The organism is Nocardioides panacihumi, assembly GCF_039530925.1.
In the GTDB taxonomy this organism is placed as follows: Bacteria; Actinomycetota; Actinomycetes; order Propionibacteriales; family Nocardioidaceae; genus Nocardioides; species Nocardioides panacihumi.
This window is the reverse complement of sequence record NZ_BAAAPB010000002.1, coordinates 707,070-760,164: the sequence shown is the minus strand read 5'-3', so window position 1 is coordinate 760,164 and position 53,095 is coordinate 707,070. Positions and strand designations below refer to the sequence as shown.

General features: G+C 71.2%; 53 protein-coding genes and 2 tRNA genes. 44 read left to right on the top strand and 11 right to left on the bottom strand.

The window, feature by feature from the left end; all coding sequences use genetic code 11:
- Window positions 1-23: 23 nt before the first annotated feature.
- The 5 genes from ABD205_RS12835 to ABD205_RS12815 form a co-directional block, all read right to left on the bottom strand.
- Window positions 24-1,283, bottom strand: coding sequence for an MFS transporter (locus tag ABD205_RS12835; protein ID WP_344045226.1), 1,260 nt, complete (start codon window positions 1,281-1,283; stop codon window positions 24-26).
- Complete coding sequence (locus ABD205_RS12830) at window positions 1,283-1,750, bottom strand: MarR family winged helix-turn-helix transcriptional regulator (RefSeq protein WP_344045225.1); 468 nt, start codon at window positions 1,748-1,750, stop codon at window positions 1,283-1,285. The genes ABD205_RS12835 and ABD205_RS12830 overlap by 1 nt, the downstream gene beginning before the upstream one ends.
- A gap of 80 nt (window positions 1,751-1,830) precedes the next feature.
- Window positions 1,831-3,057: an MFS transporter gene (locus ABD205_RS12825; RefSeq protein ID WP_344045224.1), complete on the bottom strand. Its 1,227-nt coding sequence runs from the start codon at window positions 3,055-3,057 to the stop codon at window positions 1,831-1,833.
- Between the two features lie 120 nt (window positions 3,058-3,177).
- On the bottom strand, window positions 3,178-3,774 hold the full coding sequence (locus tag ABD205_RS12820) for an isochorismatase family protein (protein ID WP_344045223.1): 597 nt from the start codon (window positions 3,772-3,774) through the stop codon (window positions 3,178-3,180).
- 87 nt (window positions 3,775-3,861) lie between these two features.
- Entirely contained in the window at window positions 3,862-5,148 is a 1,287-nt protein-coding gene (locus tag ABD205_RS12815; protein WP_344045222.1) for a nicotinate phosphoribosyltransferase, read from the bottom strand.
- 18 nt (window positions 5,149-5,166) lie between these two features.
- On the opposite strand from ABD205_RS12815, the gene clpS reads away from it, so the two are divergent.
- The 15 genes from clpS (at window position 5,167) to ABD205_RS12740 (ending at window position 15,593) form a co-directional block, all read left to right on the top strand.
- On the top strand, window positions 5,167-5,460 hold the full coding sequence (clpS, locus tag ABD205_RS12810; protein WP_344045221.1) for an ATP-dependent Clp protease adapter ClpS: 294 nt from the start codon (window positions 5,167-5,169) through the stop codon (window positions 5,458-5,460).
- The gene (locus ABD205_RS12805; protein WP_344045220.1) at window positions 5,457-6,038 is read left to right on the top strand and encodes a DUF2017 domain-containing protein; all 582 of its coding nucleotides are present in this window, start codon (window positions 5,457-5,459) and stop codon (window positions 6,036-6,038) included. The genes clpS and ABD205_RS12805 overlap by 4 nt, the downstream gene beginning before the upstream one ends.
- Before the next feature lie 77 nt (window positions 6,039-6,115).
- Window positions 6,116-6,553 (top strand): M67 family metallopeptidase, encoded by a 438-nt coding sequence (locus tag ABD205_RS12800; protein ID WP_344045219.1) that lies wholly within the window; start codon window positions 6,116-6,118, stop codon window positions 6,551-6,553.
- A gap of 49 nt (window positions 6,554-6,602) precedes the next feature.
- Window positions 6,603-6,881 (top strand): MoaD/ThiS family protein, encoded by a 279-nt coding sequence (locus ABD205_RS12795; RefSeq protein ID WP_344045218.1) that lies wholly within the window; start codon window positions 6,603-6,605, stop codon window positions 6,879-6,881.
- Between the two features lie 11 nt (window positions 6,882-6,892).
- Entirely contained in the window at window positions 6,893-7,447 is a 555-nt protein-coding gene (locus ABD205_RS12790) for an NYN domain-containing protein (RefSeq protein ID WP_344045217.1), read from the top strand.
- A 30-nt stretch (window positions 7,448-7,477) separates the two neighbouring features.
- Window positions 7,478-8,440 (top strand): PLP-dependent cysteine synthase family protein, encoded by a 963-nt coding sequence (locus ABD205_RS12785; RefSeq protein WP_344045216.1) that lies wholly within the window; start codon window positions 7,478-7,480, stop codon window positions 8,438-8,440.
- Window positions 8,441-8,644: 204 nt separating this feature from the next.
- Window positions 8,645-9,025, top strand: a complete 381-nt coding sequence (locus ABD205_RS12780; protein ID WP_344045215.1) for a VOC family protein — start codon at window positions 8,645-8,647, stop codon at window positions 9,023-9,025.
- Between the two features lie 103 nt (window positions 9,026-9,128).
- Window positions 9,129-9,953 carry a glutamate racemase gene (murI, locus tag ABD205_RS12775; RefSeq protein ID WP_344045214.1) on the top strand — a complete coding sequence of 275 codons (825 nt, stop codon included), beginning with the start codon at window positions 9,129-9,131 and terminating at the stop codon, window positions 9,951-9,953.
- Window positions 9,950-10,765, top strand: coding sequence for an MBL fold metallo-hydrolase (locus ABD205_RS12770; protein ID WP_344045213.1), 816 nt, complete (start codon window positions 9,950-9,952; stop codon window positions 10,763-10,765). Before murI ends, ABD205_RS12770 begins: the two co-directional genes overlap by 4 nt.
- 89 nt (window positions 10,766-10,854) lie before the next feature.
- Window positions 10,855-11,790 carry an ABC transporter ATP-binding protein gene (locus tag ABD205_RS12765; protein WP_344045212.1) on the top strand — a complete coding sequence of 312 codons (936 nt, stop codon included), beginning with the start codon at window positions 10,855-10,857 and terminating at the stop codon, window positions 11,788-11,790.
- Entirely contained in the window at window positions 11,787-12,602 is an 816-nt protein-coding gene (locus ABD205_RS12760) for an ABC transporter permease (protein WP_344045211.1), read from the top strand. Before ABD205_RS12765 ends, ABD205_RS12760 begins: the two co-directional genes overlap by 4 nt.
- Window positions 12,603-12,675: 73 nt before the next feature.
- Window positions 12,676-13,458, top strand: coding sequence for an SGNH/GDSL hydrolase family protein (locus ABD205_RS12755; protein ID WP_344045210.1), 783 nt, complete (start codon window positions 12,676-12,678; stop codon window positions 13,456-13,458).
- A gap of 10 nt (window positions 13,459-13,468) precedes the next feature.
- Window positions 13,469-14,215 carry a ribonuclease PH gene (gene rph / locus ABD205_RS12750; protein ID WP_344045209.1) on the top strand — a complete coding sequence of 249 codons (747 nt, stop codon included), beginning with the start codon at window positions 13,469-13,471 and terminating at the stop codon, window positions 14,213-14,215.
- Window positions 14,212-14,844 carry a non-canonical purine NTP pyrophosphatase gene (locus tag ABD205_RS12745; protein WP_344045208.1) on the top strand — a complete coding sequence of 211 codons (633 nt, stop codon included), beginning with the start codon at window positions 14,212-14,214 and terminating at the stop codon, window positions 14,842-14,844. Before rph ends, ABD205_RS12745 begins: the two co-directional genes overlap by 4 nt.
- A complete protein-coding gene (locus ABD205_RS12740; RefSeq protein WP_344045207.1) occupies window positions 14,841-15,593 on the top strand; it encodes a 2-phosphosulfolactate phosphatase in 753 nt (250 codons plus the stop codon). The genes ABD205_RS12745 and ABD205_RS12740 overlap by 4 nt, the downstream gene beginning before the upstream one ends.
- A gap of 374 nt (window positions 15,594-15,967) precedes the next feature.
- Here ABD205_RS12740 and ABD205_RS12735 read toward each other — a convergent pair whose 3' ends face one another.
- The 3 genes from ABD205_RS12735 to ABD205_RS12725 all read right to left on the bottom strand — a co-directional run bounded on the left by ABD205_RS12735 (window position 15,968) and on the right by ABD205_RS12725 (window position 17,654).
- A complete protein-coding gene (locus tag ABD205_RS12735; protein ID WP_344045206.1) occupies window positions 15,968-16,561 on the bottom strand; it encodes a carboxymuconolactone decarboxylase family protein in 594 nt (197 codons plus the stop codon).
- Window positions 16,562-16,623: 62 nt separating this feature from the next.
- Window positions 16,624-17,310 (bottom strand): MBL fold metallo-hydrolase, encoded by a 687-nt coding sequence (locus ABD205_RS12730; protein ID WP_344045205.1) that lies wholly within the window; start codon window positions 17,308-17,310, stop codon window positions 16,624-16,626.
- Window positions 17,307-17,654 (bottom strand): DUF2568 domain-containing protein, encoded by a 348-nt coding sequence (locus ABD205_RS12725; RefSeq protein WP_344045204.1) that lies wholly within the window; start codon window positions 17,652-17,654, stop codon window positions 17,307-17,309. Before ABD205_RS12725 ends, ABD205_RS12730 begins: the two co-directional genes overlap by 4 nt.
- 14 nt (window positions 17,655-17,668) lie before the next feature.
- Here ABD205_RS12725 and ABD205_RS12720 point away from each other — a divergent pair, with 14 nt between their 5' ends.
- The 13 genes from ABD205_RS12720 (at window position 17,669) to ABD205_RS12660 (ending at window position 28,488) form a co-directional block, all read left to right on the top strand.
- Complete coding sequence (locus ABD205_RS12720) at window positions 17,669-18,535, top strand: alpha/beta hydrolase (RefSeq protein ID WP_344045203.1); 867 nt, start codon at window positions 17,669-17,671, stop codon at window positions 18,533-18,535.
- Window positions 18,536-18,581: 46 nt separating this feature from the next.
- Complete coding sequence (locus tag ABD205_RS12715; protein ID WP_344045202.1) at window positions 18,582-19,100, top strand: ribose-5-phosphate isomerase; 519 nt, start codon at window positions 18,582-18,584, stop codon at window positions 19,098-19,100.
- 7 nt (window positions 19,101-19,107) lie between these two features.
- Window positions 19,108-19,950 carry an Fpg/Nei family DNA glycosylase gene (locus tag ABD205_RS12710; RefSeq protein WP_344045201.1) on the top strand — a complete coding sequence of 281 codons (843 nt, stop codon included), beginning with the start codon at window positions 19,108-19,110 and terminating at the stop codon, window positions 19,948-19,950.
- Between the two features lie 46 nt (window positions 19,951-19,996).
- Window positions 19,997-21,112: a PP2C family protein-serine/threonine phosphatase gene (locus ABD205_RS12705; protein ID WP_344045200.1), complete on the top strand. Its 1,116-nt coding sequence runs from the start codon at window positions 19,997-19,999 to the stop codon at window positions 21,110-21,112.
- A gap of 65 nt (window positions 21,113-21,177) precedes the next feature.
- A tRNA-Gly gene (locus ABD205_RS12700) sits at window positions 21,178-21,248 on the top strand.
- Between the two features lie 38 nt (window positions 21,249-21,286).
- Window positions 21,287-21,359 (top strand) — tRNA-Pro (locus tag ABD205_RS12695).
- A 60-nt stretch (window positions 21,360-21,419) separates the two neighbouring features.
- Window positions 21,420-22,817 (top strand): trigger factor, encoded by a 1,398-nt coding sequence (tig, locus tag ABD205_RS12690; RefSeq protein ID WP_344045199.1) that lies wholly within the window; start codon window positions 21,420-21,422, stop codon window positions 22,815-22,817.
- 114 nt (window positions 22,818-22,931) lie between these two features.
- Entirely contained in the window at window positions 22,932-23,924 is a 993-nt protein-coding gene (locus ABD205_RS12685) for a hypothetical protein (protein WP_344045198.1), read from the top strand.
- 122 nt (window positions 23,925-24,046) lie between these two features.
- Window positions 24,047-24,751 carry a hypothetical protein gene (locus ABD205_RS12680; protein WP_344045197.1) on the top strand — a complete coding sequence of 235 codons (705 nt, stop codon included), beginning with the start codon at window positions 24,047-24,049 and terminating at the stop codon, window positions 24,749-24,751.
- Window positions 24,752-24,851: 100 nt separating this feature from the next.
- Window positions 24,852-25,505 carry an ATP-dependent Clp protease proteolytic subunit gene (locus ABD205_RS12675; protein WP_344045196.1) on the top strand — a complete coding sequence of 218 codons (654 nt, stop codon included), beginning with the start codon at window positions 24,852-24,854 and terminating at the stop codon, window positions 25,503-25,505.
- A gap of 17 nt (window positions 25,506-25,522) precedes the next feature.
- Window positions 25,523-26,128, top strand: a complete 606-nt coding sequence (locus ABD205_RS12670; RefSeq protein WP_344045195.1) for an ATP-dependent Clp protease proteolytic subunit — start codon at window positions 25,523-25,525, stop codon at window positions 26,126-26,128.
- Between the two features lie 137 nt (window positions 26,129-26,265).
- Window positions 26,266-27,564 carry an ATP-dependent Clp protease ATP-binding subunit ClpX gene (gene clpX, locus ABD205_RS12665; RefSeq protein ID WP_344045194.1) on the top strand — a complete coding sequence of 433 codons (1,299 nt, stop codon included), beginning with the start codon at window positions 26,266-26,268 and terminating at the stop codon, window positions 27,562-27,564.
- Window positions 27,565-27,714: 150 nt separating this feature from the next.
- Window positions 27,715-28,488 (top strand): hypothetical protein, encoded by a 774-nt coding sequence (locus ABD205_RS12660; protein WP_344045193.1) that lies wholly within the window; start codon window positions 27,715-27,717, stop codon window positions 28,486-28,488.
- A gap of 208 nt (window positions 28,489-28,696) precedes the next feature.
- Here the strand turns inward: ABD205_RS12660 and valS are convergent, their stop codons facing one another.
- Window positions 28,697-31,351: a valine--tRNA ligase gene (valS, locus tag ABD205_RS12655; protein ID WP_344045192.1), complete on the bottom strand. Its 2,655-nt coding sequence runs from the start codon at window positions 31,349-31,351 to the stop codon at window positions 28,697-28,699.
- A 125-nt stretch (window positions 31,352-31,476) separates the two neighbouring features.
- Here valS and ABD205_RS12650 point away from each other — a divergent pair, with 125 nt between their 5' ends.
- From ABD205_RS12650 to ndk, 3 genes are all read left to right on the top strand, one after another.
- A complete protein-coding gene (locus tag ABD205_RS12650) occupies window positions 31,477-32,844 on the top strand; it encodes a bifunctional folylpolyglutamate synthase/dihydrofolate synthase (RefSeq protein WP_344045191.1) in 1,368 nt (455 codons plus the stop codon).
- Window positions 32,841-33,221, top strand: a complete 381-nt coding sequence (locus ABD205_RS12645; protein ID WP_344045190.1) for a DUF4233 domain-containing protein — start codon at window positions 32,841-32,843, stop codon at window positions 33,219-33,221. The genes ABD205_RS12650 and ABD205_RS12645 overlap by 4 nt, the downstream gene beginning before the upstream one ends.
- A gap of 63 nt (window positions 33,222-33,284) precedes the next feature.
- Window positions 33,285-33,704, top strand: coding sequence for a nucleoside-diphosphate kinase (ndk, locus tag ABD205_RS12640; RefSeq protein ID WP_344045189.1), 420 nt, complete (start codon window positions 33,285-33,287; stop codon window positions 33,702-33,704).
- Window positions 33,705-33,727: 23 nt separating this feature from the next.
- Here the strand turns inward: ndk and ABD205_RS12635 are convergent, their stop codons facing one another.
- Window positions 33,728-34,306 carry a M23 family metallopeptidase gene (locus ABD205_RS12635; RefSeq protein ID WP_344045188.1) on the bottom strand — a complete coding sequence of 193 codons (579 nt, stop codon included), beginning with the start codon at window positions 34,304-34,306 and terminating at the stop codon, window positions 33,728-33,730.
- 189 nt (window positions 34,307-34,495) lie between these two features.
- Between ABD205_RS12635 and ABD205_RS12630 the strand changes: the two genes are divergently transcribed.
- From ABD205_RS12630 to ABD205_RS12600, 7 genes are read left to right on the top strand one after another with little or no spacing between them, the layout of a single operon-like run.
- Window positions 34,496-35,524: a rod shape-determining protein gene (locus ABD205_RS12630; RefSeq protein ID WP_344045187.1), complete on the top strand. Its 1,029-nt coding sequence runs from the start codon at window positions 34,496-34,498 to the stop codon at window positions 35,522-35,524.
- On the top strand, window positions 35,524-36,447 hold the full coding sequence (mreC, locus tag ABD205_RS12625; RefSeq protein WP_344045186.1) for a rod shape-determining protein MreC: 924 nt from the start codon (window positions 35,524-35,526) through the stop codon (window positions 36,445-36,447). Before ABD205_RS12630 ends, mreC begins: the two co-directional genes overlap by 1 nt.
- Window positions 36,444-36,959 (top strand): rod shape-determining protein MreD, encoded by a 516-nt coding sequence (gene mreD, locus ABD205_RS12620; RefSeq protein WP_344045185.1) that lies wholly within the window; start codon window positions 36,444-36,446, stop codon window positions 36,957-36,959. The genes mreC and mreD overlap by 4 nt, the downstream gene beginning before the upstream one ends.
- 4 nt (window positions 36,960-36,963) lie before the next feature.
- On the top strand, window positions 36,964-39,048 hold the full coding sequence (gene mrdA / locus ABD205_RS12615; RefSeq protein ID WP_344045184.1) for a penicillin-binding protein 2: 2,085 nt from the start codon (window positions 36,964-36,966) through the stop codon (window positions 39,046-39,048).
- Window positions 39,045-40,202, top strand: coding sequence for a rod shape-determining protein RodA (gene rodA / locus ABD205_RS12610; RefSeq protein ID WP_344045183.1), 1,158 nt, complete (start codon window positions 39,045-39,047; stop codon window positions 40,200-40,202). Before mrdA ends, rodA begins: the two co-directional genes overlap by 4 nt.
- 41 nt (window positions 40,203-40,243) lie before the next feature.
- The gene (locus ABD205_RS12605; RefSeq protein WP_344045182.1) at window positions 40,244-41,926 is read left to right on the top strand and encodes an MDR family MFS transporter; all 1,683 of its coding nucleotides are present in this window, start codon (window positions 40,244-40,246) and stop codon (window positions 41,924-41,926) included.
- A gap of 58 nt (window positions 41,927-41,984) precedes the next feature.
- Window positions 41,985-43,937: a TIGR03960 family B12-binding radical SAM protein gene (locus ABD205_RS12600; RefSeq protein WP_344045181.1), complete on the top strand. Its 1,953-nt coding sequence runs from the start codon at window positions 41,985-41,987 to the stop codon at window positions 43,935-43,937.
- Between the two features lie 110 nt (window positions 43,938-44,047).
- On the opposite strand, the gene ABD205_RS12595 is transcribed toward ABD205_RS12600, so the two are convergent.
- Window positions 44,048-45,244 (bottom strand): CynX/NimT family MFS transporter, encoded by a 1,197-nt coding sequence (locus ABD205_RS12595; protein WP_344045180.1) that lies wholly within the window; start codon window positions 45,242-45,244, stop codon window positions 44,048-44,050.
- 87 nt (window positions 45,245-45,331) lie between these two features.
- On the opposite strand from ABD205_RS12595, the gene ABD205_RS12590 reads away from it, so the two are divergent.
- The 6 genes from ABD205_RS12590 to proB all read left to right on the top strand — a co-directional run bounded on the left by ABD205_RS12590 (window position 45,332) and on the right by proB (window position 53,065).
- On the top strand, window positions 45,332-46,060 hold the full coding sequence (locus tag ABD205_RS12590; RefSeq protein ID WP_344045179.1) for a TIGR03936 family radical SAM-associated protein: 729 nt from the start codon (window positions 45,332-45,334) through the stop codon (window positions 46,058-46,060).
- 387 nt (window positions 46,061-46,447) lie between these two features.
- Window positions 46,448-49,519, top strand: a complete 3,072-nt coding sequence (locus ABD205_RS12585) for an Rne/Rng family ribonuclease (RefSeq protein ID WP_344045178.1) — start codon at window positions 46,448-46,450, stop codon at window positions 49,517-49,519.
- A 179-nt stretch (window positions 49,520-49,698) separates the two neighbouring features.
- A complete protein-coding gene (rplU, locus tag ABD205_RS12580) occupies window positions 49,699-50,001 on the top strand; it encodes a 50S ribosomal protein L21 (protein ID WP_344045888.1) in 303 nt (100 codons plus the stop codon).
- A gap of 45 nt (window positions 50,002-50,046) precedes the next feature.
- Window positions 50,047-50,298 (top strand): 50S ribosomal protein L27, encoded by a 252-nt coding sequence (gene rpmA, locus ABD205_RS12575; protein ID WP_344045177.1) that lies wholly within the window; start codon window positions 50,047-50,049, stop codon window positions 50,296-50,298.
- A gap of 122 nt (window positions 50,299-50,420) precedes the next feature.
- Entirely contained in the window at window positions 50,421-51,959 is a 1,539-nt protein-coding gene (obgE, locus tag ABD205_RS12570; RefSeq protein WP_344045176.1) for a GTPase ObgE, read from the top strand.
- On the top strand, window positions 51,956-53,065 hold the full coding sequence (gene proB / locus ABD205_RS12565) for a glutamate 5-kinase (protein ID WP_344045175.1): 1,110 nt from the start codon (window positions 51,956-51,958) through the stop codon (window positions 53,063-53,065). The genes obgE and proB overlap by 4 nt, the downstream gene beginning before the upstream one ends.
- The last annotated feature ends 30 nt before the right edge of the window (window positions 53,066-53,095 follow it).

Here is a 53,095-nt window from a genome sequence, read left to right as displayed (position 1 = left end):
CGCCGACTCGGCGACGTGGTCGGTCAGTCGATGTCGCCCACCAGCACGTCCTCGGCCACCTCGACGGAGCCGGGGCTGTCCGTGGCGCTGCCGCGGGTGACGATCCGGCCGCCGAGCGCCATCACGACCACGCCGACGGCGACGGCGATGCCTCCGAAGTAGAACGGCGCGTGCACGCTGACGTGCTCGAACAGCTTCATGGCGACGTACGGACCCGCGGCGCCGCCCGAGAAGCGGACGAACGAGTACGCCGCCGAAGCGACCGGCCGCTCGACGGGAGCGGCGTGCATGACGGCCTCGGTGACGAGCGTGTTCGTGACGCCGAGGAAGGCGCCGGCCACGATGATGCCGATCATGATCGCCGGCTCGTGCTCGGCGAACAGGCCCATCTGCAGCAGGTCGAGCGAGAAGAGCGCCAGCACGGCGGTCAGCGTCGCGACGGTCCCGAAGCGACGCTGGAGCACGGGAGCGACCCAGACCGAGGTGACTGCGAGCAGCACGCCCCAGCCGAAGAAGGTCCAGCCGATCTGCATGATCCCGAAGCTCGGCAGGGCGAACGGGCCGCTGGCCATCAGGGTGAAGAAGCCCAGGTTGTAGCAGATCGCGACGATCGCCATGAGGAGCAGGGCGGGGTAGCGCAGCGCGCGGAACGGGTCGAGGAGCGACGTGCGCCGGCCGGCGGGCGGTGTGGCCGGCAGGAAGAACGTCGTGGCCACCAGGGCGATGCACATGAGCGTCGCGACGCCGAAGAAGGGCGCCCGCCAGGAGTGCTCGCCGAGCAGCCCGCCGATGAGCGGGCCGGAGGCGATGCCCAGGCCGAGCGCCGCCTCGAAGAGGATGATGGCGCTGGCCACCGAGCCGCTGCTGGCCGACACGATCGTGGCCAGGGCGGTGGCGACGAAGAGAGCGTTGCCCAGCCCCCAGCCGGCCCGGAACCCGATGACGCCGGTGACCGTGCTCGACGATCCGGCGAGCGCCGAGAAGACGATGATGAGGACGAGGCCCAGCAGCAGGGTCTTCTTCGGGCCGATCCGGCTGGACACGACGCCGGTGATCAGCATCGCGACGCCCATGACCGCCATGTAGCTGGTGAAGAGCAGCGAGACCTGGCTCGGGCTGGCCCCGAGGTTGGCGGCGATCTCCTTGAGGATGGGGTCGACGAGGCCGATGCCCATGAAGGCGATGACGCACGCGAAGGCGACGGCCCAGACGGCGCGGGGCTGCTGGAAGAACGAGCTGGTGCCGGCGGGGGCGGCGGTGTGGGTGGCGCTGGGGGCGCTCATCAGGTCCTCTCGGTCGGGATCCCCGTCTCCGTGCCCTCGAGCGGTCCGGGCTCCAGCAGGTCGCGCAGGACGGCGACGGCCGTCGCGAGCTCCTCCTGGGTCCGGTTGTGTGCACGCAGTCGCTCGCTGATCGTCGTCGCGTAGGCGTCGCGCAGCCTGGCGAGGGAGTTCCTGCCCTCGCCGGTCAGGCTGACGACGCTGCCGCGGGCGTCGAGCGGGTTCGGGTCCTTGACGACGAGGCCATCGTCCACCAGGTGGGCGACGGCGGCCGACATCGTCGGCTGGGAGCACCGGTCGAGCTTGGCCAGGTGGGTGATGCCCAGCGGGCCGTGCTCGTCGAGCAGCGACAGCACCCGCGCCCCGGCGGGGACGTCGTGGGTACGACGCAGCGACCGCACGAGACGGGTCGTGTAGATGACCAGGTCCGTGCTGAGCGCTAGCGAGGCGTGGGGCAGGTGCGTGTACATGGTGTCGATTGTACGGAGTCCATAGGGAAACTATGTATCTTGATGAGGCAATCGTACGCCCGCCGGCCGGCAGGCCGAAATCAGGTGAGGGCGGCGGGGCTGGACGCGGTCGCCGGCTCGGGCCGGGCGAGCGCGCGCACCGGGCCGGCCGCGACGGTCAGCAGCGCGATGCCGACGTACAGCGTGCCCGCGACGGTGAGGACCTCGCCGATGCCGTAGGCCGCGGCGAGCGGCCCCAGCGCGAGCTGCCCGACCGGCACCGTCGCCAGCGACCCGAGCTGGTCGTAGGAGTAGGCGCGCGACAGCATCTGGTCGGGGACGTTCTCCTGCACGGCCACGTGCCAGCCGAGGACGAAGACCTGCACGCCGATGCCGGACAGGAAGGCGGCGACGATCAGCGGCGCGGTCGCCGGCCAGGCGCCGAGCACGATCATCGGCAGTCCGAAGAGGGAGCAGGCCAGCAGGCCGGACAGCAGTGGCCGCTCGAGCCGTCGCTTCATCAGCGCGAGCGTCGCGCCGAGGGCGCCGAGCGCCTGTGCCGACATCGCGAGGCCCCAGCCGTGGGCGCCGATCGACGTCTCGTCGGCCCGGACGGGGCCGAGCGCGGTGAGCCCGCCCTCGGCCAGGGCGTTCATGACGCCGCAGGCGGCGACGACGAGCCACAGCCACGTCGTCCCGCGGAAGTACAGCCAGCCCTCGCGCAGCTCCTCGAGCATCGTCGAGCCCGTGGGCACCGCCGCGGGGAGCGAGATCGGCAGCAGCAGGGCGGCGGCGAGCAGCCAGGTGATCGCGTCGATCAGGAGCGCCCAGCCGGGACCGATCCCGACCACCAGCGCCGCGGCGGCGCTCGGACCGATGACCATCAGCGAGGCCCGGGTGAGGGAGAGCAGCGCGTTCGCCTGCTGCAGCTGGTCGCGCGGCACGAGCTGGGGGACGATCCCGTTCATCGCCGGCAGGCCGGGAGCGACCACGGCACCGTTGACCGCTGCCAGGACCACCATCGTGCGGAGGTCGGCGTGGCCGCTGAGCACGAGGATCGCGAGGACCCCGCGGACGACGCCGGCCAGGACGTTGGAGGTCTGCACGACCCGGTGACGACCCCACCGGTCGGCGATCACGCCGCCGAGGAGCAGGAAGACGACGAGGGGGACGGTGTACGCCGCCAGCACCATGCCGAGCGAGGCGGTGCCGTGGTCGACCGCGAGGACGGCGAACGCGAGAGCGACCGGCGACATCGTGGTGCCGACCAGGTTGACCGAGCGGGACAGGAAGTACCACCGGAAGGGGCGCTCGCGAAGGGGGGACATCGCCGAGATCGAGGTCACACCGGACCTTAACCCTGCGGCCACTCATCCGTCAGCGTCGGGTTTTCCGGAGTGGGTCGATGGTCCCGGTGGGGTTGTCGGAACGGACGATCCGCAGGCTCCTCAGGCGAAGGTGACGCCGGCCGCCCGCAGCTCCTCGAGCGCCGCCGCCGTCGACTCCGGGGCGACCCCGACGGTCAGGTCGGCCAGCACCGTCACGGCGAAGCCCTCGCGGACCGCGTCGAGCGCCGTCGCGCGGACGCAGTGGTCGGTGGCGATCCCGCACACGTCGACACCGGTGACCCGCCGCTCGCGCAGCCAGGGCGCGAGAGCGGTGCCGTCCGTCGTACGACCCTCGAAACCCGAGTACGCCGCCTCGTGCTCGCCCTTGGTGAAGATCGCCTCGAACGGCTCCGGGTCGAGGTTCGGGTGGAACGCCTCGCCGTCGGTGCCGACCACGCAGTGGGCCGGCCAGGAGTCGCGGTAGTCGGGCTCCCGGGAGAAGTGGTGCCCGGGGTCGATGTGGTGGTCCTTGGTGGCGACGACGTGGGCGTAGGTCGCCGCCCCGGGCAGCCCGGCGGTGCGGGCCCGGAGCAGGTCGGCGATGTCGCTGGCGATCCGTGCACCGCCGCGCACGGGCAGCGACCCGCCCTCGCAGAAGTCGTTCTGCACGTCGACGACGATCAGGGCACGCTTCGTGGCGGCCGGAGCTTCTGCCATGGACCCATCAGAGCACGACTCGTGCCGAGCGGGCGAGCGTTGCGCCGCCGCGACAGGGCCCGAGGTCCGCGTCCCGCCTGACCGGAGTCACAGGAACACGGTCGGGAGCACCGGGTCGCCCTTGGCCATCGACTGCGCCTCGAGGGGAAGCTCGGCACGGGCGGCGGCGTGCCGGTCGCGGGCTGCGGTGAGCGGCTCCCGGCCGACGATCTCGCCGTCGCGCACCAGCGGCACGAGGAGGGTCCGGTCGTCGCCGTCGTCGACCGGTGCGGCGCCGATCCCGATCACCTCGGCCTCGGCGACGCCGTCGGCCGAGCGGCGGCGCAGCGCGTACTTGCGACCCCCGACGGAGATCTTGTCGACGCTCTTCTTGGCGACAGAGACGAGCTCGCCGTCCGAGCCCTCACGGGCGACGAGCTTGTAGACGAAGCCGCTGGTGGGGTGCCCGCTGCCGGTCACCAGCTCGGTGCCGACGCCGTAGCCGTCGACCGGCGCCGCGGCGAGCGCCGCGATCGCGAACTCGTCGAGGTCGCTGGTGACGATGATGCGGGTCCGGGTCGCCCCCAGGGCGTCCAGCTGCTCACGCACCTGGACGGCCAGGACGCCGAGATCGCCCGAGTCGAGCCGCACCGCGCCCAGCGACGGGCCGGCCACCTCGATCCCGACCCGGACCGCCTCGGTGACGTCGTAGGTGTCGACGAGCAACGTCGTCCCGACCCCGAGCGAGCTGACCTGCGCCTTGAACGCCTGCTCCTCGGTGTCGTGCAGCAGCGTGAAGGAATGCGCGCTGGTGCCGGTCGTGGGGACGCCGTGACGGCGGGCCGCGAGGTTCGAGCTCGCCTCGAAGCCGGCGACGTACGCCGCCCGCGCGGCGGCGACGGCCGCCTGCTCGTGCGTCCGGCGCGAGCCCATCTCGATGCACGGCCGGCCCCCGGCGGCGAGCGTCATGCGCGACGCTGCCGACGCCACGGCCGAGTCGTGGTTGTAGATCGAGAGCAGCACCGTCTCCAGCAGCACGGCCTCGGCGAACGTCGACTCGACGACCAGGAGCGGAGAGCTGGGGAAGTAGAGCTCGCCCTCCGGGTAGCCCCACACGTCGCCCGAGAAGCGGTAGTCGGCCAGCCACGACAGGGTCGGCTCGTCGACCACGCCGTCGAGGACCGCGAGCGTGTCGTCGTCGAACCTGAACGCCTCGAGCGCGTCGAGCGCGCGGCCGACACCGGCCACGACGCCGTACCTCCTGCCCTCCGGGAGGCGGCGGGGGAAGAGCTCGAAGACCGAGCGCCGGCCCGCCGTACCGCCGGCGAGTGCCGCTTGAAGCATGGTCAGCTCGTAGTGGTCGGTGAGGAGGGCTGTCGAGTCCACGGGCGCCATCGTGGCACGATGGTCCCCATGTCCGCGCCGAGCCCGGTGGAACTCGACGAGCCCGTCACCGATGACCTGACAGTCCCCGCCACCCCGTGGATCACCATCGTGTGGAACGACCCGGTCAACCTGATGTCCTACGTCACGTTCGTCTTCCAGAAGTACTTCGGCTACTCCAAGAAGAAGTCCGAGAAGCTGATGCTCGAGGTCCACCAGGACGGCCGCTCCGCCGTCAGCTCGGGCAGCCGCGAGGAGATGGAGCGCGACGTGCAGGCCATGCACGAGTACGGCCTGTGGGCGACCCTGGAGAAGTCCGAATGACCGGGTTCACCCGGCATCGCCGCAGCGGCAGGATCATCGCGAACTTCACCGGATTCGAGGCCGATCTGCTGCGGTCCCTGGCCGGCCAGCTCGTCGAGCTGCTGCGCAACGAGTCCGCCGCGCCGGTCGAGCAGGACCCGCTCGAGGCGATGCTCGACTTCTCGGGCCCCACGACCGAGCCCGAGGACCCGGTGCTCGCCCGGCTCTTCCCGAGCGCCTACCGCGACGACGAGGAGGCGGCGGGCGACTTCCGCCGCTTCACGGAGGGCGCGCTGCGCGACGGGAAGGCGGCCGCCGCGGCCACCATCATCGACACGCTCGAGGACGCCGGCCTCCCGCCGGAGCTCGCGGAGGACGGCCTGATGATCGACGTCGAGATGGAGGAGCCGACCGCGGAGACGTGGATGCGCTCGTTCACCGACATCCGGCTCGCGCTGGCGACCCGCCTGGAGGTCGAGGAGGGCGACGAGGACTACTGGGCGACGCTGCCCGACGACGATCCGCGCGGCCAGGCCCACGACATCTACGACTGGGTCGGCTACCTGCAGGAGACGCTGGTCGAGGCGCTGTCGGAGTGACCGGCCAGTGAGGATGCTCACGTCCGTACGTCGGGCGGCGCACTGGTCCCTCGGTCGCAGGACCTACGCTGGACGCCGTGCTGACCATCTCCCGGGCGACGTACGACGCGATCGTCGCCCACGCGAAGCGGGACCACCCGGACGAGGCCTGTGGCATCGTCGCGGGCCCGGAGGGCAGTGACCGACCGGAGAGGTTGATCGAGATGGTCAACGCCGCCGGCAGCCCGACGTTCTACGAGTTCGACTCGACCGACCTGCTCCACCTCTACAAGGAGATGGACGCACGTGACGAGGAGCCCGTCGTCGTCTACCACTCGCACACGGCCACCGAGGCCTATCCGAGCGTCACCGACGTCAAGCTCGCCGGCGAGCCCAACGCCCACTACGTGCTGGTCAGCACGCGCGAGCACGGAAACGCTGACGGTCCGGTCGAGTTCCGCTCGTTCCGCATCGTCGACGGCGAGATCACCGAGGAAGAGATCTCGGTGGTCGCGGCGTTGAGCCCCGTGGGTTGAGCCCCACCGACCACTGAGCCCATCTGATCAGGCACACCAAGGAGAGACCATGGCCATCGAGGTCCGAATCCCGACCATCCTGCGCACCTACACCGCCGGCGAGAAGGCCGTCAACGGCGACGGCGGCACGCTCGCCGCGCTCATCGACGACCTCGAGTCGAACCACGCCGGCATCAAGGACCGCCTGATCGACAACGGCGACCTGCGCCGTTTCGTCAACATCTACGTCAACGACGAGGACGTCCGCTTCCTCGGCGGCCTCGAGGCCGAGCTCAAGGACGGCGACCAGGTCGTCGTGCTGCCGGCGGTCGCCGGCGGAGCTCGCTGAGCGAGGCGGTGATGACCGAGCGACGCACCTTCGTCCTCGTCGACGGCGAGAACATCGACGCGACGCTCGGCAACTCGCTGCTCGGCAGGCGGCCGCTCCCGGAGGAGCGGCCGCGCTGGGAGCGCGTCACGGCGTACGCCGCCGAGCTGTGGGACCAGCCCGTCACGGGGCTGTTCTTCCTCAACGCGTCGAACGGGCAGCTGCCGACGACGTTCGTCCAGGCGCTGCTGGCGATGGACTACCGTCCGGTGCCGCTCGCCGGACGGGCCGACGAGAAGGTCGTCGACATCGGCATCCTCCGCACGCTGGACGCGCTCGCGGGTCACGACGACGACGTGCTGCTGGTCAGCCACGACGCCGACTTCGCCGAGCGGCTCCACCGGCTGGCCGACGGGCGTCGGCGGGTCGGCGTGCTGGCGCTGCGGGAGTACGCCAGCAACCAGTTCGACGCCCTCGGCATCGAGGTCCACGACCTCGAGGACGAGGTCGAGGCGTTCAACGTGGCGCTCCCGCGGGTGCGGGTCATCCCGCTCGACGACTTCGACCCGGAGCGCTTCCTGCGCTGAGGGCATCTCTCACGATTGGCACCCTGGACCATGCGCTTCGACAACCTCCTCGCCTCGGTGGGGAACACCCCTCTGGTGGGACTGCCGCGCCTCTCGCCCGGCGTCCTGCCGAACGGAGCCGAGGTGCGGCTCTGGGCGAAGCTCGAGGACCGCAACCCGACCGGTTCGATCAAGGACCGCCCGGCCCTGAAGATGATCGAGCAGGGCGAGAAGGACGGGCTGCTGCGTCCGGGCTGCACGATCCTGGAGCCGACGTCGGGCAACACCGGCATCTCGCTGGCCATGGCGGCCAAGCTCAAGGGCTACCGCATCGTCTGCGTGATGCCCGAGAACACCTCCGAGGAGCGTCGCCAGCTGCTCCGGATGTGGGGCGCGGAGATCGTCTCCTCGGTCGCCGCGGGCGGCTCCAACGAGGCGGTCCGCGTCGCCAAGCGACTCGCCGAGGAGCACCCCGACTGGGTGATGCTCTACCAGTACGGCAACGCCGCGAACGCGCTCGCCCACGAGGAGGGCACCGGCCCCGAGCTGCTCGCGGACCTGCCCTCGGTCACCCACTTCGTCGCGGGTCTGGGCACCACGGGCACGCTGATGGGCGTCTCGCGCTTCTTCCGGCGCGCCAAGCCCGACGTACGCATCGTCGCGGCGGAGCCGCGCTACGGCGAGCTGGTCTACGGCCTGCGCAACCTCGACGAGGGCTTCGTCCCCGAGCTGTACGACGCCGAGCTGATCGACACCCGCTTCTCGGTCGGTCCGCGCGACGCCGTCAGGAGGGTCCGCGAGCTGCTCGAGCTGGAGGGGGTCTTCGCCGGCATCTCGACCGGCGCCATCCTGCACGCCGCCCTCGGTCAGGCCGCGAAGGCCGTGCGTGACGGTGTGTCCGCCGACATCGCGTTCGTCGTGGCCGACGGTGGCTGGAAGTACCTCTCCACGGGTGCCTACGAGGGCACGATCGACCAGGCCGAGGAGTCCCTCGAAGGCCAGCTCTGGGCCTAGCCCGCACCACTCGGCACGCGCGCTCGCTGCGTTGTCGTCGCTCGACGGCCCCTTCGCGCCAAGGCCGTCTTCGCTCCTCCGCCTTGCGAGCGCACGCCCGAGCGGCGCGGACCGGGAGGGGCGCGGAATGTCGGTGGCCACTCCTAGCGTGGGCGATGCACCGGCCACACCGGGCCGGTCATCGAGCTGATGGGAGGGCCTGGCATGACGCAGCTGGACTGGAGGATCGAGCTCGTTCCGCTCGCAGTCTCCGACGTGGACCGCGCGGTGAGGTTCTACGGGGACGAGGTCGGCTGGAGCGTCGACTTCGACCACACCGTGCACGAGGGCCTGCGGTTCGTGCAGGTCACGCCCCAGGGCTCGGCCTGCTCGATCTGCTTCGGCGTCGGGCTCGACATGCTGCCGGAGGGCTCGTCGCAGTTCATCCAGGTCGTCGTGCCCGACGCGGACGCAGCCCGCGCCTACCTGCAGGAGCGCGGGGTCGCCTGCTCGGAGGTCGCCGAGCTCGACTGGGGCCGCTTCGTCTACTTCAGCGATCCCGACGGCAACCGATGGGCGTTGCAGCAGATCGTCCGGCCCGGGTGAGCCGTCGCGCGAGTCCGTTCGGGCCCGTGCGTGACGGCCGTCTCGCGTGATGTGGGTCATCGGCCGTGCGCGGCGGGGTGTCCAGCGCCTAGCCTTGCCCCTTGTGCACGACTTGAACCCGTCCGTCGACGTCGACGCCCCCATCGGCATCTTCGACTCCGGGTTCGGAGGGCTCACCGTCGCCCGGTCGGTCATCGACCAGCTCCCGCACGAGTCGGTCCTCTACGTGGGTGACACCGCGCGTGCGCCGTACGGGCCGAAGCCGATCGCCGAGGTGCGCGAATATGCCCTCGAGTGCCTCGACCACCTCGTCGACCAGGGCGTCAAGGCGCTGGTCATCGCCTGCAACTCCGCGAGCGCCGCGATGCTGCGCGACGCCAGGGAGCGCTACGACGTCCCCGTGACAGAGGTGATCCTCCCGGCCACCCGGCGCGCCGTCGCCGCGAGCCGCACCGGACGGATCGGGGTCATCTGCACCCGGGCCACGGCCGAGTCGATGGCCTACGACGACGCCTTCGCGGCCGCCCCGCACGTCGACCTGCACACCCAGGTCTGCGCGCGCTTCGTGCCGTTCGTCGAGGCGGGCATCACCAGCGGCGACGAGCTCCTGGCGGCGGCGCACGAATACCTCGACCCGCTGACCAGCGCGGGCGTCGACACGGTCATCCTGGGATGCACGCACTACCCACTGCTCACCGGCGTCATCTCCTACGTGATGGGCGACAACGTGACGCTCGTCAGCAGTGCGGAGGAGTGCGCGAAGGACGTCTACCGGATGCTCGCGAGCACCGGCCTGATGCGGGAGTCGGGCGAGCCGACGTACCGGTTCCTGACCACGGGCGCGCCGGACCAGTTCGAGACCATCGGGCGCCGGTTCCTCGGCCCCGAGATGGTCGCCGCGTCGCAGTTCGTGGGAGGACTCGCATGAGCCAGGATCAGGCGCCCTCGGGTCACGCTGCCGCGTTGACGCTCACGATCGTGGGCTGCTCGGGCTCCTACCCCGGGCCCGACTCGCCCGCGAGCTGCTATCTCGTGGAGGCGGTCGGGAGCGACGGCAACGGGGGCGACCGGACCTGGCGCATCCTGCTCGACCTCGGCAACGGGGCGCTCGGCGCCCTGCAGCGCTACGCGGACCCGTTGTCGATCGACGGCGTGCTGCTCTCGCACCTGCACGCCGACCACTGCATCGACATGACGTCCTACTACGTGCTGCGCAAGTACCACCCCAGCGGCAAGCAGCCTCCGATCCCGGTGTGGGGTCCGAAGGGGACGGCGCGCCGGCTCGCGCGTGCCTACGACCTGCCCCGCAAGCCGGGCATGCAGGAGGAGTTCGACTTCCGCAAGCTGCGGGGCCCGTTCGACGTCGGCCCGTTCCGGATCACCCCGGTCGAGGTCGAGCACCCCGTGCCGGCGTACGCCTTCCGGATCGAGGTCGCGGGCACCGTGCTCGCCTACACCGGCGACACGGGGCCGACCGAGGCGCTGCGCCGGCTGGCCGACGGAGCCGACCTCCTCCTCGCCGAGGCGTCCTTCCGCGACGGCGACGACAACCCCGAGAGCCTGCACCTGACCGGCGTCCAGGCGGGCGAGGTCGCCGCCCGGTCCGGCGTGAAGCGGCTCGTGCTCACCCACGTCCCGCCGTGGCACGACAGCGCCGGGATGCGGGCCGAGGCCGCCACGGCGTACGACGGCCCGGCCGAGCTCGCCGTCGCCGGAGCGGTCTACTCGCTGCCCGGCTGAGACCGGCACACGTGCAGGAACCGTGCCGTTTCGCCGGCATCCGGGGATTCTGCGGTGCGACCGGGTCTGTCGTCTGACAGGGTGGACCCATGATCAAGGTCGAAGGACTGACGCGGAAGTACGGCTCGTTCACGGCCGTCGACGACGTGAGCTTCACCTGCCAGCCCGGTCGCGTGACCGGCTTCCTCGGGCCCAACGGCGCCGGTAAGTCGACCACGATGCGGGTCATGGTGGGCCTCACGCCGCCGACCAAGGGACATGTCACGATCGGCGGGCTGCGCTACCACGACATCCCCAACCCCGGCCGCCACGTCGGCGTGCTGCTGGACGCCTCGGCGCAGCACGGGGGCCGCACCGGACGCGAGGTCCTCACCCTCGGGGCGATGACGATGGGCCTGCCGGTCTCCCGCGTCGACGAGATGCTCGAGCTCGTCTCGCTGACGAAGGCCGAGGCGAAGCGCCGGATCCGCAACTACTCGCTCGGCATGAAGCAGCGTCTCGGCATCGCCCACGCGCTGCTCGGCGACCCGCAGGTGCTCATCCTCGACGAGCCGGCCAACGGTCTCGACCCCGCCGGCATCCGCTGGATGCGCGGCCTGCTCAAGTCGTACGCCGACCGCGGCGGGACCGTTCTCCTGTCGAGCCACCTGCTGCACGAGGTCGAGCAGATCGCCGACGAGATGATCCTCATCGGCAACGGCCGGATCGTCGCCCAGGGCGACCGTTCGACGCTGCTCGCCGGTGCCGGGCCGGTCCAGACCCTGGTCACCTCCCTCGACAACGGCGCACTCACCGCCGCACTCACGAACGCCGGTCACGCCGTCGAGCCCGCCGGGCACGGCCTGCGCGTCCACGCCGCCCCGGTCGAGGTCGGCCGCGCCGCCCTCTCCGCCCAGGTCGTGCTGACCGACCTGCGCGACGGCGGCGCCGGACTCGAGGACCTGTTCCTCGAGCTCACCGCCGACACCCAGCGCGAGGCGACCGGCTCACTCCAGGCTCCGACTCCCGAAGGGACCGTGGCATGACCTCCTCCGTCACCGGCACCGCTCCGATCGTCCTCGACGTCAACGACACCGAGCCGGTGCCGTTCACGCGGCTGCTCAACGTCGAGCTGCGCAAGGCACGCGACACCCGTGCCAGCTTCTGGTTGCTGGCGATCATCGCCGTCGCCGTCGTCCTCGCGGAGGTGATCGCGCTCATCGTCGGCGTCACGCACGACGACAGGGCCGGCATCGACTTCGGCGCCTTCACCGCGGTCGCCGCCTTCCTCACCTCCGTGCTCCTGCCTGTGCTCGCGATCATGCTCGTGACGACCGAGTGGACGCAGCGCTCGGCGATGGTGACCTTCACGCTCGAGTCCCGACGCTCCCGGGTGATCCTCGCCAAGCTGGCCGTCGGCGTGCTCCTGACGTTCGCGACGATCGTGCTCGCGACGGCTGTCGGCGCGCTCTCCAACGCGCTGCTGGGCGTGTTCAACGGACCGGCGGACTGGAACTACGGCTGGGACGGCTTCTTCGGCTTCATCATCAGCCAGAACCTGGCGATGCTCGTCGGCTTCGCGATCGCCTCGCTGACGCTCAACACGGCCGCCGCGATCGTGCTCTTCTTCGTCTACCAGTTCATCCTCCCGACGCTCTTCGCCATCGGGTCGCAGCTGTGGAACTGGTTCGAGGACGTCGCCAAGTGGATCGACTTCGGTGCCGCGCAGAACCGGCTCTTCGAGCTGTCCTCCATGACGGCGGGCGAGTGGGCGCACCTCGTCGTCTCCGGCTTCATCTGGCTGGTCATCCCGCTCGTGATCGGCCTGCGCCGCATCCTGCGGGCCGAGGTGAAGTAGCTCTTCACCGGGCGTTTCGCGACGCGCCACGCCAGCGCTGTATCTGAGTAGCGGGTCACGCCACCTTGAAGGTGTGGCCCGCTACGTCAGGTTCGCCGCACTCGGCGACAGCTCGACGTTCGGCATCGGGGACCCGGTGCCGGGCGGGTGGCGCGGGTGGGCGCGACTGCTGGCGGACGGTCTCGCCACCGCGTACGACGTCTCGTTCTGCAACGCCGCCGTGTCCGGGGCGACCGCAGCGGCCGTCCGGCGCGACCAGCTGGGCCGGGCGCTCGCTCACCGTCCGACGCTCGCCTCGCTCGTCGTCGGCGTCAACGACACCCTCACGTCGACGTGGGACCCGGCCCAGGTCCGTGAGGACCTGCTGGTCTGCGCCGAGGCGCTGACGGAGGTCGGCGCGACGCTGATGACCCCCCGCTTCCACGACCACGGGTCGGTGCTCGGGCTGCCGGGCTTCCTGCGCCGTCCGCTGGGGCGCCGGATCGATGCCCTCAACCGGGTGTGGGACGAGGTCCACGCCGCGTACGGGGGCGTGCGTCTCGACCTCGCCACCTGCCCCGAGGTCCACGACCGGGCGACGTGGTCGATCGATCGCATGCACCCCTCGGAGCGGGGTCACCGCCTGTTCGCGCACGCGTGGGCGCACAGGCTGCAGGAGGCCGGACTCGTCTTCGAGCCGCCGTCACTCGAGCCGTCGGGTGGCATCCCGCCGAGCTGGCGACGCGACCTGGCCTGGGTGGTCGGCGAGGGTGCCCCGTGGGTCGGCCGCCGCGCGCGCGACCTCGGTCCGTGGGCGGTGCGGTGGGCGCTGGTCCACGATGCCGCCGGTCCGGTCCGGGCTGCCGCCGGCCGATAGGGTCGGCCCCATGACGAGCACCCCGCAGACAGAGGGCCTGAGCCGCGCCGACGGTCGAGCCGACGACGAGCTGCGCCCCATCACGATCACCCGCAACTGGCTCGACCACGCCGCCGGGTCGGTGCTCGTGGAGTTCGGCCGCACCCGTGTGCTGTGCGCCGCCTCCGCCTCCGAGGGTGTGCCGCGCTGGCGCAAGGGCTCCGGACTCGGCTGGGTGACGGCGGAGTACGCCATGCTCCCGGCATCCACCAACACCCGCTCCGAGCGGGAGTCGGTCAAGGGCCGCATCGGCGGCCGCACCCACGAGATCTCCCGCCTCATCGGCCGCTCCCTGCGCGCGGTCATCGACTACAAGGCGCTCGGCGAGAACACCATCCAGCTCGACTGCGACGTGCTGCAGGCCGACGGTGGCACCCGCACCGCCGCCATCACGGGCGCGTACGTCGCCCTGGCCGACGCGGTCGCCCACCTGAAGTCGGTCGGCGCGCTGACCGGCGAGCCGCTGACCGGCTCGGTCGCGGCCGTCTCGGTCGGCATCATCGACGGCGTCCCGCGGCTCGACCTGCCCTACGAGGAGGACGTCCGCGCGGAGACCGACATGAACATCGTGATGACCGGCGACGGCAAGTTCGTCGAGGTCCAGGGCACCGCCGAGGGCGTCGCCTTCGACCGGGCAGAGCTCGACGCCCTGCTGGCGTTGGGGGAGAAGGGCTGTGCCGACCTGACCCGGCTGCAGCACGAGGCGCTCGGCCGGTGAACGATGCCGTGACCCGGGTCTTCGTCGCGTCGCGCAACGCCAAGAAGATCCAGGAGATGGAGCGCATCCTGGCGCCGCTCGTCCCGGACGTGACCGTCGTCGGCCTCGACGACGTCCCCTTCTACGAGGAGCCCGTCGAGGACGCGCCCACGTTCGAGGGCAACGCGCTGATCAAGGCGCGAGCCGGCTTCCTGGCCACCGGGCTGCCATCGGTCGCCGACGACTCAGGGCTCTGCGTCGACGCGCTCAACGGCATGCCCGGCGTGCTCTCGGCCCGCTGGGGCGGACGCCCGCGAGGCCTGGATCTGGGGCGAGACCAGCGCAACAACGAGCTGTTGCTCGACCAGCTGGCCGACGTACCCGACGCGGCGCGGAGCGCGCACTTCACGTGCTCCGTCGCCTTCGTGTGGGCCGGTGGCGAGTCGGTCGTCGAGGGGCGGATGGACGGACGCGTGATCCGTGAGGTGCGGGGGAGCGGCGGCTTCGGCTACGACGTCCTCTTCGAGGCCGACGACCGTCCCAGCCTCACCACCGCCGAGCTGTCCCGGGAGGACAAGGACGCGATCTCGCACCGGGGCAAGGCGCTGCGCCAGATCGGTCCGCGGATCGCCGAGGCGCTCGGCCGATGATCGACGCGACGCACCGGCAGCACGCCTCTCGGGTGCGGTTGGAGTGGGGGCCCGTCGGCGCCGAGGCGCTCGCGCCTGTCGACATCGCCGTCGTGGTCGACGTGCTCTCGTTCACGACGACGGTGACGGTGGCCGTGGAGCGTGGCATCGAGGTCCTCCCGTTCCTGTGGAAGGACGAGCGCGCCGCGGCCTTCGCCGCCGAGCACGACGCGGTGCTGGCGGTGCAGCGCCAGGACGCGCTGCGCGGCGGGGACGGTGTCAGCCTCTCGCCCGTCTCGCTCGCCACCGCCCAGGGCGTACGCCGGGTGGTGCTGCCCTCCCCGAACGGGTCGACGGTCAGCACGCTGCTCGCCGGCTCCGGCGCGACCGTCGTCGCCGCCTGCCTGCGCAACCGCCGTGCCGTGGCGGCGTGGCTGGCGCCGCGCCTCACGTCGGGAGCGACCATGGCGGTCGTGCCCGCGGGCGAGCGCTGGCCCGACGGCTCGCTGCGGCCGGCCGTCGAGGACCTCTGGGGCGCGGGCGCCGTGCTCGACGCGCTCGGTCCGGCCGACCTCAGCCCTGAGGCCACCGCGGCGGTCGCCGCCTTCAGGGCCGCCGGCCTTCCCGGCGCGCTCCTCGGATGCTCGTCCGGTCGCGAGCTCGTCGCCGCGGGCTTCGAGGGTGACGTGGACATGGCGGCGGAGGTCGACGTCTCAGAGGTCGTACCGACGCTGGTCGACGGCATGTTCACGGCCGCCGCCGCGGACTGACGGTGTGGTGGCCGCGCGAACTATCACCTTGACGGTTTGGTGGTCGCGCGAACTGTCACCGTGACACTTCGCGGGATCGGTGACACTTGCGACCTGTCACCCATCGCGCGAACTATCACCGTGACGGTTTGGTGGCCCCGCGAACTGTCACCGTGACACTTCGCGGGATCGGTGACACTTGCGACCTGTCACCCATCGCGGGAACTATTACCGTGACGGTTTGGTGGTCGCGCGAACTGTCACCGTGACACTTCGCGGGATCGGTGACACTTGCGACCTGTCACCCATCGCGGGAACTATCACCGTGACGGTTTGGTGGCCCTCCGAACTATCACCGTGACGGTGTGGTGACCGCGCGAACCGGCCCCGACCGATCAGGTCGGATCTCCGACGGGGCGGCCGACCACCATCCCGGCGAGCAGGTCGTCGGGGAACGTCGCAGCCGTCTGCGGGTCCAGCCGGGACCCGAGACCGTCGAGCACCCGGGTGAAGAAGGCGCGGGCGGCCACGGCGTACACGACGTCGGCGATGTCGCCGTCGGTCAGCCCGACGGCTCTCAGCGCGTCGACGTCCGACTGGTCCACGGCCACGGCATCGGTGGCCACCTTCGACGCGAAGGCGTAGACCGCGCGATCCGGCTCGTCCAGCGTCGCGCCGGTCGGGTCCTCGGCGAGCGCCCACAGCGTCGCCTCGTCGCCGCAGACGTCGCGCAGGAACTTGGAGTGCGCGGCGGTGCAGTAGGTGGAGCGCAGGGCGCGCGCGGCGGCGATCGTGGCGATCTCGAAGCGGCGGCGGTCCATGCCGCCTCGGACCGTGGCGTTCAGGGTGTTCCACGCCTCCGCCACGTCCGTCCGCCCGGAGAAGGCGCCCGCGTAGTCGGGCACGAAGCCCCAGGCCCTGCGCTGCTGCTCGTAGTAGTCGGCCACCGCGCCGTCGGCCGCGGACTCCGGAACCGTGTCGATGAACATGACAGCAGTGTGCTCCTGCGACCCCTCCCGCGTCCCGCGCCGACGGGGACCTCATCCGCCGGTCAGGGCTCCCAGACGGCGGCGTCGTGGGCGAAGACGACCCGACGTGGGTCGAGCGCGAGCAGCCGGTCCATCCACGGCGGTGCGACGGGCAGCGGTGCGGAGTGTCCGAGCTCGGCCGCCCGAGCCGCGAGCGCGTCGGCGCTCCAGGCCGACGCAGTGTCATGCGACTGACCCGCCAGGACGACCGTCCCGTCTGACGCCGCCACGACCACCGACTGGTGACCGTCCACGTGCCCCGGCGTCGGGATCACGTGGACTCCGGGCAGGGGCTCGGCCTCGCCGTCGAGGGCCTGGTAGTTGCTTCCCTCGTGGTCGAGGAGCTCGGGGAAGGTGTAGTCGCCGGCGCGGGCGACGGCGAGCTCGGCGCGCTGGGCCAGGATCGGCGTCGCGCCGACCAGCGGATTGCCGCCGCAGTGGTCGAAGTGCAGGTGACAGTTGACGACCAGGGCGAGGTCGTCGAGCGACGCGCCGACGCCTGCCAGGGCGGAGGGCAGGGCGACCCGGCGGGGTCGGTACCACTGCTCGGTCTCCTCGTCGCCGCGCCCGATGCCGGTGTCGAGCAGCACGAGCCCGTCGGGGTGGCGCACCAGGTAGCCGTAGACGCCCTCGACACGCGGCCGCCCGGTCCCGGTCTCCTCGGCCGGACGCACGAACGTGCCGAGCAGGAGCCGGTGGACGTCGGTCACGCGGCGGCCTCCGCGGCGGCGCGCACGAAGCGCAGCTGCGCGAGGCCGTTGACGACGACCGAGAACACGAGCAGCGCCAGGCCGGCGGAGTGGTGACCGACGAGCCACAGCCCCAGCGAGGCCAGCCCGAAGACGAGCACCTTCACGACGGGACGCACCACGGGTCCGCCGTAGGGCGCCTTGGGCGAGGCGAAGAGGAACCACGCCGCGACGACCAGCACCGGCAGCAGCCAGACGAAGAGCCACGGCGCGGGCATGGACGCGCCGACGACGCCCGCCGCGACACAGGCGAGGAGCTCGTCGACGAGCACGAGCCCCAGGATCACCCACGCGAGAGCAGTCACGGCAGCATGCTCCCATGACGCTCTTCCGCCAGGCCGCCCACGCGGTCGCGCAGTACAACACCGAGCCCAAGGTCTGGGAGGTCCCGATCGCGGCCCAGCGCGAGGCCGCGCGACGGGCGTCCGGCGGAGAGCCCAAGGAGGAGGTCGGACGCGTCGACGAGATCGACGCCGACGGTGTCCCCGGCCGCCTCTACACGCCGGCCGGCGCCCGCGACGGTCTCGTCGTGCACTTCCACGGCGGCGGCTTCGTCTTCAACAGCGTGGAGGTCCACGACGCCGTCTGCCGTCGCTTCGCCAACCGCAGCGGGCTCGCGGTGCTCAGCGTCGACTACCGGCTGCCGCCCGAGCACCGCTTCCCGGCCGCCGTCGAGGACGTCGACACCGTGGTGCGCTGGCTCGCGCGGCAGGGACGGCCCGGTCCGGCGTACGTCCACGGCGACAGCGCGGGCGGCAACCTCGCGCTGGTGGCCGCGCTCCGCAACCCGGGCTTCTTCGACGCGGCCGTGCTCATCTACCCGTTCCTCGACCCGGCGCAGGGGTTCGGCTCCTACGACGACGCCGCCGAGGGGTTCGACCGGGAGGAGGCGGCCTGGTACTGGCAGCAGTACGCCGCGACGCCGGCCGACCTGACGGACCCCGACCTGGCCCCGCTGCTCAGCGACCGGCTGCACACCTTGCCGCCCACGCTCGTGGTCACGGCCGAGCACGACCCGCTGCGCGACGAGGGGGAGGAGCTGGCTCGCCGGCTGGACGCGGCGGGCGTGGAGGTGACGGCGACCCGCTACCTCGGCCAGACCCACGGCTTCTGGCGCCACGACGCCTTCACCAGCGCCGACCGGCTGGTCCGCCAGGTGTCCGGCTTCCTGGCGTCGTACGCCTGAGCAGGGCCGGAACCGCCCGCGGTGTGCCTCTGAGAGGATGGCGCCCATGCGCGTGCACCTCGGCTGCGACCACGCAGGCCTGGACCTCAAGAGCCACCTGACCACCCGGTTGACCGACCTCGGCTACGAGGTCGTCGACCACGGGCCGTTCGTCTACGACGCCCTCGACGACTATCCGGTGTTCTGCATCCGCGCCGCCGAGGCCGTCGCCCGCGAGCGGGAGCAGGGCCAGGGGAGCCTCGGCGTCGTGATCGGCGGCAGCGGCAACGGCGAGCAGATGGCCGCCAACAAGGTGACCGGGATCCGGTGCGCCCTCGTGCACTCCGACGAGACCGCCAAGCTCGCGCGGGAGCACAACGACGCGCAGGTCGTCGCGGTCGGCGGTCGGATGCACAGCATCGAGGACATGACCCGGTTCGTGGAGATCTTCCTCGCGGAGCCGTTCAGCGACGAGGAGCGGCACGTCCGCCGGATCGGTCAGCTCGACGTCTACGACCGGACCGGCGAGCGGCCTGCGCTGCCGGAGTCGGCGCGCGGCCTGGGCCCGGCGGAAGACCAGGACTGAGCAGGCGATGCCCGAGGGCCACACCCTCCACCGGCTCGCCCACGACCTGACCGACGCCTTCGCCGGCCGCCCGGTGCGTGTCGGCAGCCCGCAGGGTCGCTTCGACGCCGAGGCACGCCAGCTCGACGGCCAGCCGCTCGAGGGCGCGCAGGCCTGGGGCAAGCAGCTCTTCCTGGAGTTCCCGGGTGAGCGCTACATCCACATCCATCTCGGCCTCATCGGCAAGCTGCAGCTGACGCCGTACGACGCGGACGGGCACGTCCCGCCCCCGATCGGCCAGGTGCGGCTGCGCCTCGTGGGGGAGAACACCGTCGCCGACCTGCGCGGCGCCACCGCCTGCGACCTGTGGACGCGTGAGCAGGTCGACGCGTGCGTCGCCAGGCTCGGCCCGGACCCGTTGCGCGAGGACGCCGACCCGCTGCGGGCCTGGACGAGGATCAGCAGGAGCCAGCGCAGCATCGGCAGCCTGCTGATGGACCAGACGGTGCTGGCAGGCGTGGGCAACGTCTACCGCGCCGAGCTCCTCTTCCGGCACCGGGTCGACCCCTACCGGCGCGGCGACGCCCTGACGCGCAAGCAGTGGCTGGCGATGTGGGACGACCTGGTGGCGCTGATGCACGACGGCGTCGCCACGAACCGCATCGACACGGTCCGCGACGAGCACACTCCCGAGGCGATGGGCCGCGACCCGCGGGTGGACGACCACGGCGGCGAGGTCTACGTCTACCGGCGCACCGGTCAGCCCTGCCACGTGTGCGGGGCGACCGTCCGGACCGCGGAGCTCGACGGCCGCAACCTGTTCTGGTGCCCGCGTTGCCAGCGCGCCTCACGATCTCGCGCCGTCCGGTGATCCCGGCCACTAGAGTGTGGCACCCCACGACCACGAGGACCGAGACATGACTGCCCCTGCCGAGTCGTCGCGCGTTGCCGCGGTCGGACGGAGATGGTGGCGTGCTCGGGCCCGGCTGGGCGCCCGCGGCCTGGCCGGCCAGACCGGCGTACTGCTCCTGCTCAGCGTCCTCGCGGCCCTCGTGTGCGCCCTCACCGTGTTCGCCGACCACTACGCCCCGATCACGCTGCTCCTGGTCCCGCTGCTGATCGGCAGCCTGCTCCTGGGGCCGCGCACCCTGCCCTGGTTCGTCGTGTTCGTGCTCACCCTGACGGTCGTCGCGGTGGGGGGTCGCCGGCTACGGCACATCGAGATCATGCCGGTGGCGGTCACCGGCATCGCGATGGTCTTCCTGCTGGGCCTGATCGTGCTGCTCATGTCCTTCCGCCGCTCACGCCTGGGTGTGGCGGGCATCCAGGGCGAGTCGATGTTCGTCGACCTGCGCGACCGGATCCTCAACCAGGGCGGCATCCCGGTGCTGCCCGTCGACTGGCACGTCCAGTCCGCGCTCGCATCGGCCGGCGGGACCCTCTTCGCCGGTGACTTCGTCGTGGCCAGCCGCCCCGCGCGGGACCGGCTCGAGGTCGTGGTCGTCGACGTGTCCGGCAAGGGCGAGCAGGCCGGCACCCGGGCGCTGCTGCTCTCCGGCGCCTTCGGCGGCCTGCTCGGCGCGCTGCCGCCCGACCAGTTCCTCCCGGCGGCCAACGAGTACCTGCTGCGCCAGGAGTGGGAGGAGGGCTTCGCCACGGCCGTCCACCTCTCGGTCAACCTCACGACGGGCGCGTTCGACATCCGTACGGCGGGCCACCCGCCCGCCGTCTGGCGAGCCGCGGGCTCCGGCCGGTGGAGCGTGCTCAGCAGCGAGGGTCCGATCCTGGGGCTCATCCCGGGGGCGGAGTTCCACGTCGCCACCGGGGTGCTCGCCCACGGCGACGCGGTGCTCCTCTACACCGACGGCATGGTCGAGCAGCCGCGCCGCGACATCGACCTGGGGATCGACCGGCTGGTCGGGGAGGCGGAGTCGCTGCTGCGCGGCAACTTCCTCGACGCGGCGCAGCGGCTGGTCGACGCACTCGGCTCCCGCAACGACGATCGCGCGACCGTCGTGGTCCACCGGCTGTAGCCGGTTGGGGAGAAGCGCGCGGGGTGTGGCACCATTTCGCAGGTTGCCCGCTTCGGTGGGCGCGCGCGGATGTAGCTCAATGGTAGAGCCTCAGTCTTCCAAACTGATTACGCGGGTTCGATTCCCGTCATCCGCTCGATGGAGGGTCTCCGCTGCCCCGGAGGCCCGAGATCGCGGGGCGTAGCGTAGTGGCTAGCGCGCCTGCTTTGGGAGCAGGAGACCGCAGGTTCGAGTCCTGTCGCCCCGACTGCGTCACCCGTGCGTCACACGTGCGTCACCCGTTCAGTTCAACTAGAGGAGAAACCCTGTGAAGAGCGCCGTCGAGACCTTGAGCCCCACCCGGGCCAAGCTGACCGTCGAGGTGCCCTTCGAGGAGCTCAAGCCGAGCCTCGACAAGGCATACAAGCAGATCGCCCAGCAGATCAACGTCCCCGGTTTCCGCAAGGGCAAGGTGCCCGCGGCGGTCATCGAGCGTCAGTTCCCGGGCGCGGCCCGCGACCAGGCCCTCAACGACATCCTCAACACCAAGTACGTCGAGGCGCTGCAGGCCAACGACCTGACCCCGCTGGCCCAGCCCGAGGTCGAGGTCACCAGGTACGAGGACAACGGCCCGCTGGAGTTCACCGCCGAGGTCGACATCCGCCCCGAGTTCACCGTGCCGGCGTACGACGGCATCGAGGCCCAGGTCGAGGACGTCGAGGTCACCGACGAGGACGTCACCGAGCAGGTCCAGGCGCTGCGCGAGCGCTTCGGCACCCTCAAGGACGTCGAGCGCGCGGCCGCCGACGGCGACTTCGTCGTCATCGACCTCGTCGCCACCCAGGACGGCGAGACCGTCGAGGGCGCCGAGGTCAGCGGCATGAGCTACCAGGTCGGCAAGGGCGGCATGCTCGACGGCCTCGACGAGGCGCTCGTCGGCCTCTCCGCCGGCGAGGAGAAGACCTTCACCAGCCAGCTCGTCGGCGGTGACATGGTCGGCCAGGACGTCGAGGTCAACGTCAAGGTCACCCAGGTCCAGGAGCAGGAGCTGCCCGAGGCCGACGACGAGTTCGCCCAGCTCGCCAGCGAGTTCGACACCTTCGCCGAGCTCGAGGCCGACGTGCGCGAGCGCCTCGGCCGCGGCAAGCGCCTCGAGCAGGCGGCCGCCGCGCGCGACGCCGTTCTCGAGGCCCTCCTCGAGAAGGTCGAGATCCCGCTGCCCGAGACGCTGGTCACCGACGAGCTCAACGCGCGCCGCGAGAGCATCGAGCAGCAGCTGCAGTTCGCCGGCCTGACGATGGAGAAGTACCTCGAGGACGAGGGGCAGACCATCGAGGAGTTCGAGGCCGACCTCGAGCGCCGCGTGCGTGACGCCATCACCGCGCAGATGGTCCTCGACGAGATCGCCAAGGGCGACGAGTTCGAGGTCACCAACGAGGACCTCACCGGCTACATCTTCCGCCAGGCGCAGAGCCAGGGCCAGGACCCGCAGCAGGCGTTCTCCCACATCCAGGAGCACCCGCACCACCTGCAGGAGTACGCCGCCGAGATCGTGCGCGGCAAGGCGCTCGCGCAGGTCGTCGAGGCCGCTGTGGTCAAGGACGCCTCCGGCAACGTCGTGGAGCTGAAGAACCTGCGCCCCGACGGCACCATCGGCGAGCCCGAGGACGCCACCGAGGACGCCACCGAGGACGCTGCCGAGGTCGTCGCCGACGACGCGGAGTGACCCTCGGCTGAGCACCCACGAGGCGCCCGATCCCCGTTGTGGGGGTCGGGCGCCTCTGCGTTCGTCGCGGTCGCGCTGCCGACGTACGGCGGCCCCGCCTGCGAGACTGGCGCCATGAGCGCCACCACCGGCGTCCGTCCTGCGGTCGGCGGCCTGTTCCGGCTCGCGTTCGCCGCGGCCGCGTCGGTGACCCGCGCCGTCACGCCCGTGCTGATGCCCGTCCTCGCGCCTCTGCCGCGCCCCTTCGCACCCGTGGCCGGGGCGCTGACGAGCCCCCTCGGCAGGGTGGCGGGCGATCCTCGACGACCGGTCATCGCACTGCGCGTCGAGGGTCGCGACCAGCCTGTGGCCCCCGACGTGCTGGCGCGCCTCGCGCGCAACGACACGGGTCGCGTGCTGGTGCTCGTCCCGACCTCGGGCGGGGACGAACGCACCTGGCTGCCGGGGATCGAGCAGACCGGGGCGACGTACGGCGACCGGCTCGCCGCCCTGCTGGGCTGGTCGCCCGTGACGTTGCGCCACGACCCGTGGGCGTACGACGCCGAGGCCGGCGTCGCCGGCGGAGCGCTCGCCCTCGCCGCGCTGCTGCAGCGTGTCGTCGACGGGTGGCCCGTGCCGGTCATCCGGATGGCGCTGATCGCCGCCGGTGACGGCGGGCTGCTGGCCCGCAGCGCCCTCGGCGTGCGCGTGCCCGGGTCGCGCCCCTGGACGGACCTCGTCAGCGAGCTGGTCGCCCTGGGCACGCCGCCCCTGGGGACGCCGGTGGGCGCGCCTCGACCGGGCCCCGGTCGGCGGCTGGAGGAGGAGCTCTCCGGCGTCGTCGCTGTCGATGCCGCGGTCCTCGACGTGTCGGCGCTGGAGCACGTGGACTACCTGCTGGTCGAGGATCGCGCGCTGGCCGGGACACGCCCGATCGGCCGGGCGCTGGGCACGACGCTGGGCATCACGCTGGGCATCACGCTGGGCGGCCTCCTGCGGTGGGGGAGACCTGCGCGAGGCGTGCACGACCTCTTCCCGACCGCGGAGCGGTTCGCGGTGGCCACGCACCGCTGCCCGCTCGCCAACCACCCGCAGGTCCACGACGCGCTGCTGCGCCGGCTCGCCTGATCGCCGATTCGCCCGATCGTCCGACTCGTCCGACTCGCCCGACCCGTCCGCGCCCGTCGGTCCGCCCGGTGGACGACTCGAGCGTCTACATTCGTCCTCACTCGGGAACTGGAGGATCTCTCATGGGTCGGTCATCGCTGCGTCTCGGCACCGTGTTGGCACTGCTCGTCGCTCTCGTCCTCATCGCCCCTGCGGGGCCGGCGAGTGCGACGCGGACCAGGGCCAACACGGATGCGTTCTCGTTCTCAGGGACGTACGCGTTCCCCGACCACTACCTGTGCATCAACTACTCCGGCAAGGCCACGGTCAACTACAACGCTGTCCGCTACGGCCCGACGAGCGGATCGCCCGCGTACTACGACTACTGGCTGAAGGGCATCAAGCTCTCGTCGACGTCGGTCACCTACCGGGTCGTTCGTTACGACTCCGTCAGCCATGCCTGCACGACGACCGGTGTGAAGTGGAAGCGCCTGGAGGCCAGCCAGCACTGGTCCGGATACTCCTGCTCGTTCAACCCGTCGATCTCGGTGCAGTACCCGTTCGGCGCCGGCGTCTCGTTCTGGCCGAGCTGCGGCAAGCGCAAGCAGGCCACCTACCGGTCCACGTACGACCGGGCGAACGGGCTAGCGGGTCCTGCCCAGACCCAGGGGACCAGCAACGACCAGACGTTCGCGAACAACCACGTGGCCTACCAGCCGACCTACAAGGCAGCTCCGGCGAAGGGCGCCTGCTACGGCGTGTGGGTCGGCATGCACTGGTACGTCGGGTCGGCGGACAACCAGCGCAACTTCGGTGCGCACAGGCTGTGCCTGACGCCTCAGTGGTGAGCCGGCGTCGACCCGGCGCTGGGGCCGCCCACGTCCGCCGTCAGCGAACAGGGGCCGTCAACCCGTGGAACTGTCCGGGACGACGGCTAGGGTCGGCGACGTGAACCAGAACTCCAGCCACGCCGGGAGCCCGGCGGACTCGCACCGGATGGGCGGCGGTCCTGGACCGGCCGACCTCGACAGCCACATCTACTCGCGGCTGCTGCGGGAGCGGATCGTCTTCCTCGGGTCGGAGGTCCGCGACGCGAACGCGAACGCGATCTGCGCGCAGCTGCTGCTTCTCTCGGCGGAGGACCCCGAGGCCGACATCTTCCTCCACATCAACAGCCCGGGTGGCTCGGTGGACGCCGGCATGGCGATCTACGACACGATGAACTACATCCCCAACGACGTCGCGACCGTGGGCATGGGCCTGGCCGCGTCGATGGGGCAGTTCCTGCTGTGTGCCGGAGCGAAGGGCAAGCGCTACGCGCTGCCCCACGCGCGGATCATGATGCACCAGCCGTCGTCCGGCATGGGCGGCTCGGCCTCCGACATCAAGATCCAGGCGCAGCAGTCGCTGCACATCAAGAAGGTCCTGCTGGACCTCATCTCGCAGCACACGGGCCAGCCGCTCGACCAGGTGATCAACGACGCCGACCGCGACCGCTGGTTCACCGCCGAGGAGGCCCTGGAGTACGGGCTGGTCGACAAGGTCATCAAGAGCGCCCGCGAGGCCTCCGACGAGGGCCGTCCGGCCCACGCGAACGACTGAGCGGGAAGAGGAGCGACATGAACTACTACATCCCGCAGTGGGAAGAGCGCACGTCCTACGGCTTCCGTCGGATCGACCCCTACGCGAAGCTCTTCGAGGAGCGGATCATCTACCTGGGCACGCCGATCAGCGACGACGTCGCCAACGCGGTCATCGCCCAGCTGCTGTGCCTGCAGTCGATGAACCCCGACCAGGACATCAACATCTACATCAACAGCCCGGGCGGCTCCTTCACGGCGCTCACGGCGATCTACGACACCATCCAGTTCATCAAGCCCGACGTGTCGACGGTCTGCATGGGTCAGGCGGCGTCCGCCGCGGCGATCCTGCTGGCGGCCGGCACGCACGGCAAGCGGATGGCGCTCCCCAACAGCCGCATCCTCATCCACCAGCCCTACACCGAGGGCACGTTCGGCCAGACCTCCGACATCGAGATCCAGGCCAACGAGATCCTGCGGATGCGCGAGCTGCTCGAGAAGATGATCGCCGATCACAGCGGCCGTTCCCTGGAGGACGTCAGCCGCGACATCGAGCGCGACAAGATCCTCACCGCGCAGCAGGCGGTGGAGTACGGACTGATCGACACCGTGCTCGGATCGCTCAAGACGCCCGTCCTGGCGTGACGATTCTGAAGTGAAGGGCTCCGTGTCCGTCCCCCCAAAGGGGCGGACACGGGGTACCGTCAGGGGGCTGATTCCGGGACCCCACCCGCACGATCCCAACACGCACGACCGCAACACCTGTGAGAAGGAGACCGCCCGTGGCACGCATCGGTGACGGAGGCGACCTGCTGAAGTGTTCCTTCTGCGGGAAGAGTCAGAAGCAGGTCAAGAAGCTGATCGCCGGTCCCGGCGTCTACATCTGTGACGAGTGCATCGACCTCTGCAACGAGATCATCGAGGAGGAGCTCTCCGAGGGCAGCGAGGTCAGCCTCGACGAGCTGCCGAAGCCGAAGGAGATCTTCGAGTTCCTCAACTCGTACGTGATCGGTCAGGAGCAGGCGAAGAAGTCGCTCGCCGTCGCGGTCTACAACCACTACAAGCGCGTCCAGGCCGGGCTCCAGCCGGGCTCGGCGGCCTCCGGCCCCGGCAAGCACTCCAAGGACGAGGTCGTCGAGGTGGCGAAGTCCAACATCCTCGTCATCGGCCCGACCGGCTGCGGCAAGACCTACCTCGCGCAGACGCTCGCCCGGATGCTCAACGTCCCGTTCGCGATCGCGGACGCCACCGCGCTGACGGAGGCGGGATACGTCGGCGAGGACGTCGAGAACATCCTCCTGAAGCTGATCCAGGCGGCCGACTACGACGTCAAGAAGGCCGAGACGGGCATCATCTACATCGACGAGATCGACAAGGTCGCCCGCAAGGCGGAGAACCCGTCGATCACCCGCGACGTCTCCGGTGAGGGCGTCCAGCAGGCCCTGCTGAAGATCATCGAGGGCACCACCGCCTCCGTCCCGCCGCAGGGCGGCCGCAAGCACCCGCACCAGGAGTTCATCCAGATCGACACGACGAACATCCTGTTCGTCGTCGGCGGCGCCTTCGCCGGCCTGGAGCACATCATCGAGCAGCGGGTCGGCAAGAAGACGCTGGGCTTCACGGCCGAGCCGCGCGGCCACGCGGAGAAGCAGGCCGAGGACCTGCTCAAGCTGGTCCGGCCCGAGGACCTGACCAAGTTCGGCCTGATCCCCGAGTTCATCGGCCGCCTCCCGCTGATCGCGAGCGTCAACAAGCTCGACCGCGAGGCGCTCGTCGAGATCCTCACCGAGCCGCGCAACGCGCTCGTGAAGCAGTACCAGAAGCTGTTCGAGCTCGACGGCGTCGACCTCGAGTTCACCGACGACGCCATCGCGGCGATCGCCGACAACGCCCTCGAGCGTGGCACCGGAGCGCGCGGGCTGCGCGCGATCATCGAGGAGGTCCTCCTCCAGGTGATGTACGACGTCCCGTCCCGCGAGGACGTCAGCAAGGTCGTGGTGACCCGTGAGGTCGTCTCGGGCGAGGCGGCCCCGACACTGGTGCCGCGCGAGTCGGAGGCGAAGAAGAAGAAGTCGGCCTGAGGCCGCCAACCTCCCTGTCCTGCCGAGGTGACTAGACCACCAGCGGTCTAGTCACTTCGGGTCATTTGTGCCGATTCGTTCGTGTTCGGCCGTCGCGGCACGGGAGGATGTGACTGTGTCACCCGTCCTGGTCTCGGCAGGGAGGCGGTCATGAGCTCACAGCACAAGGCGCCCCTCGCAGCCTTCTTCGTCGTCTCGATCGCGTGCATCGTGGTCGTGGTCAACGCGCTGCGCTCAGACGCTCTCGCCGGCCTCTTCGTGAGCCCCACGCAGGTCGTGGTCGCAGGCGCCCGACTCATCCCTGAGCCGCGCGACGTCCTCGCGACCGAGGCCAAGGTGGTGGCGCGGGCGTCCGCAGGGATCGCAGCGACGCCCGACGTCGTCGACCACGTCGTCGCGCAGACCGGGCGGGCCAAGCCCGCGACCCGGTCCACGCACGCCGTGCCGGCCGCTCCCGAGCCGAAGCGCCACCAGAGCCACCGCGCTCACCACGCCCCGATCGGCGCCACGGCACCGACCGCCACGCACGTGGTGGTCCCCGCGCCCCCGGTCGCCCCGGTGATCCCCGCTCCGCCGCAGATCCCGGCGGTCGTCTCGCACGGGCACGCCGGCGAGGTCCACGGTTGGCAGGCGCACGACACGCAGCCGACCACCGTGCCGCCGTACGCGCTGCCGGGGCACCAGAGCGACTCCGCGGGTTGGGGTCGCGGGCACCACGAGGGCCGCGGGCACGGCTCGCGGTGGCAGACGAGCAGGTACGACGCCCGCTCGACCCAGCGTGTCGACATCACCCAGGCCGGAAGCGGCGACGGCGTCGTGCCCGGCACCCGGTCCAACGGCTGGGCCAACGGCCGCGGCAACGGCTGGTCCAACGGCTGGTCGAACGGTTGGTCCAACGGCCGGTCGCACGGTCGCCAGCACTGACCCGCGAGACGTCAATCCCCACGGCCCGAGACGTCAATCCATCCGGCTCGAGACGTCAATCCACGCGGCTCGAGACGTCAATCCATCCGGTCCGAGACGTCAATCCATCCGGCTCGAGACGTCGATCCGTCAACTGCTCAGCTGACCGATTGACGTCTCGGGCCGTGGGGATTGACGTCTCGGGCCGTGGGGATTGACGTCTCGGCGGTCAGTCGGTCGCCGCGAGCTCGGCGTCGACCGTGAGCTCGGTGGCCGACTCGTCGGGCACGAAGGTCAGCTCGCCGGTGATACGGCTGCTCTGGCGCAGGTCGTCGGCGGCCAGCTCGGCCGCCCGGACCAGTGCCTCAGGGCCGGTGACGGTCGCCCGCGAGAGCGGGGCTCGCATGGAGACCTTCGCCTGGGACTTCACGCCACGCAGCCCGGTCAGAGCGGCCGCGACGGCGTCGAGGCTGCTCGGGTCGGCGGCAGCCGCGGAGCCGAGCTCGAGCTCGGTCGGCCACGAGGCGCGGTGGATGGAGGTCCACTCCGCGTCACTCCCCGCGTGTGCGGAGGGCCACCAGGACCAGACCTCCTCGGTGACGTACGGGAGGAACGGGGCGAGCAGCCGCAGCTGGGCGTTCAGGGCGATCGCCAGCGTCGCCTTGGCGGACGCCTTCGCCGAGCTCTCCTCGACGGCGTACGCGCGCTCCTTGACGAGCTCGACGTAGTCGTCGCAGAACTCCCAGAAGAACTTCTCCGTGGTCTCGAGTGCCGTCGTGTAGTCGTAGGCCTCGAACGCGTCGGTGGCCTTCTCGATGACGTCCTTGAGGCGCGCCAGCAGCGCGCAGTCGACCGGCTCGCTCACCTCGAACGTGTTCAGCTCGGTCGCCTCCACACCGTCGAGGACGAACTTCGACGCGTTGAGGACCTTCACCGCGAGGCGGCGACCGACCTTCATCTGGGTCTCGTCGAACGGCGAGTCCAGGCCGGGCCGTGCCATCGCCGCGCGCCAGCGCACCGCGTCGGCGCCGAACCGCTGCAGGATCTCGGTCGGCACGACGACGTTGCCCTTGGACTTCGACATCTTCTTGCGGTCGGGGTCCAGGATGAAGCCGGAGATCATCGCGTGGTGCCACGGCACCTCGCCGTTCTCGAAGTGGGCGCGTACGACGCGTGAGAACAGCCAGGTCCGGATGATGTCGTGCGCGTTGGTGCACAGGTCCATCGGGAAGACCCGGGAGAACAGGTCGTCGTCGCTGCCCCAGCCGGCGGCGATGTGCGGGGTGAGCGACGAGGTCGCCCAGGTGTCCATCACGTCGGGGTCGCCGATGAAGCCGCCGGGCTTGCCGCGCTGCTCCTCGCCGAACCCCTCGGGCGCGTCGGTGGAGGGGTCGATGGGCAGCTGCGCCTCGCTCGGCAGCAGCGGGCTCTCGTAGTCGGGCTCACCCTGCTCGTCGAGGCGATACCAGACGGGGAAGGGGATGCCGAAGAAGCGCTGCCGCGAGATCAGCCAGTCGCCGTTCAGGCCGCCGACCCAGTTGTCGTAGCGGTGCTTCATGTGGCCGGGGACCCAGGTGATCTGGTCGCCGGCCGCGACGAGCGTGTCGCGCAGGCCCGTGTCGCGGCCGCCGTTGGTGATGTACCACTGCCGCGTGGCGACGATCTCGAGCGGCTTGTCGCCCTTCTCGTAGAAGTTCGCCATCCGCTGGGTCGGGGTCGGCTCGCCCTCGAGGTCGCCGGACTCGCGCAGCTTGGCGACCACGGCCTCGCGAGCCGAGTGCGTCGTCTTCCCCTTGAGGTCCTCGTACGCCGCCGCGGCGACGTCGCTCGAGAGCCACTCGGGCGTCTCGCGGCTCATCCGCCCGTCGCGCCCGACGAGCGTGCGGACCGGCAGCTGCAGCTCGCGCCACCACATGACGTCGGTGAGGTCACCGAAGGTGCAGCACATCGCGATGCCGGCGCCCTTGTCGGGCTCGGCGGCCGGGTGGGCGAGCACCGGGACCTCGACGCCGAAGACCGGGCTGGTGACGGTGGTGCCGAACAGCCCGGCGTACCGCTCGTCGTCGGGGTGCGCGATGAGGGCGACGACGCTCGGGATCAGCTCCGGGCGGGTCGTCTCGATGTGGACGGGGGTGCCGTCAGGGCGGTGGAAGGCGACGCGGTGGTAGGCGCCGGGATACTCCCGCGCCTCGAGCTCCGCCTGGGCGACCGCCGTCTGGAACGTGACGTCCCAGAGCGTCGGCGCCTCCTGCAGGTAGGCCTCCCCGCGGGCGAGGTTGCGCAGGAAGGCGCGCTGGCTGACGGCCTGCGACTTCGTGCCGATCGTCGTGTAGGTCTGGTTCCAGTCGACCGAGAGGCCGACCGTGCGCCACAGCTCCTCGAAGACCTTCTCGTCCTCCTCGACGAGCTGCTCGCACAGCTCGATGAAGTTCGGCCGGCTGATCGGGACCTGCTTCTTCGGGTCCGGCTTCTCCGGCGGGGTGAAGTCGGCCTCGTAGGGCAGGCTCGGGTCGCAGCGGACGCCGAAGTAGTTCTGGACCCGGCGCTCGGTCGGCAGGCCGTTGTCGTCCCAGCCGATCGGGTAGAAGACGGTCTTGCCGCGCATCCGGTGGAAGCGGGCCACGACGTCGGGGTGGGTGTAGGAGAACACGTGACCCACGTGCAGGCTGCCGCTCACGGTCGGCGGGGGAGTGTCGATCGAGTAGACGTTCTCGCGCGGCTGGGTCCGGTCGAAGGCGTAGGTGTCCTCGGCCTTCCAGCGCTCGCCCCACTTGGCCTCCAGACCCTCGAGCGCAGGCTTCTCGGGTACGACGACGTTGCGCTGTGCGGTCGTCGTATCCGTGGTGCCCGCGAGGTCGGGCTGCGTCTGGTGGGTCTCGGTCATGCCCGAAATCCTAGGGCTCGCTCGTTCACGCGCGCGAAACCACGGGTTGTGGGTGCCATCGGCGACCAGTTCACGTGGGGCCGCACTCACAACCTCCGGCCTGTGGCACCTAAACTCGACAAGCCATGACCGAGACCCCCGCCGCCCGACCGGCCCAGACCTTCGCCGAGGCGGAGGACGCCCTCCTCTCCCGCTGGCCCGAGACCAAGCTCGAGCCGTCGCTCGACCGCATCCGGGCCTTCACCGAGATCCTCGGCGACCCGCAGCGCGCCTACCCGGTCATCCACCTGACCGGCACCAACGGCAAGACGTCCACGTCGCGGATGATCGACACCCTGCTGCGGGCTCTCGACCTGCGCACCGGGCGGTTCACCAGCCCGCACGTGGAGAAGATGAGCGAGCGGATCAGCATCGACGGCGAGCCGCTCTCCGACGAGGCGTTCGTCGAGGCGTTCAACGACGTCGCGCCCTACACGCACCTGGTCGACACCGAGCAGACCCACCCGCTCTCCTTCTTCGAGACGGTCGTCGGCATGGCCTACGCCAGGTTCGCCGAGGCGCCCGTCGACGTTGCGGTCGTCGAGGTCGGCATGGGCGGGTCCTGGGACGCCACGAACGTCGCCGACGGCGCGGTCGCCGTGGTGACGCCGATCTCGGTCGACCACACGCAGTACCTCGGCGACACTCCGGTGGCCATCGCCGTCGAGAAGGCCGGGATCATCAAGCCGGGTGCGATCGTCGTCGTCGCCGAGCAGCCCGACGACGTCCTCGCGATCCTCGAGGCCAGGGCCCAGGAGGTCGGCGCCACGATCGTGCGTGAGGGCGTCGACTTCGCCGTCGTCACGCGCACGCCCGCCGTGGGCGGTCAGGTCGTGACGCTCAAGGGCCTGCGGGCGACGTACGACGACATCTTCCTGCCGCTCTACGGCGCCCACCAGGCGCAGAACGCCGTCCTCGCGCTGGCGGCGGTCGAGGCGTTCACCGGGGCGGTCGGCGAGCAGGGCGAGGCGCTCGGCGACGAGATCGTCCGGGACGCCTTCGAGAAGGTCACCTCGCCCGGGCGGCTCGAGGTCGTCCGCCGCTCGCCCACCATCGTGCTCGACGCCGCGCACAACCCGCAGGGCGCCGAGGCCACCGCCGCGGCGCTCGAGGACTCCTTCTCGTTCTCGCCGCTCATCGGCGTCATCGGTGTGATGGGCGACAAGGACGTCGAGGGGGTGCTGGCCGCGTTCGAGCCGCACCTCGAGCACCTCGTCGTCACCCAGAGCTCCAGTGACCGCGCCATGCGCGCGAGCCGGCTGGCGGAGGCGGCCGTGCCGATCTACGGGGAGGACCGGGTCACCGTGGTCCCGAACCTGGCCGACGCCATCGACGCCGCCGCCGCCCTGGTCGAGGAGGGGACGGGGGACTCGCTGAGCTCCGGCGCGGTGCTGATCACCGGCTCCGTGGTCACCGTCGGCGAGGCCCGGGTGCTGCTGGGGGGCGTGAAGTGACCGCCGAGCGCGAGAAGTCGCCGCGCCGTGGCATGTGCGCGGCCGTGCTGGCGCTCGAGGCGATCACGCTCGGCCTGACGACCCCGGTCATGATCTCGATCTCCGACGTCTCGACGGGCACCGCGCTCACCGTCGGCCTCGGGCTGGTCGCCGCGTGCGTGCTCGTCGCCGGCCTGTTGCGCCGGCCGTGGGCCTACGCCCTCGGCTGGGCGATCCAGGTCGCCGCCGTCGCGCTGGGCTTCGTGGTCGGCATCATGTTCGTGCTCGGCGGCATCTTCGCCCTGCTGTGGAGCATGGCCGACCTGCTCGGCCGCCGGATCGACCGCGAGCGGGCCGCCGCCTTCGCGGTGTACGACGCCCAGCACGCCGACTCCTAGGACCACGGCCATCCGGGCGGCCGGATTCCGCCGAGGATCGGGTCGCTCGCTATGGTGCGCACCATGACCCAGCGCTCTCTCGTCCTCGTCAAGCCCGACGGTGTCCGCCGCGGACTCACCGGCGAGGTCATCCGTCGGATCGAGGCCAAGGGCTACACGCTGGTCGCCCTGGAGCTGCGCACCGCCACCCGCGAGATCCTCGCGCAGCACTACGCCGAGCACGAGGGCAAGCCGTTCTACGAGCCGCTCGTCGAGTTCATGTTGTCGGGGCCGGTCGCCGCGATGGTCATCGAGGGGGAGCGCGTCATCGAGGGGTTCCGCTCGCTGGGCGGCGCCACCGACCCGACGACGGCGGCGCCCGGCACGATCCGCGGCGACCTGGGCCGCGACTGGGGCCTGGCCGTGCAGCAGAACATCGTGCACGGCTCCGACGCCCCCGAGTCCGCCGAGCGCGAGATCGGGATCTGGTTCCCCGGTCTGTGAGCCTCACGCCTGCCGCGTGAGCATCAGGCCGGCCTGAGCATCAGGTACGACGACGGGTCGATCGCGCCGGTGTAGCCCCTGCCCGGCAGGCGCACCTCGAAGTGCAGGTGGCAGCCGTCCGGCGCGCCGGAGTCCGACGCGCGTGCGATGAGCTGTCCGCGCCTCACCCACTCGCCCGGCTGCACGTAGACCCGGCGCGCGTGCCCGATGAGGATGTCACGGACGTGCCCGCCGACGGCGGAGCGGATCCGGAACGGGTGGACGCCGTACGCCGGCCCGGGCCGCCCGGGGGCCGACGGGCTCAGGACGCGACCGCGCCGGCCGGCGTACAACGGCGTGCCGCAGGGCATCGCGACGTCGATCCCGTGGTGGAAGCCGCGGTGGTGCGCGCAGCGCGGGTCGGGGTCGTAGTACGGCGCGCGCGTGCAGCCGTACGGCACCATGATCCGCCGCGCGCCCGCGAACCATGGCGAGACGTAGCGGGTCCGGTCACGCGTGTAGAAGTGCCAGCGCGGGTCCGGCCTCGCATCGGCGGGCGAGACCGCGCCCGGCAGCAGGCCGACCACCAGGGCCAGCATCGTCATCCCGAGCAGGCGTCGCACCAGCCCAACGTACGGCGGTCGACGGCCCCTGGCCACCGCCGGCCGACCGTCGAGATCCGAGTCACATCAGCCACTCCAGTCTCGGCGTGCCTCACCCGAAACACGCTTCCGCCCACCTAGCCTCGACGTGGGCGCGGCCGTCCTGCCGTCCCACTCTTCCCCGAACCAACAGGACGCGGAGCTCACCCCATGGCGAACAGCTTCATCGGCCGCGACATGGCTGTCGACCTCGGCACCGCCAACACGCTCGTCTACGTGCGCGGCAAGGGCGTGCTGGTCGACGAGCCCAGCGTCGTCGCCCTCAACCAGTCGACCGGCGAGGTGCTCGCCGTCGGCCACGAGGCCAAGCGCATGCTGGGCCGGACCCCTGACAACATCACCGCCCTGCGCCCGCTCAAGGACGGCGTCATCGCCGACTTCGAGGCCACCGAGCAGATGCTGCGGTGGTTCATCCAGCAGGTGCACCGGCGCCGTTACTTCGCCAAGCCGCGCATGGTCATCTGCGTGCCCAGCGGCATCACCGCCGTCGAGCAGCGGGCCGTGAAGGAGGCCGGCTACCAGGCCGGTGCGCGCCGGGTCTACATCGTCGAGGAGCCGATGGCCGCCGCGATCGGCGCCGGGCTCCCCGTCCACCTGCCGACCGGCAACATGGTCGTCGACGTCGGCGGCGGCACCACCGAGGTCGCCGTCATCTCGCTCGGCGGCATCGTGACGTCGCTGTCGGTGCGGACGGCGGGCGACGACCTCGACAACGCGATCGTGCAGTGGATGAAGAAGGAGCACTCCCTCCTGCTGGGCGAGCGGACCGCCGAGGAGGTCAAGATGACCCTCGGCAACGCCTACCCGATGAGCAACGAGCCGGAGGCCGAGATCCGCGGCCGCGACCTGGTGTCGGGCCTGCCCCGCACCGTCACGCTGTCGAGCTCGGAGATCCGCAAGGCCCTCGAGGAGCCGATCCACGACATCGTGGACGCCGTCCGCGCCACGCTCGACCAGACCCCGCCGGAGCTCGCCGGCGACATCATGGACCGCGGCATCGTCCTCACCGGTGGCGGCGCCCTCCTGCGCGGGCTCGACGAGCGACTGCGCCACGAGACCGGCATGCCGGTGCACGTCGCCGACGCCCCGCTGACCAGCGTGGCGCTGGGCGCGGGGCGCTGCGTGGAGGAGTTCGAGGCGCTCCGCCAGGTCCTCGTCGCGGACCGCCGGGGGTACTGATGGTCCTTCTCATCCCCGAGCGTCTCAACCGGCGCGGCCGCCTCGAGCACCCCGAGCCCGGCGCGCCCAAGCGTCCGACGATCGTCGCGCTGCTGCTCGCGTGCGCGGTGCTGCTGGTGCTCGACCAGACCGGCCCGGCGCTGACGCCCGTGCGGCGGCTCCTCGGCGAGGTCTACGGCCCGCTGGAGTCCGCGACCAGCACCGTGGCCCGACCGGTCACCAGCGTCCCGGAGTGGTTCCACACCCAGGGTGCCCTGCGCGAGCGCATCGGCGGGCTCGAGTCCGACAACGCGGCGCTGCGCCAGCGGGTCGCCTCGGCGGGCTTCGACCGCAACAAGCTCGCGGAGTACGAAGGTCTCACGGCCGCCGCGCAGGACATCGGCTACGCCGTCGTACCCGCCCGCGTCGTCGCGTACGGCGCCAGCCAGTCGTTCTCCCGCACCGTCACCATCGACGCCGGCTCGACGGCCGGCATCGAGCCGGACATGACCGTCCTCAACGCGTCCGGCCTGGTCGGGCGTGTGCTCCGGGTGACCCGCTCGACGGCCACCGTCCTGCTGATCGCCGACGCCGACTCGGTCGTCGGCGGCCGCGTGGGCGACAGCATGGAGGTCGGCTTCGTGCACGGCGCCGGCGTCCTCGGGGGCTCGGGTCGCCTCGACCTCGAGCTGCTCGACCAGAGCGTCGTGCCGGCCAAGGGCGACACCGTCGTGACCTGGGGGAGCAGCAAGGGTGCGCCGTACGTCGCGGGCGTGCCGATCGGCGTCGTCGACTCGGTCTACTCGAGCGTGCGCGACTCGACCCAGCACGCGCGGATCACGCCGATGGTCGACTTCACCAGCCTCGACGTGGTCGGCGTCGCCGTGCCGAGCGGGACGAAGAGCGACCGAGCCGTCATCGACGCCGACGGGGAGCTGAAGTGACGCCCGCCCGCCTCGCGCTGACCGCCGCCCTGATCAGCCTCGCCGTGGTCCTCCAGGCCAGCGTGTTCGACGCGTTCGCGTGGCACGGGATCGTGCCCGACCTCGCCCTGCTCGTGGTCGTGGGCGCGGCCCTCGTGCGCGGCGGGGAGTTCGGCATGGTGACCGGCTTCGCGGCCGGCCTCGTGCTGGATCTCGCGCCACCCGCCGACCACCTGGCCGGCCGCTGGGCGCTCGCCCTCCTCGTCGTCGGGTACGTCGCCGGCCGCGTGCGTCAGGACGCCCGGCCCGGCACCGCGCCGACCGCCACCACCGTGATGGCGACCGTGGCGGCGTGCAGCTTCGTCGGCAGCAGCATCTACGCGCTGACCGGCATCGTGCTGCGCGACCCGGCCGTCGGTGTCGGCGAGCTGCTCCAGGTCATCGCGATCAGCATGGTCTGGGACGTCCTGCTCGCCCCGCTCGTGCTGCCGGCCGTGATGGCGGCGTTCCGGCGCCTCGAGCCAGCCCGGTGACCGCATGAGCGCCACCGCCAAGACCTCCCGCCTGCGGCTGATCGTGCTGCAGGCGCTCGTGTTCTCCCTCTTCGCGACGCTCCTCGCCCGGCTCTACTACCTGCAGGTCGTCACCGGCGACACCTACCACGCGAAGGCGGCGTCGCAGTCGGTCCGCGAGGTCGTCAAGCAGCCGGCCCGCGGGCTCATCGTCGACGACATGGGTCGCCCGCTGGTGACCAACCGCAAGGCATGGGTCGTCGAGATCGACAAGAACGTGCTCGCCCAGCTCGGCTCGAGCGACCGCGCCGAGCTCGTCGCGCGCGTCGCCAAGGCGACCAAGGTGGCTGTCGCGGACATCGAGGGGACGCTCGCCGACTGGAACGGCTCGCGCTACCAGCCGGTGCCGATCGCGTCGGACGTGCCCGAGAAGGTGGCGCTCGCGATCCTCGAGCAGCCGGAGGACTACCCGGCGGTCGTCGCCGAGCAGCAGTCGGTGCGCGCCTACCCGCAGCCTTTCGGCGTCAACCTCGCCCACGTCCTCGGCTACCTGAGCCCGGTCACGCAGGACGAGTACGACACCGCCACCAAGCAGCACGACCCCTCGCTCAACGCCACCTCGGCCGTCGGCCGCGCCGGCGTCGAGAAGGAGTACGACGAGTGGCTGCGGGGCCTGCCCGGGCACACCTCCGTCGCGGTCGACTCCCTCGGGCGTCCGCTCGGCGGCGGCGACAGCGTGGCGGCCCAGCCGGGCGACACGCTCGTGACCAGCATCGACGCGAAGGTCCAGGGCGTCGTCGAGCAGCAGCTGCACGACGCGATCACGACGGCGCGCAAGACACTCGACCCGGTCACGCACAAGAACTACGTCGCCGACTCCGGGGCGGCCATCGTCATGGAGGCGAGGACCGGCCGGATCGTGGCGATGGCCAGCCAGCCGACGTACGACCCCTCGGTGTGGGTCGGCGGCATCACCAAGAAGCAGCTGAAGGCGCTCTACTCCGACGCCGGGGGCAACCCGCTGCTGGCCCGCGCGACGCAGGGGCAGTTCGCGCCCGGCTCGACGTGGAAGCCGATCATGACGTCGGGGGCGATCACCGGCGGGATGCCGACCGACACGACGCTGGGCTGCACGAGCGGACTGCAGATCGGCAACCGCTGGTTCAAGAACTACGAGTCCGAGTCCTACGGCAACATCACGTTCGCGCGCGCGCTCGAGGTCTCCTGCGACACGTTCTTCTACCGCGTCGGCCTGCACTTCTGGAACAAGTACGGCTCCGACCCGGCGAACGCGAAGGCGAAGGACCCGCTGGCCGCCGCCGCGAAGTCGTTCGGCTTCGGCAGCCAGACGGGCATCGACCTCCCCGGCGAGGCGAGCGGCCGCGTGGGCGACCGCCGCTGGCGGGCGGCGTACTACGACGCGATGAAGGGCTACTACTGCAAGCTCGACAAGTCGGGGAAGGCCGACTCGGCGTTCCTCAAGAAGTTCGCCCACGAGTTCTGCTTGGAGGGCGACTACTTCCGTCAGGGCGACGCGGCCAACTTCACGATCGGTCAGGGCGACACGATGGTCACCCCGCTGCAGCTCGCCCGGGCGTACGCCGCGATCTCGAACGGCGGCACCCTCTACGAGCCCACCGTCGGCAAGGCGGTCGTGGCGGAGGACGGCACGGTCATCAAGAAGATCGGGCCGACGGTCGAGCGGCACGTGAAGGTCTCGAAGAAGGCGCTCGCGTACGTCAACCAGGCGCTGCTCGGCACGCCGAAGGTCGGCACGCTGGCCTGGAAGTTCAACGGCTTCCCCCTCGACCAGGTCAAGGTCCGCGGCAAGACCGGCTCCGCCGAGGTCGAGAACAAGCAGTCGACGTCCTGGGTCGCCACGTTCGACGGCAACTACGTCGTGGTCATGATGGTCACCCAGGGCGGCACGGGGTCCGGCACCGCCGGTGAGCCCGTGCGGCACATCTGGGAGTCGCTCTACGGGATCACCGACGGGAAGGTGCACCCGAAGGACGCCGCCATCCCCGGCACCACCGAGCCCAAGGGCCTGCCCACGTTCGCCGACGACGGCGCGATCCTCCCACCGACGACGAAGGGGGCGGGTCAGTGAGCGCACGCCGGATCGACTGGCTGCTGCTGGGAGCGGTCGCCCTCCTGGCGACCGCCTCGTGCCTGCTCGTCTGGTCGGCCACGTCGCACCGCACCGCGCTGACCGGCGGCGACGGCGGCCTCTTCCTGCGCAAGCAGCTCGTCAACGTCGTCATCGGGGTCGTGCTCATGGCGGTCGTGTGGGCGACCGACCACCGCTGGATCCGGATCGTGACGCCGCTGGTGTACGTCGGCTCGATCGGCGGCCTGGTGCTGGTGCTGACGAACGGCATGACGATCAACGGCTCGAAGTCGTGGATCGACGTCGGCGGGATGTCCCTGCAGCCCTCGGAGTTCGCCAAGCTGGCCGTGGTCATCGGCATGGCCCTGGTGCTGGCCGAGCGGACCGAGGGCCGCTGGCGCGCCCGCGTCGGCCGGGGCGACGTCGTCGCGATGCTGCTCGTCGCCGCGCTGCCGACGCTGCTCATCGTGATGCAGCCCGACCTCGGCACGACCCTCGTGCTGTCGGCGACCGTCTTCGGGGTGCTCGCCGCCGCCGGTACGCCGCGGCGCTGGCTCGGCCTGCTCGCCGTCGGCGCCGTGACCGCGGCCGTCGCGGCGGTCTCCGCCGGCGTCCTCAAGGCCTACCAGATCGACCGCTTCGGGGCCTTCATGAACCCCGCCCTCGACCCGAAGGGCGCCGGCTACAACGTCCAGCAGGCGCGTATCGCGATCGGCAACGGCGGACTGTTCGGTCAAGGGCTGTTCCACGGTTCGACGACCCAGTCGGGCTTCGTGCCCGAGCAGCACACGGACTTCGTCTTCACGGTGGCCGGCGAGGAGCTGGGGCTGGTCGGGGCCGGGCTCCTGGTGGCGCTGCTGGGCGTCGTGCTGTGGCGGGCGCTGCGCATCGCGGCGCGCACCGACGACCTCTTCGGCCGCGTCGCCGCGGCGGGGATCGCCTGCTGGTTCGGCTTCCAGGCGTTCCAGAACATCGGGATGTGCCTGGGGATCATGCCGGTGACCGGCGTACCCCTGCCGTTCCTGTCGTACGGCGGCAGCTCGATGTTCGCCTCCCTGCTGGCCGTCGGCCTGCTCCAGAACATCCACGGCCGGTCGGTCGCCGTCGCCGAGCGCCGCCTCGTCGACTCCCCGGGCTTGCTCGCCGTGCGATAGCTCCGCCGTGCGTTAACCCGGGCGCACTACATTGGCACTCGATGAACAGCACACCGGATCCTGACCCGACCCTCGTCCGCGAGCCGGAGCCCGCGCCCGGTGAGTACACCCATCAGCAGATCGTCCGGATCATCGGCGGGCTCATGCTGGCGATGTTCCTGGGCGCCCTCGACCAGACGATCGTGTCGACCTCGATCAGGACGATCGCCGACGACCTGCACGGGCTGTCGGCGCAGGCGTGGGTGACGACCGCCTACCTGATCACCTCGACGATCACGACGCCGATCTACGGCAAGCTCGGCGACCTGTACGGCCGCAAGAAGCTGTTCATGTTCGCGATCACGGTCTTCATCATCGGGTCCGCGCTGTGCTCGTTCGCCACCTCGATGTACCAGCTCGCTGCCTTCCGCGCCTTCCAGGGCCTGGGCGCCGGCGGCCTGTTCACGCTCGTGCTCGCCATCATCGGCGACATCGTCTCGCCGCGTGAGCGGGCCAGGTACACCGGCTACTTCATGGCGACCTTCGGCGCCTCGAGCGTGCTCGGCCCCGTCGTCGGAGGCCTGCTCGCCGGCACCGACACGATCCTCGGCATCACCGGCTGGCGCTGGGTGTTCCTCGTCAACGTGCCGATCGGGATCGTTGCGCTCGTGGTGATCTTCCGGACCCTGCACGTCCACCACGTCAGGCGGCCCTCCCGGATCGACTGGATGGGCGCGCTCGCGCTGTGCCTGTGCCTGGTGCCGCTGCTCACCGTGCTCGAGCAGGGCCGCGGGTGGGGCTGGAGCTCGCCCCGGTCGGTCACCTGCTTCGTCCTCGCCGCCCTCGGCCTGGTGCTGTTCGTCGCGGCCGAGGCCTACATGCGAGACGCCGCGCTGATCCCGCTCTCGCTCTTCAGGATCCGACCGGCGGCGATCACCATCGTGGCCAGCGTGATCGTCGGCATGGGCATGTTCGGCGCCATGATGCTGCTGCCGCTCTACATGCAGATCGTTCACGGCGCGACGCCCACCCAGTCCGGCTTCCTGATGCTGCCGATGGTCGCCGGGCTGATGTCCGCCTCGGTGACGTCGGGGCGGATCATCTCGCGGACCGGCAGGACGCGGACGTTCCCGATCGTCGGCTCCGCGCTGATGGCGGTCGGCATGTTCGCCCTGACGACGATCTCGGCCGACACCCACCTGTGGATCGTGATGCTGATGATGCTGGTCGTCGGCTACGGCGTCGGCAACTGCATGCAGCCGCTGGTGCTCACGGTGCAGTCGTCGGTGCCGCCCAGCTCGATCGGCGTGGCGACCTCGGCGGCGACGTTCTTCCGGCAGATCGGCGGCACCATCGGCGTCGCCGTCTTCCTCTCGATGCTCTTCGGCGGGGTCGGCGCCGACATCTCGCACGCCTTCGACGACGCCAAGCCCCAGATCGCGGCGCTCGCGCAGGATCCGTCCTACCAGCCCACCGCTGTCGACCGCAGGGTCCTGGCCGGCGACAGGTCGGTCTTCGCCGAGGTGCAGGACGACTCCTCGATCATCGACCAGATGAGCCCCGTGCTCGCGCACCCGTTCAAGGCCGGCTTCGCGGACTCGATCTCGTCGGTGTTCTGGGTGTCGGGCAGCCTCGGCGTCCTCGCCTTCGGAGTGCTGCTGCTCATGCCCGAGGTGGAGCTGCGCCAGCAGTCGGCCTCGGCGGCGGCCGCCGCCGAGCGAGCACGGAGCGAGGCGGGGGAGTAGCCCCGGCCGGAGCCGGTGGAATCGGCTGTCGGCGCCCTGCCGACGTACCCTGATCGCTATGTCCGGCGAGTCTGTCTTCCCCCGTCTCGAGCCGCACCTCGGTCGCGTCACCAAGCCGATCCAGTACGTCGGCGGCGAGCTGAACTCGACCGTCAAGGACTGGGAGTCGGCCGACGTCCGGTGGGCGCTCATGTATCCCGACGCCTACGAGGTCGGCCTGCCCAACCAGGGCGTCGCGATCCTCTACGAGGTGCTCAACGAGCGCGACGGCTTCCTCGCGGAGCGGACGTACGCCGTCTGGCCGGACCTCGAGAAGATCATGCGCGAGGAGTCGATCCCGCAGTTCACCGTCGACGCCCACCGGCCGGTGCGCGACTTCGACGTCTTCGGCGTGAGCTTCTCGACCGAGCTCGGCTACACGAACATGCTGAACGCGATCGACCTCGCGGGCATCCCCCTGCACGCCGCGGACCGCGGTGACGACGACCCGATCGTGCTCGCCGGAGGGCACGCGGCCTTCAACCCCGAGCCGATCGCGGACTTCATCGACGCGGCCGTCCTCGGCGACGGCGAGGAGGTCGTGCTCGCGATCTCCGAGGTCGTCCGCGAGTGGAAGCAGGAGCGCAGCCGTCCCGGCGGAGAGCACCTCAACAGGGACGAGCTGCTGCGCCGGCTCGCGGTGTCCGGCGGGGTCTACGTCCCGCGGTTCTACGACGTCACGTACGCCGCCGACGGCGCGATCGAGGCCGTCGTGCCCAACCGTCCGGGCATTCCGTGGCGCGTCCGCAAGCACACGCTCATGGACCTCGACGCGTGGCCCTACCCGGCCAAGCCGTTGGTGCCGCTCGCCGAGACCGTCCACGAGCGGTTCTCCGTGGAGATCTTCCGGGGCTGCACCCGCGGCTGCCGCTTCTGCCAGGCGGGCATGATCACCCGGCCGGTGCGCGAGCGGTCCATCAACACCATCGGCGCGATGGTCGAGAACGGCATCCGCAAGTCCGGCTTCGAGGAGGTCGGCCTGCTCTCGCTGTCGAGCGCCGACCACACCGAGATCGGCGAGATCGCGTCGGGCCTCGCCGACCGCTACGAGGGCTCCAACATCTCGCTGTCGCTGCCCTCGACCCGGGTGGACGCGTTCAACATCACGCTCGCCAACGAGTTCTCCCGCAACGGGCGCCGCTCCGGCCTCACCTTCGCTCCCGAGGGTGGCAGCGAGCGGATGCGCAAGGTCATCAACAAGATGGTGACCGAGGAGGACCTCATCCGCACCGTCGCGACGGCGTACTCGCACGGGTGGCGGCAGGTGAAGCTCTACTTCATGTGCGGCCTGCCGACCGAGACCGACGAGGACGTCCTCGCGATCGCCGACCTGGCGAAGAAGGTCATCGCGAAGGGCCGCGAGGTCTCCGGCCGCAACGACATCCGCTGCACCGTCTCGATCGGCGGGTTCGTGCCGAAGGCGCACACGCCGTTCCAGTGGGCGGGCCAGCTCGACCACGACACGACCGACGAGCGGCTCGCCAAGCTCCGCAAGGAGGTGCAGTCGGACAAGCGGTTCGGCCGCGCGATCGGCTTCCGCTACCACGACGGCAAGCCCGGCACGGTCGAGGGACTGCTCTCGCGCGGTGACCGGCGGGTCGGCCGCATCCTCGAGGAGGTGTGGCGCGACGGCGGCCGCTTCGACGGCTGGAGCGAGCACTTCTCCTACGACCGCTGGATGTCCTCCGCGGCTCGCGCGCTCGAAGGGACGGGCGTCGACGTCGACTGGTACACGACGCGTGAGCGGGCCTACGACGAGATCCTGCCGTGGGACCACCTCGACTCCGGCCTCGACAAGGACTGGCTGTGGGCCGACTGGGAGGACGCGCTCGCGGCCGCCGACGGCGAGGACATCGAGATCGAGGACTGTCGCTGGACGCCCTGCTACGACTGCGGGGTGTGCCCGGAGATGGGCACGGAGATCCAGATCGGCCCCACGGGTCAGAAGCTGCTGCCGCTCTCGGTGGTCTGAGTCCCGGCCCGGACGTCATACGAGCTGGTCGTCCTGGCAGCCACCTCGTATGACGTCCCAGCGCCCCGGGACCCGGACGGCGGGGTTCTCGATGGACGACGCCCGACGCGTCAGACGGCGGTCCGCGCGGGGTCGCGCAGCTGGTCCTCGACGTAGACCGGCCGGCCGCACATCAGGCCGACGACGGTCTGCGGCACGCAGACGACGATCAGCACGCACAGCGGCCAGGTCCAGCCGCCGGTGTGCTCGTGGATGAGCCCGATGGCGAACGGTCCGATGCCGGCGATCAGGTAGCCGACGGACTGCGCGACGCTGGAGAGGGCGGCGGTGCCGGCCGGCGTGCGCGAGCGCAGGTTGATGAGGACCAGCACCAGTGGGAAGACGACGGTGCCGGCCCCGATGAGCAGGGCGGCGGGGATCGCGAGCCTGTGCGGGTCGATGAGCAGGGCGGCGTAGCCGATCGGGTAGCAGATCATGAAGCAGAGCAGGATCCGTCGCGGGCGTGCGCTGCGCGCCAGTGCGACCGGGGCCCACAGCGACAGCGGGATCGAGGTCGCGGCGACGAGGCCGACCAGGAGCCCGGCCGCGGTGGCGGAGAAGCCCGCGTCGCGCCACATGGTGGCGAACCAGCCGAAGACGACGTACGCCTGCAAGGACTGCAGCCCGAAGAAGACGATCATCGACACGCCGATCGGCGTCCGGAGGACCTCGAGGAAGCCGACCGTGTGCGGGCTGGGGTCGATGGCGTGGTCGTGCGCGACCATCGGCAGCCACGGGATGGCCGCGATCACCGCGACCAGTGCCCAGATCCCGAGTCCGGTGCGCCAGCCGCCGCCGGCGTGGGAGATCGGGACGGTCAGCATCAGCGCCAGGGTCAGGCCGACCGCGAGCATCGTCGTGTAGAGGGCGGTGACCTGGCCGACCCGGTCCGGGAAGTGCAGCTTCACCAGTGAGGGGAGCAGCACGTTGGCGAGCGCCATGCCGGCGAGCGCGAGCATCGAGAGCAGGAGGAAGACGGGCTCCTCGTCGGCCAGGGAGCGGCCGAGCAGGCCGATCGCCACCGCGAAGAGGCTGAGCAGCGTGACCCGGTGGACGCCGTACCTCCGGGCGAGCAGCGGGGCGATCGCTCCGAACAGCGCGAACGCGAGGACGGGCAGGGAGGTCAGCAGGCTCACCCCGCCCGCGCCCATGTGCAGGCCGTCGCGCACCTCTTCGAGGACGGGACCCACGCTGACGGCCGTCGGCCGCAGGTTGACGGCCAGCAGCAGGATGGCTGCCAGCACGATGACGGACGAACGGCGGATCACCAGGCGATCCTGCCACCGGGCTCGCCCGCGGCGGCACCGGGTATTGCGGAATCGGCGCCAGACGTGACGGCGGCCTAGCCTCTTCCCGTGCGACAGCAGCCCGAGCAGCAAGCCCCGCCGGTCCAGCGACTGCGGATCCGCTATGCCAAGCGCGGCCGGCTCCGCTTCACCAGCCACCGCGACTTCTCCCGAGCCTTCGAGCGCGCGCTGGTGCGGGTGCGGCTGCCGATGGCCTACTCCAGCGGCTTCAACCCGCACCCGCGGATCTCGTACGCAGGTGCGGCGCCCACGGGCGCGGCGAGCGAGGCGGAGTACGTCGAGATCGGCCTGGCCGAGATCGTCGAGCCGGCCGCGGTGCACGAGGCGCTCGCCGAGGCGCTGCCCGACGGGCTCGACGTCCTCGAGGTGGTCGAGTCGGCCGGGGGCTCGCTCGCCGACAGGCTCGAGGCCAGTTCGTGGCTGATCGACCTGGTGACGCCGTACGACGAGACGTCGGGCGCTGTCGCAGCCTTCCTCGGCGCCGACGAGGTGCTCGTCGAGCGGATGACCAAGAAGGGGATGCGCGAGTTCGACTGCCGCGGTGCGGTCGTCTCGCTCGAGGCCGAGCCTGCGGACCCTGCAGGGTCCGGCAGCCGGCTGCGGCTGCTGCTGCGGCACAGCGTGCCGGCCGTACGCCCCGACGACGTGATCATGGGGCTGACGAGTGTGGGTGGCCTGAAGGTCGGCCCCGAGTTCGGCGGCCTGCCGCTGCTCACGCGGCTCGCGCAGGGCCCGTTCGACGAGGCCACCGCGACGATCGGCGACCCGCTGCGCTGACCGGCGCGGGTGCGTCCGCGCGGCGCGCATCGCTGATTCTGGGGAGTGATGTGCGATACTCGCCTCGGTCGGCTGATTGTGCCGGTGCTTGCGCCGCACGGTGACCGACTCGACGAATCATCCGTCAGGCTGAGCTCCCATCCAGGGAGCGCCGGTCGGACACGGTGACGAAACTCCTCGTCCCAACGCCGCGACGCGGCCCTCAGGTCGGTGACAGCGACCCTGGCGGGCAAGCGACCGCGGCAGGCGTGAGGCAGGTGACGTCATTGACGCGTACGCGGGACGACTCGCCGCCCTGACAAGCTTTTGCGTCGGTCGATGACCCGCAGGTGGTCGACCGACGTCGGACCTGTCCGCCGCGTGGAGTGGCGGGCTGAGGAGCATCACATGGCCGACGACATCAACGTCGAGAACACCGACCAGACCGCCGACGGCACCGCCGGAGCCGGCCCCGCCAAGAAGGCGGCCGCGAAGCGCACCGCCGCCAAGAAGGCGACCACGGCGCCCGCCAAGAAGGCGACCGCGGCCAAGACCGCCGCCAAGAAGGCGACCGCGGCCAAGACGACCGCGAAGAAGGCCCCCGCCAAGCGGGCCGCCAAGAAGGCGGCTCCCGCCGACGAGGCGCTGCCGCTCGAGCAGCTCGGCGAGCCCGCAGCCCCCGCGGAGGTCGAGGCCGAGGCGCCAGCGAAGAAGACCGCCGCGAAGCGGACCGCGAAGAAGGCCGCCACCAAGACCACGACGCGCAGGACCGCGGCCAAGAAGGCGGCCGAGGCGCCCGCCGACACCGACGAGACCGCGTCCGCGACCCAGGCCGAGGCTGTGGCTGATGAGGTCGCCACGCCGGGCGCCCCGGCCGTGCTCTTCCAGTCGCCTGAGGCGACTCCCGCGCCGCGCAAGCGTGCACCCCGCAAGACCGCCGCCAAGAAGGCCGCCGCCAAGCCCGTCGACGAGCAGAGCCCCGTCGAGGAGGAGACCCCCGACGAGGTGGACGAGACCGAGACGCTCGAGGCCGTCGAGGCGGCCGAGCAGGCCGCCGAGACTGAGACGACCGACGAGCAGGACGCTGGCGAGGAGTCCGACGAGGGCACGCCCGCCCGTCGCCGCCGCCGCCGTGGCGGCCGTCGTCGCCGCAAGTCGGGCGGGAACGGCGAGGAGACCGCCGAGTCCGAGGACGAGGAGGAGGAGACCGCCGACGAGTCCGAGGACACCGAGGAGGCCGAGCAGGCCGCCGAGGGCGGGTCCTCGCGCCGTCGCCGCCGTCGCCGCCGCTCCGGCGACAGCGGGGGAGACGACGACGACAACCCGCCGAACACGGTGACCCGGGTCCGCGAGACCAAGCCCCTCGACCAGCAGATCACCGCCGTGTCGGGCTCCACCCGCCTCGAGGCGAAGAAGCAGCGTCGCCGCGAGGGTCGCGAGGCCGGCCGCCGCCGTGCGCCGATCGTGAGCGAGGCCGAGTTCCTGGCCCGCCGCGAGTCGGTCGAGCGCGTCATGGTCATCCGCCAGCGCGACGACCTCACGCAGATCGGCGTGCTCGAGGACAAGGTGCTCGTCGAGCACTACGTCGCCCGCGAGTCGCAGACCTCGCTGATCGGCAACGTCTACCTCGGCCGCGTCCAGAACGTCCTGCCGTCGATGGAGGCCGCCTTCATCGACATCGGCAAGGGCCGCAACGCCGTGCTGTACGCCGGTGAGGTCAACTGGGCCGCGCTCGGCCACAAGGACGGCCAGCAGCGCAAGATCGAGTCGGTCCTCAGCAGCGGCCAGACGGTGCTGGTGCAGGTCACCAAGGACCCGATCGGTCACAAGGGCGCCCGGCTCACCTCGCAGATCTCGCTGGCCGGCCGCTTCCTCGTCTACGTGCCCGACGGCACCACGAGCGGCATCTCGCGCAAGCTGCCCGACACCGAGCGCAACCGGCTCAAGTCGCTCCTCAAGGAGATCGTCCCCGACACGGCCGGCGTCATCGTGCGCACCGCGGCGGAGGGCGCCAGCGAGGAGGAGCTCACCCGCGACGTCGAGCGTCTCAAGGCCCGCTGGGAGGACATCGAGGCCAAGGCCGCCAACAAGAGCGCCAACGCCCAGCTCCTGTACGGCGAGCCGGACCTCACGCTCAAGGTCGTCCGCGACCTCTTCACCGAGGACTTCGCCAAGCTGGTCGTCCAGGGCGAGGACGCCTGGAACACCGTCAAGGGGTACGTCGACAACGTGGCGCCCGACCTGTCGGACCGCGTCGAGCGCTACGAGCCGGCGTCCGGCAAGGACCTCTTCGCGACGTACCGCGTCGACGAGCAGATCGCCAAGGGTCTCGATCGCAAGGTCTGGCTGCCTTCCGGCGGCTCGCTGATCATCGACCGGACCGAGGCGATGACCGTCGTCGACGTCAACACCGGCAAGTTCACCGGGTCGGGTGGCAACCTCGAGGAGACCGTCACCAAGAACAACCTCGAGGCTGCCGAGGAGATCGTCCGCCAGCTCCGGCTGCGCGACATCGGCGGCATCATCGTCGTGGACTTCATCGACATGGTGCTCGAGTCCAACCGTGACCTGGTGCTGCGACGACTGGTCGAGTGCCTGGGCCGTGACCGGACCCGTCACCAGGTCGCCGAGGTCACCTCGCTCGGCCTGGTGCAGATGACCCGCAAGCGGATCGGCACCGGCCTGGTCGAGGCGTTCTCCGAGAACTGCCCCCACTGCCAGGGCCGTGGCGTCATCATCCACGACCAGCCGGTCGAGTCCGGTGGCTCGGGCGTCATCGCTCCGGAGGAGGGCAGCGGTCGCCGCGGCCGTCGTCGGAGCGGCCGTGGCCGAGGCGGAGACGAGAGCGTCGAGACCCCGAAGCCTGCCGTCCCGTCGCCCAAGGACATCGCCCAGCTGCCGCGCCACGAGGCGGACGAGCTGGTCGACCTGGACGAGGCCGCCGAGGCCTCGGACGCGACCGACACCGACGTCGAGGTCACGCCGGCCGCGGCTGCCGAGGTCGAGGCGGCCGCTGAGGCGGTCGTCGGGGGCACGGACGCGACCGGGCCGGCCGCCGTCGAGGAGCTCGTCGACGAGGCGGTCGAGGTGGACAGCCCGGCCGAGACGCCGGCGGAGGCCCCTGCCGAGCCCGAGGTCGAGGAGAAGGCCGCGGAGCCCGTCGACGAGGCGCCCAAGGTCATCACCCGCACCCGGAGCCGACGCGGCGCGAGCCGTCCGGTCGTCTCGACCGGCGCAGGCGCCGTCGTCGAGGCGGTCGCCGAGCCGACCGAGACCGTCGCGCCGGTCGCGACCCCGGAGGCTCCCGAGCCGCCGAAGGTCGTCACCCGCACCCGCAGGGGGGCGAGCCGCGAGGTCGTGCACACCGGCGCGAACGCCGTACCCGCCACGGCGGTGACGGCGGACGGCGTCGAGCCGGCCGGTGAGGACGAGCACATCGAGCACGTGCCGATCAAGAAGAAGGGCGCTCGCAAGCGCTGAGCACGACCGGCCCCGGTGCCTCGTGGTTTTGCGCGGGTCACCGGGGATCCGTAGTATTGACCCTCGGTGTTCGACGACCCGTTCGATGGGCACCGATCGCCGGCATCCACCCCCGCACTGCATCGGGGTCAGGCGTGCCGCGACCCAGACTCAACGCTTGCAGGATGAAGGAGACCGCGGTGTACGCGATCGTGAAGGCTGGTAGCACCCAGCAGAAGGTTGCCGTCGGCGACGTCATCGAGATCGACCAGATCGCGACGGGCGTCGGCGAGTCCGTCACGCTCCCCGTGGTCCTCGTCGTGGACGGCGAGAAGGTCACCTCGACCGGTCTCGCCAAGTCCTCCGTCACCGCCGAGGTCCTCGGCGGCACGAAGGGCCCCAAGATCATCATCCAGAAGTACAAGAACAAGACCGGCTACAAGAAGCGCCAGGGTCACCGTCAGAAGTACACCCAGGTCAAGGTCACCGCGATCAACGCCTGATCGGGCTCCCTGATCAGCTGACGGCACTCACGAAGGACTGAAGAGATGGCACACAAGAAGGGCGCCGCGTCCACCAAGAACGGTCGCGACTCCAACTCCCAGCGCCTCGGCGTGAAGCGCTTCGGCGGCCAGGTCGTCAACGCGGGCGAGATCATCGTCCGCCAGCGCGGCACGCACTTCCACCCGGGCGTCAACGTCGGCCGCGGTGGCGACGACACGCTGTTCGCTCTGGCCGCCGGTGCGGTCGAGTTCGGCACCCGGCGTGGTCGCCGGGTCGTCAACATCGTCGTCGAGTAACCAGTCTCGACCTCTGAACAGCCTGTCAGGCCCGGCACACGCGGAACTGCTCCGTGGGTGCCGGGCCTGACGTGCTTGTCACGAGGCTCGACACCGGCTTCCCGACAGAAAGAATGGTTCCCATGGCAGTGCCCACCTTCGTCGACCGCGTGCGTCTGCACGTCCGTGCAGGACGCGGCGGCAACGGCGTCGCGTCGGTGCACCGTGAGAAGTTCAAGCCGCTCGGCGGCCCGGACGGCGGCAACGGCGGCCCCGGCGGCTCCGTGATCCTGCGCGTCGACCCCGACGTGACGACGCTCATCGACTACCACCACAGCCCGAAGCGCTCCGCGACCAACGGCGCCCAGGGAGCCGGTGCCCACCGCAACGGCGCCCACGGCGCCGACCTGATCCTTCCCGTGCCCGACGGCACGGTCGTCACCGACGCCCAGGGCAACCAGCTCGCCGACATGGTCGGCCCCGGCACCGAGCTCGTGGTCGCCGAGGGCGGCCGGGGTGGGCTCGGCAACGCGGCACTCGCCAGCGCCAAGCGCAAGGCGCCCGGCTTCGCGCTGCTCGGCGAGCCCGGCGAGGAGCTGGAGATCGGCCTGGAGCTGAAGGTCGTCGCCGACATCGGCCTGGTCGGCTTCCCCAGCGCCGGCAAGTCCTCGCTCATCGCGTCGATCTCGCGGGCGCGGCCGAAGATCGCCGACTACCCGTTCACCACGCTCGTGCCCAACCTCGGTGTCGTCCGCGCCGGGGACACCACGTTCACCGTCGCCGACGTGCCCGGCCTCATCGAGGGCGCGTCCGACGGTCGCGGTCTGGGACACGAGTTCCTGCGCCACATCGAGCGCTGCGCGGCGATCGTCCACGTCGTCGACACCGCCTCGATCGAGCCGGGTCGCAACCCGGTCGACGACCTGGAGATCATCGAGCGCGAGCTCGCCCGCTACGGCGGCCTCGAGGACCGGCCGCGTCTGGTGGCGCTCAACAAGGTCGACGTACCCGACGGGCGCGACCTCGCCGACATCACCCGCGAGGACATCGAGGCCGAGGGCTACCGCGTCTTCCCGATCTCCGCCGCCAGCGGCGAGGGCACCCGCGAGCTGATCTTCGCGATGGCCGAGATCGTCGCCGCCGCCCGCGCCGAGAAGCCGGCCGTCGAGGCCAAGCGCATCGTGCTGCGGCCGCCGAGCGCCGACGGCGGGGACTCGTTCACGATCACCCGGACGACGGACGGGTTCGTCGTACGCGGCGCCAAGCCCGAGCGCTGGGTGCGGCAGACCGACTTCGGCAACGAGGAGGCCGTTGGCTACCTCGCCGACCGGCTCAACCGCCTGGGCATCGAGATCCGCCTCGTCAAGATGGGCGCGCAGGAGGGCGACACCGTCATCATCGGCTCGCCCGAGGACTCGGTGGTCTTCGACTTCCGACCCTCCATCGAGGCCGGAGCCGAGATGCTCGGCCGACGCGGCGAGGACCAGCGCTTCGACGAGTCGCGCCCGGCCGCCCAGCGTCGCCGGGCGATCGACGAGGCGATGGACGACCGCGCGGAGGGCGAGACGCGTGCCGACGTGGCCCGTCGGCTCGACAAGCCGGCCGGTCCCGTCTCCTACGAGATCGGCTCGGAGGACGACCCGGACTTCTTCGACCTGTCCGAGAACGACCCCGACGCATGAGGGCGCAGGTCGTCGACGCGAAGCGGATCGTCGTCAAGGTCGGGTCGTCGTCGCTGACGACGGCCGCGGGCGGCATCGACCCTGACCGGGTCAGCGCGCTCGTCGACGTCCTCGCCGAGGCTCGCAAGCGCGGCGCCGAGGTCGTGCTCGTCTCGTCGGGCGCGATCGCGGCCGGACTGGCGCCGTTGGGGCTGAAGAAGCGCCCGAAGGCGCTCGCCGCCCAGCAGGCAGCCGCCAGTGTCGGCCAGGGTCTCCTGGTCCATCGCTACACCGAGGAGCTCGCCCGGCACGGCGTCACTGCCGGGCAGGTGCTGCTCACGGTCGACGACGTCACCCGTCGCAGCCACTACCGCAACGCGCTGGCGACCTTCGCGAAGCTGCTCGACCTCGGCGTGCTGCCCATCGTCAACGAGAACGACACGGTGGCGACCTCGGAGATCCGGTTCGGCGACAACGACCGGCTCGCGGCGCTCGTCGCCCACCTCGTCCACGCCGACCTGCTAGTGCTGCTCAGCGACGTCGACGGGCTGTACGACGCTCCGCCGTCCTCGCCGGGCGCCACGCGGATCGGAGATGTCATGGCCCTCGAGGAGCTGGCGGGGGTGCAGGTCGGCAAGACCGGGGCCGCGGGCGTCGGCACCGGGGGCATGGTCACCAAGCTGGAGGCCGCGCGCATCGCCGTCGAGGCCGGCATCCCGGTCGTGCTGACCGCCGCGGACCACGCCGGTGCCGCGCTGGCCGGCGAGGACACCGGCACGTTGTTCCACGCCACGGGCCGACGCCAGCGCACTCGGCTGCTGTGGCTCGCCCACGCGACCGAGCCGGCCGGCTCGGTCACGCTCGACGCCGGGGCCGTCCGCGCGCTGACGCAGCGCGGCGCATCCCTGCTCGCCGCCGGCGTCACCGGTGCGCACGGCCGCTTCCACGCCGGCGACCCGGTCGACCTCGTCGGTCCGGACGGTGCCGTGGTGGCACGGGGCCTCGTCGCGTACGACGCCGAGGAGATCCCCCAGCTCGTCGGCCGGTCCAGCAAGGACCTCGAGGCCGACCTCGGGCCGGCGTACGGGCGTGAGGTCGTGCACCGCGACGACCTGGTCCTGCTCTGATCTTGCCCAGTCGGCGCATCCTCGCACTCT

Coding starts and splice junctions, on each gene's coding strand:
- ABD205_RS12630 (WP_344045187.1), top strand. CDS start 34,496: ATGGCGAACAGCTTCATCGGCCGCGACATGGCTGTCGACCTCGGCACC.
- ABD205_RS12650 (WP_344045191.1), top strand. CDS start 31,477: ATGACCGAGACCCCCGCCGCCCGACCGGCCCAGACCTTCGCCGAGGCG.
- rpmA (WP_344045177.1), top strand. CDS start 50,047: ATGGCACACAAGAAGGGCGCCGCGTCCACCAAGAACGGTCGCGACTCC.
- ABD205_RS12780 (WP_344045215.1), top strand. CDS start 8,645: ATGACGCAGCTGGACTGGAGGATCGAGCTCGTTCCGCTCGCAGTCTCC.
- ndk (WP_344045189.1), top strand. CDS start 33,285: ATGACCCAGCGCTCTCTCGTCCTCGTCAAGCCCGACGGTGTCCGCCGC.
- ABD205_RS12805 (WP_344045220.1), top strand. CDS start 5,457: ATGACCGGGTTCACCCGGCATCGCCGCAGCGGCAGGATCATCGCGAAC.
- ABD205_RS12760 (WP_344045211.1), top strand. CDS start 11,787: ATGACCTCCTCCGTCACCGGCACCGCTCCGATCGTCCTCGACGTCAAC.
- ABD205_RS12785 (WP_344045216.1), top strand. CDS start 7,478: ATGCGCTTCGACAACCTCCTCGCCTCGGTGGGGAACACCCCTCTGGTG.
- ABD205_RS12670 (WP_344045195.1), top strand. CDS start 25,523: ATGAACTACTACATCCCGCAGTGGGAAGAGCGCACGTCCTACGGCTTC.
- ABD205_RS12605 (WP_344045182.1), top strand. CDS start 40,244: ATGAACAGCACACCGGATCCTGACCCGACCCTCGTCCGCGAGCCGGAG.
- mreC (WP_344045186.1), top strand. CDS start 35,524: ATGGTCCTTCTCATCCCCGAGCGTCTCAACCGGCGCGGCCGCCTCGAG.
- ABD205_RS12740 (WP_344045207.1), top strand. CDS start 14,841: ATGATCGACGCGACGCACCGGCAGCACGCCTCTCGGGTGCGGTTGGAG.
- ABD205_RS12705 (WP_344045200.1), top strand. CDS start 19,997: ATGACTGCCCCTGCCGAGTCGTCGCGCGTTGCCGCGGTCGGACGGAGA.
- clpS (WP_344045221.1), top strand. CDS start 5,167: ATGTCCGCGCCGAGCCCGGTGGAACTCGACGAGCCCGTCACCGATGAC.
- ABD205_RS12735 (WP_344045206.1), bottom strand. CDS start 16,561: ATGTTCATCGACACGGTTCCGGAGTCCGCGGCCGACGGCGCGGTGGCC.
- obgE (WP_344045176.1), top strand. CDS start 50,421: ATGGCAGTGCCCACCTTCGTCGACCGCGTGCGTCTGCACGTCCGTGCA.
- ABD205_RS12795 (WP_344045218.1), top strand. CDS start 6,603: ATGGCCATCGAGGTCCGAATCCCGACCATCCTGCGCACCTACACCGCC.
- ABD205_RS12685 (WP_344045198.1), top strand. CDS start 22,932: ATGAGCGCCACCACCGGCGTCCGTCCTGCGGTCGGCGGCCTGTTCCGG.
- ABD205_RS12835 (WP_344045226.1), bottom strand. CDS start 1,283: ATGAGCGCCCCCAGCGCCACCCACACCGCCGCCCCCGCCGGCACCAGC.
- ABD205_RS12720 (WP_344045203.1), top strand. CDS start 17,669: ATGACGCTCTTCCGCCAGGCCGCCCACGCGGTCGCGCAGTACAACACC.
- ABD205_RS12790 (WP_344045217.1), top strand. CDS start 6,893: ATGACCGAGCGACGCACCTTCGTCCTCGTCGACGGCGAGAACATCGAC.
- ABD205_RS12820 (WP_344045223.1), bottom strand. CDS start 3,774: ATGGCAGAAGCTCCGGCCGCCACGAAGCGTGCCCTGATCGTCGTCGAC.
- valS (WP_344045192.1), bottom strand. CDS start 31,351: ATGACCGAGACCCACCAGACGCAGCCCGACCTCGCGGGCACCACGGAT.
- ABD205_RS12770 (WP_344045213.1), top strand. CDS start 9,950: ATGAGCCAGGATCAGGCGCCCTCGGGTCACGCTGCCGCGTTGACGCTC.
- ABD205_RS12815 (WP_344045222.1), bottom strand. CDS start 5,148: ATGGCGCCCGTGGACTCGACAGCCCTCCTCACCGACCACTACGAGCTG.
- ABD205_RS12680 (WP_344045197.1), top strand. CDS start 24,047: ATGGGTCGGTCATCGCTGCGTCTCGGCACCGTGTTGGCACTGCTCGTC.
- ABD205_RS12765 (WP_344045212.1), top strand. CDS start 10,855: ATGATCAAGGTCGAAGGACTGACGCGGAAGTACGGCTCGTTCACGGCC.
- ABD205_RS12710 (WP_344045201.1), top strand. CDS start 19,108: ATGCCCGAGGGCCACACCCTCCACCGGCTCGCCCACGACCTGACCGAC.
- ABD205_RS12600 (WP_344045181.1), top strand. CDS start 41,985: ATGTCCGGCGAGTCTGTCTTCCCCCGTCTCGAGCCGCACCTCGGTCGC.
- rph (WP_344045209.1), top strand. CDS start 13,469: ATGACGAGCACCCCGCAGACAGAGGGCCTGAGCCGCGCCGACGGTCGA.
- ABD205_RS12660 (WP_344045193.1), top strand. CDS start 27,715: ATGAGCTCACAGCACAAGGCGCCCCTCGCAGCCTTCTTCGTCGTCTCG.
- proB (WP_344045175.1), top strand. CDS start 51,956: ATGAGGGCGCAGGTCGTCGACGCGAAGCGGATCGTCGTCAAGGTCGGG.
- ABD205_RS12585 (WP_344045178.1), top strand. CDS start 46,448: ATGGCCGACGACATCAACGTCGAGAACACCGACCAGACCGCCGACGGC.
- ABD205_RS12825 (WP_344045224.1), bottom strand. CDS start 3,057: ATGTCCCCCCTTCGCGAGCGCCCCTTCCGGTGGTACTTCCTGTCCCGC.
- ABD205_RS12830 (WP_344045225.1), bottom strand. CDS start 1,750: ATGTACACGCACCTGCCCCACGCCTCGCTAGCGCTCAGCACGGACCTG.
- ABD205_RS12715 (WP_344045202.1), top strand. CDS start 18,582: ATGCGCGTGCACCTCGGCTGCGACCACGCAGGCCTGGACCTCAAGAGC.
- mrdA (WP_344045184.1), top strand. CDS start 36,964: ATGAGCGCCACCGCCAAGACCTCCCGCCTGCGGCTGATCGTGCTGCAG.